Annotated in this window: 51 protein-coding genes, 1 tRNA gene and 2 rRNA genes (2 of these 54 cut by a window edge); 22 read left to right on the top strand and 32 right to left on the bottom strand. The window is 51.8% G+C overall.

The annotated features are described in order from the left end of the window. The 4 genes from HFN16_RS09100 to HFN16_RS09085 all read right to left on the bottom strand — a co-directional run. Positions 1 to 278 carry the beginning of a DUF927 domain-containing protein gene (locus HFN16_RS09100; RefSeq protein ID WP_210772249.1) on the bottom strand. It extends 2,425 nt beyond the left edge of the window, so the window shows 278 of its 2,703 coding nt (coding positions 1-278); its start codon is at positions 276 to 278; its stop codon lies off the left edge, out of view. Between the two features lie 195 nt (positions 279 to 473). After that, complete coding sequence (locus tag HFN16_RS09095; RefSeq protein ID WP_168890454.1) at positions 474 to 671, bottom strand: AlpA family phage regulatory protein; 198 nt, start codon at positions 669 to 671, stop codon at positions 474 to 476. Between the two features lie 220 nt (positions 672 to 891). After that, positions 892 to 1,521, bottom strand: coding sequence for a hypothetical protein (locus HFN16_RS09090; protein ID WP_168890453.1), 630 nt, complete (start codon positions 1,519 to 1,521; stop codon positions 892 to 894). A 33-nt stretch (positions 1,522 to 1,554) separates the two neighbouring features. After that, positions 1,555 to 2,769, bottom strand: coding sequence for a tyrosine-type recombinase/integrase (locus HFN16_RS09085; RefSeq protein WP_168890452.1), 1,215 nt, complete (start codon positions 2,767 to 2,769; stop codon positions 1,555 to 1,557). A 331-nt stretch (positions 2,770 to 3,100) separates the two neighbouring features. Between HFN16_RS09085 and HFN16_RS09080 the strand changes: the two genes are divergently transcribed. Beyond that, the gene (locus HFN16_RS09080) at positions 3,101 to 4,378 is read left to right on the top strand and encodes a site-specific integrase (RefSeq protein ID WP_168890451.1); all 1,278 of its coding nucleotides are present in this window, start codon (positions 3,101 to 3,103) and stop codon (positions 4,376 to 4,378) included. Positions 4,379 to 4,458: 80 nt separating this feature from the next. Here HFN16_RS09080 and HFN16_RS09075 read toward each other — a convergent pair whose 3' ends face one another. The 8 genes from HFN16_RS09075 to HFN16_RS09040 all read right to left on the bottom strand — a co-directional run bounded on the left by HFN16_RS09075 (position 4,459) and on the right by HFN16_RS09040 (position 13,467). Next, a complete protein-coding gene (locus HFN16_RS09075) occupies positions 4,459 to 6,165 on the bottom strand; it encodes a hypothetical protein (RefSeq protein WP_168890450.1) in 1,707 nt (568 codons plus the stop codon). Further along, positions 6,158 to 7,369, bottom strand: a complete 1,212-nt coding sequence (locus HFN16_RS09070; RefSeq protein ID WP_168890449.1) for a hypothetical protein — start codon at positions 7,367 to 7,369, stop codon at positions 6,158 to 6,160. The genes HFN16_RS09075 and HFN16_RS09070 overlap by 8 nt, the downstream gene beginning before the upstream one ends. A gap of 228 nt (positions 7,370 to 7,597) precedes the next feature. Further along, positions 7,598 to 7,933, bottom strand: coding sequence for a hypothetical protein (locus HFN16_RS09065; protein WP_168890448.1), 336 nt, complete (start codon positions 7,931 to 7,933; stop codon positions 7,598 to 7,600). 14 nt (positions 7,934 to 7,947) lie between these two features. Further along, complete coding sequence (locus HFN16_RS09060) at positions 7,948 to 9,519, bottom strand: hypothetical protein (protein WP_168890447.1); 1,572 nt, start codon at positions 9,517 to 9,519, stop codon at positions 7,948 to 7,950. 5 nt (positions 9,520 to 9,524) lie between these two features. Further along, on the bottom strand, positions 9,525 to 10,487 hold the full coding sequence (locus tag HFN16_RS09055) for a DUF3150 domain-containing protein (RefSeq protein WP_168890446.1): 963 nt from the start codon (positions 10,485 to 10,487) through the stop codon (positions 9,525 to 9,527). Then, complete coding sequence (locus tag HFN16_RS09050; protein ID WP_168890445.1) at positions 10,484 to 11,473, bottom strand: AAA family ATPase; 990 nt, start codon at positions 11,471 to 11,473, stop codon at positions 10,484 to 10,486. Before HFN16_RS09050 ends, HFN16_RS09055 begins: the two co-directional genes overlap by 4 nt. 76 nt (positions 11,474 to 11,549) lie before the next feature. Next, positions 11,550 to 12,767: a hypothetical protein gene (locus tag HFN16_RS09045; protein ID WP_168890444.1), complete on the bottom strand. Its 1,218-nt coding sequence runs from the start codon at positions 12,765 to 12,767 to the stop codon at positions 11,550 to 11,552. Beyond that, positions 12,757 to 13,467, bottom strand: a complete 711-nt coding sequence (locus HFN16_RS09040) for an ERF family protein (protein WP_348771078.1) — start codon at positions 13,465 to 13,467, stop codon at positions 12,757 to 12,759. Before HFN16_RS09040 ends, HFN16_RS09045 begins: the two co-directional genes overlap by 11 nt. A gap of 251 nt (positions 13,468 to 13,718) precedes the next feature. Here HFN16_RS09040 and HFN16_RS09035 point away from each other — a divergent pair, with 251 nt between their 5' ends. The 7 genes from HFN16_RS09035 to HFN16_RS09005 all read left to right on the top strand — a co-directional run bounded on the left by HFN16_RS09035 (position 13,719) and on the right by HFN16_RS09005 (position 24,214). Further along, the gene (locus HFN16_RS09035) at positions 13,719 to 14,471 is read left to right on the top strand and encodes a hypothetical protein (protein ID WP_168890443.1); all 753 of its coding nucleotides are present in this window, start codon (positions 13,719 to 13,721) and stop codon (positions 14,469 to 14,471) included. Positions 14,472 to 14,674: 203 nt separating this feature from the next. Then, positions 14,675 to 17,485 carry a DEAD/DEAH box helicase family protein gene (locus HFN16_RS09030; RefSeq protein ID WP_168890442.1) on the top strand — a complete coding sequence of 937 codons (2,811 nt, stop codon included), beginning with the start codon at positions 14,675 to 14,677 and terminating at the stop codon, positions 17,483 to 17,485. Between the two features lie 30 nt (positions 17,486 to 17,515). Next, on the top strand, positions 17,516 to 19,180 hold the full coding sequence (locus tag HFN16_RS09025; protein WP_168890441.1) for a class I SAM-dependent DNA methyltransferase: 1,665 nt from the start codon (positions 17,516 to 17,518) through the stop codon (positions 19,178 to 19,180). Beyond that, positions 19,177 to 20,760 carry a restriction endonuclease subunit S gene (locus tag HFN16_RS09020; RefSeq protein ID WP_168890440.1) on the top strand — a complete coding sequence of 528 codons (1,584 nt, stop codon included), beginning with the start codon at positions 19,177 to 19,179 and terminating at the stop codon, positions 20,758 to 20,760. Before HFN16_RS09025 ends, HFN16_RS09020 begins: the two co-directional genes overlap by 4 nt. Beyond that, positions 20,757 to 22,538 (top strand): restriction system-associated AAA family ATPase, encoded by a 1,782-nt coding sequence (locus tag HFN16_RS09015; protein WP_168890439.1) that lies wholly within the window; start codon positions 20,757 to 20,759, stop codon positions 22,536 to 22,538. The genes HFN16_RS09020 and HFN16_RS09015 overlap by 4 nt, the downstream gene beginning before the upstream one ends. Then, the gene (locus HFN16_RS09010; RefSeq protein ID WP_168890438.1) at positions 22,538 to 23,602 is read left to right on the top strand and encodes a hypothetical protein; all 1,065 of its coding nucleotides are present in this window, start codon (positions 22,538 to 22,540) and stop codon (positions 23,600 to 23,602) included. The genes HFN16_RS09015 and HFN16_RS09010 overlap by 1 nt, the downstream gene beginning before the upstream one ends. A gap of 87 nt (positions 23,603 to 23,689) precedes the next feature. After that, the gene (locus tag HFN16_RS09005; protein ID WP_168890437.1) at positions 23,690 to 24,214 is read left to right on the top strand and encodes a hypothetical protein; all 525 of its coding nucleotides are present in this window, start codon (positions 23,690 to 23,692) and stop codon (positions 24,212 to 24,214) included. Here HFN16_RS09005 and HFN16_RS09000 read toward each other — a convergent pair. Then, positions 24,211 to 24,540, bottom strand: coding sequence for a helix-turn-helix transcriptional regulator (locus HFN16_RS09000; protein ID WP_168890436.1), 330 nt, complete (start codon positions 24,538 to 24,540; stop codon positions 24,211 to 24,213). The genes HFN16_RS09005 and HFN16_RS09000 overlap by 4 nt on opposite strands. Before the next feature lie 192 nt (positions 24,541 to 24,732). Between HFN16_RS09000 and HFN16_RS08995 the strand changes: the two genes are divergently transcribed. From HFN16_RS08995 to HFN16_RS08985, 3 genes are all read left to right on the top strand, one after another. Further along, positions 24,733 to 24,888 (top strand): hypothetical protein, encoded by a 156-nt coding sequence (locus HFN16_RS08995; RefSeq protein ID WP_168890435.1) that lies wholly within the window; start codon positions 24,733 to 24,735, stop codon positions 24,886 to 24,888. Positions 24,889 to 25,418: 530 nt separating this feature from the next. Beyond that, positions 25,419 to 26,063 (top strand): inovirus-type Gp2 protein, encoded by a 645-nt coding sequence (locus HFN16_RS08990; protein ID WP_168890434.1) that lies wholly within the window; start codon positions 25,419 to 25,421, stop codon positions 26,061 to 26,063. A gap of 135 nt (positions 26,064 to 26,198) precedes the next feature. Then, positions 26,199 to 27,314 carry a Fic family protein gene (locus HFN16_RS08985; protein WP_168890433.1) on the top strand — a complete coding sequence of 372 codons (1,116 nt, stop codon included), beginning with the start codon at positions 26,199 to 26,201 and terminating at the stop codon, positions 27,312 to 27,314. Between the two features lie 227 nt (positions 27,315 to 27,541). On the opposite strand, the gene HFN16_RS08980 is transcribed toward HFN16_RS08985, so the two are convergent. From HFN16_RS08980 to HFN16_RS08965, 4 genes are all read right to left on the bottom strand, one after another. Next, positions 27,542 to 28,522 carry an AAA family ATPase gene (locus tag HFN16_RS08980; RefSeq protein WP_247648499.1) on the bottom strand — a complete coding sequence of 327 codons (981 nt, stop codon included), beginning with the start codon at positions 28,520 to 28,522 and terminating at the stop codon, positions 27,542 to 27,544. Between the two features lie 115 nt (positions 28,523 to 28,637). Next, positions 28,638 to 29,684 carry a hypothetical protein gene (locus HFN16_RS08975; protein ID WP_168890431.1) on the bottom strand — a complete coding sequence of 349 codons (1,047 nt, stop codon included), beginning with the start codon at positions 29,682 to 29,684 and terminating at the stop codon, positions 28,638 to 28,640. A gap of 338 nt (positions 29,685 to 30,022) precedes the next feature. Next, positions 30,023 to 31,303, bottom strand: a complete 1,281-nt coding sequence (locus HFN16_RS08970; protein ID WP_168890430.1) for a hypothetical protein — start codon at positions 31,301 to 31,303, stop codon at positions 30,023 to 30,025. A 173-nt stretch (positions 31,304 to 31,476) separates the two neighbouring features. After that, positions 31,477 to 31,563 (bottom strand) — tRNA-Leu (locus HFN16_RS08965). 120 nt (positions 31,564 to 31,683) lie between these two features. On the opposite strand from HFN16_RS08965, the gene HFN16_RS08960 reads away from it, so the two are divergent. Genes HFN16_RS08960 through HFN16_RS08950 form a run of 3 tightly spaced genes read left to right on the top strand, consistent with a single transcriptional unit; the run spans position 31,684 to position 33,914 of the window. Beyond that, positions 31,684 to 32,367, top strand: coding sequence for a DUF554 domain-containing protein (locus HFN16_RS08960; protein WP_168890429.1), 684 nt, complete (start codon positions 31,684 to 31,686; stop codon positions 32,365 to 32,367). Between the two features lie 42 nt (positions 32,368 to 32,409). After that, positions 32,410 to 33,291, top strand: coding sequence for an AraC family transcriptional regulator (locus HFN16_RS08955; RefSeq protein WP_168890428.1), 882 nt, complete (start codon positions 32,410 to 32,412; stop codon positions 33,289 to 33,291). Between the two features lie 56 nt (positions 33,292 to 33,347). After that, complete coding sequence (locus HFN16_RS08950) at positions 33,348 to 33,914, top strand: kinase inhibitor (protein WP_168890427.1); 567 nt, start codon at positions 33,348 to 33,350, stop codon at positions 33,912 to 33,914. 57 nt (positions 33,915 to 33,971) lie between these two features. On the opposite strand, the gene HFN16_RS08945 is transcribed toward HFN16_RS08950, so the two are convergent. The 4 genes from HFN16_RS08945 to HFN16_RS08930 all read right to left on the bottom strand — a co-directional run bounded on the left by HFN16_RS08945 (position 33,972) and on the right by HFN16_RS08930 (position 38,852). Continuing rightward, a complete protein-coding gene (locus HFN16_RS08945) occupies positions 33,972 to 34,457 on the bottom strand; it encodes a hypothetical protein (protein ID WP_168890426.1) in 486 nt (161 codons plus the stop codon). 160 nt (positions 34,458 to 34,617) lie between these two features. After that, positions 34,618 to 36,651: an AsmA family protein gene (locus HFN16_RS08940; protein ID WP_168890425.1), complete on the bottom strand. Its 2,034-nt coding sequence runs from the start codon at positions 36,649 to 36,651 to the stop codon at positions 34,618 to 34,620. A 10-nt stretch (positions 36,652 to 36,661) separates the two neighbouring features. Beyond that, positions 36,662 to 37,369, bottom strand: a complete 708-nt coding sequence (locus HFN16_RS08935) for a DUF4197 domain-containing protein (protein WP_168890424.1) — start codon at positions 37,367 to 37,369, stop codon at positions 36,662 to 36,664. A 454-nt stretch (positions 37,370 to 37,823) separates the two neighbouring features. Further along, on the bottom strand, positions 37,824 to 38,852 hold the full coding sequence (locus tag HFN16_RS08930; RefSeq protein ID WP_168890423.1) for a DUF1786 domain-containing protein: 1,029 nt from the start codon (positions 38,850 to 38,852) through the stop codon (positions 37,824 to 37,826). A 167-nt stretch (positions 38,853 to 39,019) separates the two neighbouring features. Here HFN16_RS08930 and HFN16_RS08925 point away from each other — a divergent pair, with 167 nt between their 5' ends. Continuing rightward, positions 39,020 to 39,409, top strand: a complete 390-nt coding sequence (locus HFN16_RS08925) for a response regulator (RefSeq protein WP_168890422.1) — start codon at positions 39,020 to 39,022, stop codon at positions 39,407 to 39,409. 65 nt (positions 39,410 to 39,474) lie between these two features. After that, entirely contained in the window at positions 39,475 to 40,308 is an 834-nt protein-coding gene (locus HFN16_RS08920) for an alpha/beta fold hydrolase (RefSeq protein ID WP_168890421.1), read from the top strand. Between the two features lie 370 nt (positions 40,309 to 40,678). Here the strand turns inward: HFN16_RS08920 and HFN16_RS08915 are convergent, their stop codons facing one another. Beyond that, complete coding sequence (locus tag HFN16_RS08915; protein WP_168890420.1) at positions 40,679 to 42,262, bottom strand: HEAT repeat domain-containing protein; 1,584 nt, start codon at positions 42,260 to 42,262, stop codon at positions 40,679 to 40,681. A gap of 33 nt (positions 42,263 to 42,295) precedes the next feature. After that, on the bottom strand, positions 42,296 to 42,754 hold the full coding sequence (locus tag HFN16_RS08910) for a chemotaxis protein CheX (RefSeq protein WP_168890419.1): 459 nt from the start codon (positions 42,752 to 42,754) through the stop codon (positions 42,296 to 42,298). A 245-nt stretch (positions 42,755 to 42,999) separates the two neighbouring features. Between HFN16_RS08910 and HFN16_RS08905 the strand changes: the two genes are divergently transcribed. The 3 genes from HFN16_RS08905 to HFN16_RS08895 all read left to right on the top strand — a co-directional run bounded on the left by HFN16_RS08905 (position 43,000) and on the right by HFN16_RS08895 (position 46,445). Continuing rightward, a complete protein-coding gene (locus HFN16_RS08905) occupies positions 43,000 to 44,193 on the top strand; it encodes an MFS transporter (RefSeq protein ID WP_168890418.1) in 1,194 nt (397 codons plus the stop codon). Between the two features lie 74 nt (positions 44,194 to 44,267). Then, positions 44,268 to 45,506 carry a nucleoside transporter C-terminal domain-containing protein gene (locus HFN16_RS08900; RefSeq protein ID WP_168890417.1) on the top strand — a complete coding sequence of 413 codons (1,239 nt, stop codon included), beginning with the start codon at positions 44,268 to 44,270 and terminating at the stop codon, positions 45,504 to 45,506. Between the two features lie 192 nt (positions 45,507 to 45,698). Next, positions 45,699 to 46,445: an N-acyl homoserine lactonase family protein gene (locus HFN16_RS08895; protein WP_168890416.1), complete on the top strand. Its 747-nt coding sequence runs from the start codon at positions 45,699 to 45,701 to the stop codon at positions 46,443 to 46,445. A 91-nt stretch (positions 46,446 to 46,536) separates the two neighbouring features. Here HFN16_RS08895 and HFN16_RS08890 read toward each other — a convergent pair whose 3' ends face one another. From HFN16_RS08890 to HFN16_RS08870, 5 genes are all read right to left on the bottom strand, one after another. Then, a complete protein-coding gene (locus tag HFN16_RS08890; RefSeq protein WP_168890415.1) occupies positions 46,537 to 47,373 on the bottom strand; it encodes a glycerophosphodiester phosphodiesterase family protein in 837 nt (278 codons plus the stop codon). Further along, on the bottom strand, positions 47,374 to 48,228 hold the full coding sequence (locus tag HFN16_RS08885; RefSeq protein WP_168890414.1) for an ABC transporter permease: 855 nt from the start codon (positions 48,226 to 48,228) through the stop codon (positions 47,374 to 47,376). Then, positions 48,225 to 49,079, bottom strand: coding sequence for an ABC transporter permease (locus HFN16_RS08880; protein WP_168890413.1), 855 nt, complete (start codon positions 49,077 to 49,079; stop codon positions 48,225 to 48,227). Before HFN16_RS08880 ends, HFN16_RS08885 begins: the two co-directional genes overlap by 4 nt. 1 nt (position 49,080) lies before the next feature. Then, positions 49,081 to 50,163 carry an ABC transporter ATP-binding protein gene (locus tag HFN16_RS08875; RefSeq protein WP_168890412.1) on the bottom strand — a complete coding sequence of 361 codons (1,083 nt, stop codon included), beginning with the start codon at positions 50,161 to 50,163 and terminating at the stop codon, positions 49,081 to 49,083. Between the two features lie 80 nt (positions 50,164 to 50,243). Next, entirely contained in the window at positions 50,244 to 51,302 is a 1,059-nt protein-coding gene (locus HFN16_RS08870; protein WP_168890411.1) for an extracellular solute-binding protein, read from the bottom strand. Between the two features lie 252 nt (positions 51,303 to 51,554). On the opposite strand from HFN16_RS08870, the gene HFN16_RS08865 reads away from it, so the two are divergent. Together HFN16_RS08865 and HFN16_RS08860 are read left to right on the top strand one after the other, a co-directional pair. Further along, positions 51,555 to 52,295 (top strand): UTRA domain-containing protein, encoded by a 741-nt coding sequence (locus tag HFN16_RS08865; protein WP_168890410.1) that lies wholly within the window; start codon positions 51,555 to 51,557, stop codon positions 52,293 to 52,295. A gap of 90 nt (positions 52,296 to 52,385) precedes the next feature. After that, positions 52,386 to 53,297 carry an AEC family transporter gene (locus tag HFN16_RS08860; protein WP_168890409.1) on the top strand — a complete coding sequence of 304 codons (912 nt, stop codon included), beginning with the start codon at positions 52,386 to 52,388 and terminating at the stop codon, positions 53,295 to 53,297. Between the two features lie 44 nt (positions 53,298 to 53,341). On the opposite strand, the gene HFN16_RS08855 is transcribed toward HFN16_RS08860, so the two are convergent. Next, positions 53,342 to 54,100, bottom strand: coding sequence for an arginine deiminase family protein (locus HFN16_RS08855; RefSeq protein ID WP_168890408.1), 759 nt, complete (start codon positions 54,098 to 54,100; stop codon positions 53,342 to 53,344). Positions 54,101 to 54,234: 134 nt separating this feature from the next. Between HFN16_RS08855 and HFN16_RS08850 the strand changes: the two genes are divergently transcribed. After that, positions 54,235 to 55,011 carry a hypothetical protein gene (locus HFN16_RS08850; protein WP_168890407.1) on the top strand — a complete coding sequence of 259 codons (777 nt, stop codon included), beginning with the start codon at positions 54,235 to 54,237 and terminating at the stop codon, positions 55,009 to 55,011. A 72-nt stretch (positions 55,012 to 55,083) separates the two neighbouring features. Here HFN16_RS08850 and HFN16_RS08845 read toward each other — a convergent pair whose 3' ends face one another. The 3 genes from HFN16_RS08845 to HFN16_RS08835 all read right to left on the bottom strand — a co-directional run. Continuing rightward, the gene (locus HFN16_RS08845) at positions 55,084 to 55,683 is read right to left on the bottom strand and encodes a YkgJ family cysteine cluster protein (RefSeq protein ID WP_168890406.1); all 600 of its coding nucleotides are present in this window, start codon (positions 55,681 to 55,683) and stop codon (positions 55,084 to 55,086) included. 149 nt (positions 55,684 to 55,832) lie between these two features. Next, a 5S ribosomal RNA gene (gene rrf / locus HFN16_RS08840) occupies positions 55,833 to 55,947 on the bottom strand. A gap of 69 nt (positions 55,948 to 56,016) precedes the next feature. Continuing rightward, a 23S ribosomal RNA gene (locus tag HFN16_RS08835) occupies positions 56,017 to 57,671 on the bottom strand; it runs 1,285 nt beyond the window's last position.

Below are 57,671 nucleotides of genomic sequence, written 5' to 3'. Positions count from 1 at the left end.
TCGTCAGCAAGCTGAAAGGCTGCCTGAGGCCAATCGAGATACCCGTTAAGATACTGGTAGAGATGAACGAGGTCACGCCCACCATCATCTGTGGCGAAGTCGTTCCAGCAACCCGTAACGATGTTAATGCTAAAAGAGCCGGGATTATTGTCTTCGCGGGTTGGATTGCGCACTACATATTCGTCTCCCTGGAATTTCCCTCCGGGGAGCCATTTTTCAACCAAACTTTTGGCCTTCGCCAAAACTACCTGTTTTACTTTTTCAAAATCAAGACCCATCATAATTCCTAGGTTGAATTTGGAAGAGCCGGTAACACCGGTGACTATTCATTATCAGGCGTGTCGAGCTTTGGTCTTTGGTCTTTGATCTTTGTGCTTTGTGCTTTGTGCTTTGTGCTTTGTGCTTTGTGCTTAACTCCCAACCAGAAGAGATGCTTTGGGAGTACTTGTCTACCTAGATAATAATCTTGGCGCCTATAATTCCCGCAAGCTTTCAATGAGCGCATCAATATCGCTCGAGCGCCAAACGGTACATCTAGGGCTAAGCTTGAGGCCCTGAGGGAAAAGCCCCTTACTTACACCGTCCCACCAATGGGACTTGCTGACAGGAATTCTTTTCAGGACTTCAGGGAGACGGAGAAGATGCTCTCCTTGATTAATTGACGACTGCAAGATGCCTCCTTGTCTTGTGGACTACGGCGAGTTCCGCATTTGTCCGTTGGCTTCCATTTCATGGTGCCAAACTGAGTCGAGGAGGCAAGAGGCAGATCGGGGGCAAACAGATAGAAAATCGGGTGCAAACCGGGTGCAAATCGGGTGCAAACCGGGTGCAAACCGGGTGCAAACCGGGTGCAGAGGATGAACATGTAGGAACGCTGCTAGACCATACGGTCTACTTTTTACTCTCTCTTTCCAACAGCAGGCGAACTCTTTTGCCACGACTTTTATATCCATCTGGCGACAGATCTTCATCAGGGCTAGAGATTAACATGCCCATCAGCCGATAAGAGATTGGAGGATTATGTTCTTCTCCGGCTGGACACGGAAAAGCAGCATCAAGTTCTTTAGCTACAGCTAGACTCCGAGCTTCAGGTGTCAGCCCTCTGTATTTAACCATGAGCCTTTCCGCCATTTCTTCGGGGCATTCTATGCGAGGCTGCTCAACGAAATGTTTAGACACGGGCTCAGAGCCCTTTACAAACAGCTTCTCTTCACCCGGAATCGGTACCCCATTTACAGTATATATAGCTCCTCGAATTCGAAACAATAGTTCCTCATATGCTGCAACCAGCTCATCCCGGTAAATAAGCTTATCAGAATCCGTTGAGCTGGACTTCTTCCAAACCCTCAACTCGATCATCGCACGCTCTTCCAAGGTGTTTCCACGAAAATCGCGCCGATTGAATACCAGCTCGGGCCTACCACCTTCATTCATGACTTCATTTAACTGAGCTTCAAGTTCACCCAGCAATACGAGGTAGCTCTTATTCTCCAAAGCTATCATGCCATCATCCGATTCCATCCACGCCTCCTGTCCCAGGTGTTATGATTAGTGTTAGGCTCGAAAATCTGCCAGAAAATCAGCCGCATTCTTACCAGCTTTCAAGTGGTCCAAATAATCAGCCCAAACTTGCATCATCCTTTCACGCTCGGCGAGGTACTCTGCATGATTGTATGCAGCCCGGACCTTATTGCCTTCAACGTGAGCAAGTTGTCTTTCAATCTGATCTGGATGAAATCCCATCTCATTAAGATTGGTACTCGCCATTGAGCGAAATCCATGACCTGTCATCTCTTCCTTGGTATACCCCATGCGGCGAAGCGCAGAGTTAACAGTGTTATTGCTCATCGCCCTATCCTTGGATCGCTCGGAAGGAAATACGTACCGACTGTGCCCAGTGAGAAGTTCCACTTCTTTCAAGACATCGATTGCTTGCTTAGAAAGCGGTATGACATGCTGACGTCTCATCTTCATTTTCTCTGCCGAGATACGCCATTCCTTTTTTTCAAAATCGATCTCCTTCCATTCAGCATGGCGTAATTCGCCAGGTCGAACGAAAGCTAGAGCTGCCAACCTCATAGCGCAACGAGTCACGGGGCTTCCTTGATATTCATCAATCGAACAGAGTAGCCCACCGATCCCTTTGGGGTCAGTGATGCTTGCACGATGTGTTACCTTTGCAGGCGGCAGTACTCCCGCCAGATCTGGAACGGGATTATGAGTAACTAGCCCCATGGCAACGGCATATCGCATAACCTCCCCAATAATGTTCTTAACGCGATGCGCCGTATGCAGTGTTTTCATGCTTTCAATACGATGCAGGACCCGACGAATTTGAGGAGCACCTACTTCGCCTATAGGCATCTCTCCGATCAAGGGAAAAACATGCCCTTCAAGGCGCCGCATCTTCCTTTTGGCAGTTCGCTCCACCCATTGATGTTTGAATTTCGCAAACCATTCCCTGGCGACTGCCTCAAAGCGATTATGTCCCTCGGCAATGACTTGCTGAGATTTGCGATGCTGTGATGGGTCAAGCCCTTCTCTCAGCTGCCGCCTCATCTCATCACGCTTTTCTCTAGCGTCAGACAATTTTACTTCAGGCCATACACCAAGACTGACCATTTTCGCTTTCCCCCCAAAACGATAACGATATCGCCACCTTTTGGAGCCTCTCGGCGGAATTTCCAAGCACAACCCATGGGCATCTGCGATACGATAGAGCTTGTCTTTGGGCTTGGCCTTTTCAATAGATTTTACGGTCAACGGCATATAGCACCTCGTTGAGTAACCAGTGTTAATACTATTCCAGTTACCCACACCATTACTCACACCGTCTCCAGGATGTCAACGGATCACACTAGACTACATAGGTACACAAAAAGCAAAAGCCCCCGAATTTCGGGGGCTTTTTAGACGACCTTGGATTTGGTCGGATTATCTTCTGGTACCAGGGGAGGGACTCGAACCCTCACAGTCGCGAAACCGGCGGATTTTGAGTCGATGATTAGGGCATCACTGGAATTCACTAGAAATCATTTTTAGACTACTATTTCAGACAATTAAACAAGTCACCCTTCATTTGACGTCACTGGAGACCACCTTGCTTACCGCACAATTTGGTGGTAATTTGGTGGTCGTTTGGTGGTCACATCAGGAGGTCGAAGTGAGAAAGAAGTGGTTTTCGACAGAAAAATACCCCGGAATCAGATGGCAGCAACACCCAAAGCGCAAGCATGGTGTCCGCTTCGATCGCCACTTTGGTTATCGATTTATGTTCAACGGGAAGCGATATGAAGGATTTCTTGGCTGGGAGAGCGAAGGCTGGAGTGAACTGAAGGCTCACACCCAAAAAGAACTCTACCTTGAGAACGCCAAGAAAGGGCATGGCCCCACAAGCCCTAAAGAAGAAGCCAAGCAGTCCCGCGAAGCCGTTCAAGCTGAAAAGAAAAAAGACATCTCGTTCGAAGACTACTTCAACAACCGCTACCTCCCTGAGGCCCGTACCCGGAAAAAGCCGCACACAATCAGAACTGAGAAACAGCACCTCAGGGACTGGCTCTCTCCCCAGTTGAACGGAAAGCCCATGCGCTCCATCACGCCGGACGACATAGAGCAGATCAAACTTGCAGTACTGGACAAAGGACGCACTCTTAGGACTGCCCAGCACGTCTTGGCGGTCTTTCGACTCGTCTGGAATCACGCCCGCAAAAGGAGGATCGTCGAAACAGACAGCCCCACCCGTGCAATTGAAATCGGCAAGATCAACAATGAGCGGACTCGATTCCTCAAGCCAGAAGAGGCCCAAAAGCTGCTTGAAACAGTGAAGGAACTCGATGAGGGGGCATACGAACTGACCCTGGCGGCCTTATACACCGGAGCCAGGCTGGGAGAGCTCACAGGGCTGACATGGAGCGCAATCGACATGCAGGAGAAATCCATTACGCTTCTGCATACGAAAACAGGCAAGCCCAGAGCATTCCCCATTGCCAGCCCATTATACGCGATTCTCCAGGGGAAAGAAGAAGGCGCTCCTGAGGACCTAGTATTCACGAACTCCAAAGGAGAAAAATGGCGAGAGGCTCCATGGGGCTTCAGGCAGGCTATCAAAGATCTCAAGCTCAACGAAGGCCGCTCAGAGAAACGGGAATGGATCTGCTTCCACAGCCTCAGACATACCGCCGCATCCATGATGATGGCTGCTGGTGTGGACGTAAGGACCATCCAGACCCACTTCGGTTGGTCCACACTCGCCATGCTCCAGAGATACACGCACGCGATGGATGAGTCTAAACGGGCTGCGGTTGATTCGCTTGAACGAGCATTAGCAAAAAAAAGGGGCGGGAAGCTTATTCAATTCAAAAAATCGAATGTAAAATAGCATCTCAATTTCAAACTTTGTACACAAACGGCACACCCTGCCATTAACCGGTGCCATGTATTCTTAAGTCGATGACATAATTACCGATCGCTCATCTCAACGATCGCTCCATATTTGCACGTCTGAAAACACACACCACAACGGCCACACTTGTGGGCATCAATTACTAAATCTTTTCCATTTAAACTTATAGCACCACTGCAGTATGGAATTTTCATACAATCTTTGCATCTGACACAGCAATCGTTGTCGATTTCATAAGAGGGCCGCGACAGCTCTATCTTATCAGCATACCTTTCCTTAGCATACAACCCGATATAATTACTCAGATTTACTCCACCAACTATTCTGTCGACCACAAAGTCCCTATTCTCTGATGTAAGATTGTCGATACTTTCCTGGAAAACTATTTCGCGAAAAACTTCTCCCTCAAAAAATGCCTGAAGCAAGTCGCAAAGTCTTTTAACACCACTGAACCCAGGACTCGCTAATATTGCAGTCCCTACTTGAACAGCGGTAGATCCAATGTAAATTCGATCTAAAATATCTTCTAAGGCAAGAATACTTTTAAAGCTCATATTCTTTGCATTTTCTTTCTCAGTGTACTTCTCGAAGATCGCAGTCACTGTGTCTAAATATTGGGAATTGTCAGGAATCCCCTTTTCTCTGATGGCCTTTAAAGAGGCGTCTACAGCTGTCGCACTGTCTGCACCATCTACAATTTTATTCAACCAAGAGATCAATCTCCTCATCTTCGGAAAGGAGCAATCAGATTTTGATTCAATTTCAGCTGTATAGCTTTTGCCGTCATCATGCTTCCCAATTTCACATAATGTTTTGAACTCTTTAAGGAGCCAAGAACTCTCAGCGGCTGCTTCAAAATTTAATAAGTCGTCCTGGAGTTCCATACCAACGCCACCACTACTTATTACAGGGATGTCAAGCAGCCTATTAAGTTGAAACACTGAATATCGAGCAATTTCTGTAAGAGTTGAGCCAGAAACTTGAAAGAGTTTCGTCTTTCCCCTAGTTCCCCATTGAAGCTTTCCAGGGGACTTGATGGTATTAACCACCGAAACAGCTTTAACGATTTCTTGGTCTCTACAAGTCTTTAAACATATTTGTCCGAGATCTGTCCGGAAGGGAAACTTTAGAATTAATCCGAGTTGGCATCCCATCTCGCTATTAATCTTATCAAAAAAAACTACTGCACTGCATACATTCTTAATAATTGTATCAGTGATACCCCCTTCAACAACACTGAAATATTCATCTGCAATATTCTTATAGCCTTCGTGGCACAGTCCCCTTTCTAGAACACGAATCATGTACCTTAAATTAAGCTCAATATTTATTGGCACCCCATGGCTGCCTGAAAACAAGGCTATAGGCTCGACAAGACTCTTTATACTCTCAAAGTCAATCTCAGAGGCGCTCGTGGTGTACTTCGTAGCTATACTCGGAATAATGGGGATATCACCAGAAGGATAAGCTGAATGGACTGTTTCCAACAACGCAGCAACACTTGCAGGCGTATTGTCCATCTCGTGCGCAGTACTCCCCGTATTGAACCATGTCTTTTTATTAGGAGAGAGTTTTGCGAATGAATAGCCCTTCCTCACTGCTGTCGACGATGTTGGAAGGATTGTCTTTAGAATCACCGCGCCTGCACCATTCTCTAAAGCCTCAAGGGCTTTCTGTGTTGAATCTGCTGCCGGAGTAGACGCTATAAAAATCGGATTCTTATAACTAACTCTACCGATCTTGATTTGGGTAATATTATCCATCGTTAGAATACAGCTTGCTGATGGTTTCTTGCACCTTCGGGTGGTAATAAATCATCCACTTTGTTTTAGTACGTAGAGCTTTTTTGCGCTTCCGATTAATCGCAGGTTCTGAAAATAGATCTGCAAAAGATAAAAGCTCCGGTGGCAAAGTATGATTGAATTTAGCCTCGCCTTCGTATTTTTCACCATGAAATCTCACAACAAAATTGAGTGGAGAATCGACGATGAAATCGCTTTTATCAACTTGAAGGTCTTTCTGAATATATGTCGTTACAAGATGAATAAAATCAGAACTATCAATGACTTCTTCATGAGCACGAAGTATCCGGACTGGAATGTTTAGCGACTCAAACACACTATCTGAAGACAGCAAAGCCATCATCGACTCATATTGAGTTCCCTTAACGGCACTACTCAGAAGAGACAGCAATGAATTGTCAGATAATGATTTAAAATGGTCTGTGCTATTAAACGCTTCCAGTATGTAATTGGATCTCTTATTCTCCAGCACGTACTTAAGAGCTTCCGACAGCATCATATCTGCTATTCTTCTTTTGGGAGAAAAATACACATTATGATTCATAAGCTTCTTTGCACCATGAATGATGTAGTACAGGTCTTTGTACCCTTTCTCCAGAACTAACGAATCATGCTCTTTAACCACAAGCCCAACTATAGTTTTCAAAAGATCCTTACTAAATATCGGGATAGTGTTCTGTGAATCTCTTGACAAAAAATCAAGTGTATTGGCACCGACAAGGCCAAAAACAATTTGGTCGTCGATTTCATTCTTTTTTTCTCTTGAAATGATTTCAACAACCTTCCCTGTTTCCCCTTTCAATATTGAACTAAAATGCTTTTTAACTACCTTCTCGGCCATCTTCACTTTGTCAAAATCCATTGCATCACATATTTCTTTTGTGATGCTATAGGAATAAGGAGGAGTGCCAACTTCATGTAACGCAGCTGAATACGCCAATATTTTACATTTTGGAATCGGGAGTCCGATCAGTCGTGATATGCAGTAAGCCAATTCTGCAGAGCCAACACTATGGGCATAGCGAGTATGTGTTGCCTTCTTCCAATCAAGGTAAGCAAAGCCAAGTTGCTTAACACCTCTCAATCGTATGAAATACTGGTTTGACAATATTTCATTATATACAGCGTCTCTTTTGATCTCTTCAATAAACTCTTCATACGCCATAAGAATATCCATCAATAAGGTTATAATTTTTCTATTCTTTACAGCCTTCTGCTCAAAAAACAAACAATTTCTCAATGGGGTTCAAATACTGCCTCCAGGAATCCTTCATGCTTAAACTTCGTTGCGGACAACTTAAGACTATGAGTTCACATATGAAATGCTAAGATAGGCCAATTATCTAGCCTGTGAGCAAAGAGAGCCGCCAGCATTTGCCAGCGGCTCAATTTTTCAAGCTTCAAACTCCTTCCCGCATTCATTGCAACGGTATTCACCTATAACATGCCGGTCGATGTGTTCGCCAACCTGATTGCCCACTGCGGAACCGGCGAAGAATCCTGCGAGCGCACCAGCCAGGCCTCCCGTTAAGAATCCAAGGCCTGTTCCTACGACGGGGACCACAGAGCCTATCGTTGCCCCCATCACGGCCCCGGAGGAGGCTCCTGCATAACCTGCCATTCCACCGGCTACGCCGCCGACGACTGTGCCTACCTTTTGGCTTGTGTTGACCAATACGACATGCTCCGAACTATCGCAGTTCGGGCATTTGGGGATCTCGATATCCATATTGTACCTCGTGATTATTTCTGATTGAGAAGCGCACCACGCAGCATGCCGAACATGGCGGGAGCCAGTTCGGACAACTCGTTGATGATGCGACTGTGGTTGGGAAGGAGTTTGGTGATAGCTTCAGACAGGATGCCTAGGCCGTATACTTCGACGCCGAATCGCCTCCCCTCTTCAAGAGCATCAAGAGCCATGTTGAAGGAGTCGGGATCGCCGTCTGTCAGGATCAGAATGATCTTTCTGGACTCGGCAAGGGTATGCATCTGTTGCAGTACCCACCAAAAGGCTTCGCCGAGAGGAGTGCAGCCTGTTGCGCTTACGGCGAAGTTGTCATGCAGTCTTTCACCATGCTTCAAGATTGGGCAGATCGTGGGACCACGATCATTCCCATTGCCGCCGTCAGTCGGTGTTCCTGCGGGAAACGCGGTCACTCCGACATTGATACCGTTGATGGCATCCAGGGCCGTGGCGACAGCATGGCAAACTTGACTGGTGAGCTTGATACGTCGTCGCATGGAGCCGGAGCAATCAAGCAGGATGTGAACGGCTGTGTTGATTCCGACCTTGTGACCATCACGCCTGAAAACACGAGCGTCTGCCGCCGACAGGCGGTGAAGTTGTCGTGCATCCAATCGGCCATGACGTCCGACCTTGATTCGTGTCAGCAACGACGATTGTAACAACCCCTGGAGTTGCGTCCGCAGGGCAATTGATGCCCGCTTTGTGGCGGCAGCGTCCTCTGGATTTATCGGCTTCGTGGTCTTGCTTCCGAGCTGCGCCACGCGAAGCGATTCGTCCAACTCCTTGGGCGATTGCTTACGCAGACTTGCCGCCAGGGCTTCGCCAAGGTCATCGGGCAGGTCGATGTCATCGGCGCGAATCAACCGATTCAAGGCGTCCGAAGGGAGTTCATCAGACACTTCCCTTTTGCCTGGTTTACCCATTGTCGAGTCCCCATTTTGCGGGGACTGAGAAGCCGCTTTCTCCTTTAGAAGCGAAACGACTTCCCGCGCATAGAGGATGCAATCCTGAGAGGAATCGCAGTAGGCATTTACCTTTTTCAGGACAGGATTCAACCGCCCGACCAGGCCGGGATAATGGGATTCAACGAAGTTGCCGACATCGTCCCGTTGTCCGTTCAGAGACGGGACATCCCAGGCTCGGACCGACAAGAGCAGCCAATTGAGGATAGCCATAGCCGGATCGGCTGTCTGCTCATTGGCATTGCCGAACAGATGTTGAATCAACCAGTTGAAGTTTGAACGACATCCAGGGAACAGGCGAGCGAGCTGATGCTCGACCCGCCAATCCTCGAAGATGTTCCACACGTGCATTTCCAGCGGTGTCAGGTTAGCCAGACGCAACCAGTCGAAGCGTGTTTCTCGAATGTGGGCAGCTTCGTGGTCAATGTAGCCGCGAGCAAGGCCGATGAGTGTATCACTACATTCCAATGGCAACGAAGGCAGATGGATGGTACCCCCATCCGTGTATGCCCCTTTGCCGCCAATGACGACTTTCACCCCGTACTTGCGCCCGAGAACCGAAGCCACCATGGGCAGTGATTTCATAAGAAGCTTGTTCTCCATGACGATCACCACAACCCATGACTGTCGATCTGATGCTGCACCGACTCAGGAACGAACTCTATTGTGACCGTAGGAGTTTCCTGCGGCAAAATCGAAATCGTCTCTGCAACTAGGCCAGACAGGATGTCGGCTGTATCCTGTCCATCCAGGATCTTCTGACCATGCGCAACGAGCGTTGCGGGGTCGCGAAGCAGCGAGACAACCCCCTGAAGCATGACCAGCGCACTGCCCTGAATATAACCCCGCTTCGGCATCCGGTTAAAGGCCGTATCCAACAGATCAACCACCGGAACGACACGGGGCTCAACAAAGGTCAACCCTGCGAGCTTGTTATGGATGGACCGAAGAGGGGAAAGCGCCTTGTGTGTCACCTTGTCTTTGCCCTCAAAGCAACGTTTCCATGTGTCGCTGGCAGCCTTAGCAACCTCGTCAAACAAGGTGTCGCCCAGTTCACTCACTTCGTGCTGCAGGCCATGCCCAACCACATTGTCTGTGGGAGGGACAAGCTTGAAGAATTGCCACTTGAAATCAATGCGGCTGCGAACGTAATCCGCGCTCACTGAAGAGGTTCCAATCAGGCTTTCCCAGCCGGGATGTTGAACAATCCAGTCTTTGACAGCTTCATCATACCTGCTGAGGAATTGTGCCTTTGCATTCAAGAAGTCGGCCCGAATGGTGGTCAACTCGGCCACGATTTCATCGGCCTTTTCTTCCGGGATGCCCCAGCCGCCTAGAAAGCGAACGCCGGTCCGATCCAGCAGGTTCACGGCGCGGGCCTTGAGCGTGCCGAAGATCCGCAGTTCCTTGGGGTCGCATATTTTCTTGCTACCAAGCGAGGCAAGCTCTTCAGGCGGAAGTTCAGCGCCACCGAAGTCCGCAGGCGTCAGCTTTTTGCGTGCCGTCCAGATGTTCACATCGAGATTCAGGGCTATCAGGTTGTCGAGAACGGTTATATCCGTATTTATCATGATTCATTCTCCTTCTGTTGCGGGAAGATGCGTTGCGCGAGCTCGTGCAACACCGTCCGGGTTTCCGGTGTGGCGCGATAGGCAAGAGCGCGATCAAGCGCATAAGTCACGGGTTGGATGCCCTGTCGGGCTAGCGGTTGAAATCGAACGGTCAGATCCGCCCAGCGAATAAGAGTGCGAGTCGAGAACGTCACCTCAATGGTGTCGCGGAAGTTTCCGTCAGCTTCGCCCATGAACAGTTTGCGCACCTCATTGGCAAACTCGACCATCTTCGTGCGAATATCCTTCGGCAAACCGGGAGCCTTGCGGTGCAGCAACTCCCTTTCAGCCTTGGGGCTGGGGTAGCCGATCTCGCAGAGCCAGAAGCGGTCCATGAAGGCTAGATTTTGCCTTAATGTCCCTTGGTACAGACCAGTTTCGTCCGTCCCGCCGTTAGTATTGGCTGTTGCCGCAAACCGGAACAACTGATGGGGCTTGATGACCTCGCCACCGTTCTCAGGAATGCACAATGGGTCCCCGTCGAGAATACCGTTCAGCCCTGCTGCCGTTGCCGGATCGAGCAGGTCGATTTCATTCAGCAGGAACAACCCACCGAACTTCATGGCGAGCGCAAGGGGGCCGTATTGAAACGTCATATTTGAATCTTCAACAGTCAGATGGCCGACCATATCCGGGAACTCCAATCGCCCATGACCGGTGATATCGAACACAGGGTAATTGAGCTTGGCAGAAAGCTGTTTGATGAGACTTGTCTTTCCACTTCCTGCGGGGCCAAAGACGTACAGCGGATCGGATGAATCCATGAACCAGACAACGGCATCACGGCTGGAATCGTGGAACAGGTACTCGGGGTTAAGGTCAGGGGTGAATGAGGATGCCGATGCAAAGCCGCGCACAGTACGCTTGGACTTCTTGCCGCTGAAGACTTCACCGGCATCATGTTCGGCAGGCTGCAGTGTCTGCAACTCTTTGAGAATTTCACTCATACTTATCTCCTTTGAAAACAGAAAAGGCGCACCCCCGGGAGGAGGTGCGCCTTTCTGCCAATCGTGTTTGTGTTGGCTATGCCGCCGACTTCAGCGGCTTATTGATCTTGCTGACGTATAGCCGTTCATGAGACCTGCCAGCCTTTTCGCATTGCTCCAAAGCTGCCTCGACTTTGAGTTCATCACCAATCAATGAAGTTAAGGTGTCCACGACCTGGGAGCGATCGAGAGTTCTTCGACCAGCCACGGTCGCAATCCGAAAACGATGATCTTCCGTCGAAATCCAATCCTGCCCTCCAATCAGACGATACGTTTGCTTGATGCGCTCTTCTGCCTCAGCAATACGTCCCTCCAGGGCAGTCTTTCGCTCCTTGAGGATAGCAAGCTCTTCCAACTCCAGGCCGCAAGCAGAATCTGCTGGGATACTTATGTCCCGAAACTTCGGGCAGTCTGCGTTGACGTCGCACCAATCGCACAAAGGGTGAAAGCCACGGCAGTAGTAGAGGTCGTTCAACTCCAGGTTTCCTGCTCGTATGTCTTCTGCCGCCCGCCAGATTGCAACCGCTGTCTGCAGGCACGTTGCCAGCATCATCTCGTCAGCGAGATACGGACCGAATGGTCTGACCTCAGACAGAGAGATGGAAAGCACCCACGCCTCGATGTCCACGGTGTTAGGGGAATCGGGAAGCGTCACGCCGAACATGGCCTGCACGGCCTGCGGAAACGTGACCAATTCCATCTCCGTTTCAGGGACGGAAAAACAAGGTTCGCCCCAGCAGGCGTAAAGCAGTCCCATTTGGCCATAGAGTTGCGCCTCGTATGAAGCATAGAGCGAATCCGGAATGCGCTCATTGCTTTTGAGTTCCAAAATCCGGACAGCAGGACGACGGCCACCCCATACCAGGGTGAAGTCCAGGTGTGCCTTTATGGGTACACCGCTATGCTCAATGCAGATTTCAAGCTGTGGCAACAACTTCACACCGGTAGCGGTAAGAGCTTTTTCTATGCCATGTTCCTGCCAATGCCCTCGCTGCAGAATGATCTGCCGACTAAGAGTACGAGCGAGAGCGTCAGGATCAAGCCCAGCCACGGCAGATGCGGCGGGAGTGGCGGACAGACCGAGTTTGCTCGCCACTGCGGCCCGCATGCACTCCATGCCTTTGCCGATGTCAGACATGCCGATGTACTGGCTACGGTCGCCAAGCTCACAGACTGTCTTCTGCTCAGCGTGAGCCAGGAGGCCTTGAGTCAGGAGGCGAAGCAGTCCTTGTGCCTTGAGATTTTCATGCGGCATCTGCATACCTCCACCAGACCTTGCGGGTGCCATCCCATCGGAAACCGGCCTTGCGCAGGAACGCCTTCTTGGAATGGGTGTCGCCAGTTGCGAGTACGCACTGCTTGCCGTCATTGGCTGTGCCGTGTCTGTATTGCACCCCATCAAGACGAGGCAGATTTACCGCGTCAGTACCAGTACCCTCAGGAACCGATTTCTGCTGTGGAGCAGCTGGGTTCTCCCTGTGGTTACGGGGCTGAAAACCAGTGTTGTGCTGCCAGCCCTGCTGAGAAGCCAATTCTCCATCATCATCGTTTTCTGTCACGATCCCGATCAATGCGGACAAGCCGTACCTACGCGCATAGGTCATCGCCGAGCCATACCCTTGCGGATCGTTCTTTGGCAACGGCATGGTCAACAATGAAGCCTGCCACTGCCCTGTCTCCGCATGGACAATCTTGGTGACAAGGCCGAGTTGATTAGCCTCAACTGATACCGGGTACTGGGTCAGCCAGACGCCGTGCTTTATCAAAGCATCCCGGCACGCATTCATGACCGAATGAAGTGTTGCGTACCGGCTGTTTGTAAAAGTGTTCTCCGCGTCCTTTAGTGCAGGAGAAAGCGCTTGCTGCACCTGGATCATTGCCTCGGCCAATTCCGTAATTTCAGGGGAACTCATCTGTGATTCCATGGCTACCTCCTTGAATAAAGAAAACCCCACGGTCGCGTCTCGCGACCATGGGGCATATTGTGTCTTGTCGCCGGAAATTAAAAAAGTCCTGGCAGTCAAAGGAGTAATATATGTTTGAAAAAGAATGAGCAGCACACTAACCTATTATTAAGATTTCATACAAAATCTTAAAACCATAATAATCTTTGATGGGAGCTAACGTGATTTGAGAGAGGCGTATTCCGATTGGGACAACGGCTTCGCAATTATGATATCGGGTAAAAAAACAACAGGAGCTGACAATGGTCTTGACCGAAGCGTATTGCGAGAAGCAAATGCAAACATCCATTGAAGGGTTGTTTGAGAACTATAAAATGATGATCTCACGTCAATTGGAACGCGTAGATTTGTCGATTTCTGAATTATTAGAATTGCTTGAAGAAGATGAATACCGTTTTACGCTTAAAGCTCATAGCTTGATTGAGCATTTTATTGGGAGTTTGGCTCAGGTAAATGGAGTAGACAAAACGATTAAGAATTTCCCAAATTCAGGCATGAAAGTTAGGCTGGATGCCTTACTGAAAGCTAAGGTCATACCGCAGCTAGGATACGATTTTATTCGATCTTTATCCTTTATTCGAAATAAATATGCTCATGATCCGCGGTTTATGAATAGCTCGGTTGTTCAATGCATAAATGCGCTTGATGTTGAAGCCAAGAAACAGCTTATGTCAGCGGTTGTTGGCCTTATTTTGATAATTTACCCAGTGAGGTCATTTGATGAAGTTCGAAAAGAAATAATGGAACTAGACGAATCTGAAAAGCCTGAATATTTCGAGGTGCAAGAGTTTGCTGTAATATATTTCAAAGGAATGGTTGTCCTTTCGATCTACGCTTTGGTTGTGTCTAGTAGCCCCAAAGAGGAGCAAGAGGCTTCAATTCCTTTGTGGCTTGAGCTTGCTCAGGTTGCAATCAGCTTGATGGAAACCTTCTCGATATCTACATTTGGTATTTCTTATTCCCAATTGGAAGCCTCAATGTCTGAACCAAGCTAGGAGCTGTTGTTGCAAATTGCTCGAAATGGGATATCTCTTTCGACTGCCGCGTTTATTTCATTCCCCCTAATACATTGACTTTTAGCCTTGGCTAGGTATAGCAAATTCTATGTTGCATAGAGTCCCTTTTCTCTATGACAAATCATAGCTTACTCCAGAGAAAATGCCGTTACGCTTGTCAGGCCGAGCAGGAATGTTGACGTATGAGTAGATCTGAAGCCCAAACACGTGCAGAACTAATAGATAAACAGCTTGAACTTGCTGGTTGGAATGTCAATGACCCAACTCAAGTTGTTGAGGAATTCGACATTCTGGTAGATTTGCCTGACGGGGTTGAAAAGCCGCGCACTCAATACGAAGGCCATCAATTCAGCGACTATGTTCTGCTCGGAAAAGACCGAAAGCCTTTAGCCGTTGTCGAGGCAAAAAAATCAAGCAAAGATGCAGCGCTAGGTCGAGAGCAGGCTAAACAATATTGCTATAACATCCAGAGGCAGCTGGGTGGCGAGCTGTCGTTTTGTTTCTATGCCAATGGTCACGAAATCTACTTTTGGGACCTGGACAACTATCCGCCCCGCAAGGTTGTAGGCTTCCCAACGCGAGATGACTTGGAGCGGTTTCAGTACATCCGTCGCAATCGCAAGCCTTTGACCCAAGAACTCATCAATACCGCCATTGCTGGTCGAGATTATCAAATCCGGGCCATACGTGCCGTTCTCGAAGGCATCGAACAGAAAAAACGTGACTTCCTGCTGGTGATGGCTACCGGTACCGGCAAGACTCGAACCTGCATCGCGACGATTGATGCCCTCATGCGTGCCGGACACGCTGAAAAGGTGCTGTTCCTAGTTGACCGTATTGCTTTGCGTGAGCAAGCATTGGCCGCCTTTAAGGAACACCTGCCTCACGAGCCTCGCTGGCCCAACGTTGGCGAAAAGCTACTCGCCAAAGACCGTCGTATCTATATTTCGACCTACCCAACAATGCTCAACATTATTCGGGACGAGTCGCAGAACCTATCACCGCACTTCTTTGATTTTATAGTGGTAGATGAAAGTCACCGTTCCATTTACAACACCTATAAAGAGGTGTTGGACTTCTTCAAGACGATCACCCTGGGCCTGACGGCCACGCCCACAGACATCATTGACCACAACACCTTTCAGCTCTTCCATTGCGAAGATGGTCTTCCCACTTTTGCCTACACTTTTGAAGAGGCAGTTAACAGCGTACCGCCCTATCTGAGCAGCTTTCAGGTAATGAAAATCCAGACCCGTTTCCAGATGGAAGGCATAAGTAAGCGCACAATCTCGCTCGAGGATCAGAAAAAGCTGCTGCTGGAGGGCAAGGAAGTCGAAGAAATCAACTTCGAGGGATCACAGCTGGAAAAGCAGGTGATCAACAAAGGGACCAACACCCTTATCGTCAGGGAATTCATGGAGGAGTGCATCAAAGACCACAACGGTGTGCTGCCCGGCAAGACCATTTTCTTTTGCTCTTCCAAGGCCCATGCCCGACGGATGGAAGAGATTTTCGACAAGCTTTACCCCCAGTATAAAGGCGAGTTGGCCAAGGTTCTGGTTTCCGATGACCCCCGTGTCTACGGCAAGGGCGGACTGCTTGATCAGTTCACCAACAGCGACATGCCTCGGGTCGCCATCAGCGTCGACATGTTGGACACCGGTATCGACGTTCGCGAAATAGTCAATCTTGTCTTTGCCAAGCCGGTGTACTCCTACACCAAGTTCTGGCAGATGATCGGGCGTGGAACCCGTCTCCTGGAAACCAGCAAGCCCAAGCCTTGGTGTCTGGAAAAGGATGTGTTCCTGATTCTCGACTGCTGGGACAATTTCGAATATTTCAAATTGCAGCCAAAGGGCAAGGAGCTCAAGCCCCAACTGCCCCTGCCAGTGCGGCTTGTCGGGTTGCGTATTGATAAGATTGAAAAAGCCCTCGACCTGGCGCAGGAGCAGATCGCCAAACGCGAAATAACCAAGCTGCGATTTCAGATCAGTCAGTTGCCGCAAAATTCAGTCGTCATCAAGGAGGCGGCGACCTCTCTGGACAAGGTGTATGAAGGAAACTTCTGGGTAACCCTAAGCCACCAGAGATTGGAATTCCTGCGCTCCGAGATCAAGCCGCTCTTCCGCACCGTTTCCGAGGCCGACTTCAAGGCCATGCGCTTTGAGCGGGATGTTCTAGAGTATTCACTCGCCAGGCTCAGCGACGAAAAGGAAAAGGCTGAAACTCTCAAGGAGGGGCTTGTCGAGCAGATCAGCGAACTGCCGCTTTCCGTCAACTTCGTCAAAGCAGAAGGACAGTTGATTCGCGCTGCCCAGACAAACCATTATTGGTCCGTAAGTGACGTCAACGCACTGGAAGATGCTCTTGACGAGTTGAACACCCGCCTCGGCCCGTTGATGAAGTTCCGGGAGTTGCAGACTGGCCCGGGCCCGGTACACCTCGACCTAACCGACGTGTTACACAACAAAGAACGGGTCGAGTTTGGCCCGCAGCACGAATCGGTCAGCATCAGCCGCTACCGCGAAATGGTCGAGGCGATGATTTCCGAACTGACTGCACACAATCCCATATTGCAAAAAATCAAAAATGGAGAAGATGTTTCACCGATAGAGGCTGCCGATTTGGCAGACATGCTCCATGCCGAACATCCGCACATTACCGAAGACCTCCTGCGCCAGGTCTACAAGAATCGCAAGGCGCACTTCATTCAGTTCATCCGCCACATTCTTGGGATAGAGGTTCTCAGAAGCTTCCCCGAGACGGTTAGCGAGGCTTTTGATCAGTTCATCGGGCAGCACAGCAACCTTTCCAGCCGTCAATTGGAATTCCTGAACTTGCTCAAGGGGTTTATCATCGAACGAGAGAAGGTCGAAAAAAGAGACCTCATCAATGCTCCCTTTACGGTGATCCATCCGCAAGGTATTCGTGGTGTCTTCAGCCCTGCGGAAATTAGCGAGATACTGCAACTCACCGAACGCTTGGCGGCCTAGGAAGAGCGACAACACACAAGGAATCATTAAGTGCTTCAAAATAATCCCGAACTCAAAAGCAAGATCGGCCAGCTCTGGAACAAGTTCTGGGCTGGTGGCATTTCCAACCCGCTCACTGCTATAGAACAGATTACCTATCTGCTGTTCATGAAGCGGCTCGACGAGTTGGACCAGAAGAAACAGGCCGATGCCGAGTGGACCGGTGAGCCCTATACGTCGAAATTTGATGGGCTGTGGATTCCTCCTGAATTCCGAGGCAAAGAAGACGAAGAATATCACGCTGTCGACAGATACACACTGCGCTGGCGCGAGTTCAAGCATATGCAGGCCGAGGAGATGCTCCAGCACGTCCAGACTAGGGTCTTTCCCTTCCTCAAGGATATGAACGGGGCAACGTCCAACTTCACCCGCCACATGAAAAATGCTGTCTTCATCATCCCCAAGCCTGCCCTGCTGGTGGAGGCGGTGAAGACCATCGACGAGATCTTCGAAATTATGGAGCATGACTCGCAAGAGAAGGGGCAGGCATTTCAGGACATCCAGGGCGATGTCTACGAAATGCTTCTTTCCGAGATCGCCACGGCAGGCAAGAACGGCCAGTTCCGTACACCACGCCACATCATCAAGCTGATGGCCGATTTAGTGCGTCCGCAACTGGGCCATCGCATCGCCGACCCTGCTTGCGGCTCCGGAGGCTTTCTGCTCGGGGCCTACCAGTATATCGTCACGGAGTTGGCGAAAAAGGCCGGGGCCAAAGACCTGCAGCCTGATGAAGATGGTTTTGTCCGCACCTCTGTCGCAGCAGGGCTCACCGAAAAGGCTCAGGCAATTTTGCAAGCCTCCCTCTTTGGTTACGACATCGACAGCACCATGGTGCGCTTGGGGTTGATGAACCTGATGATGCACGGCATCGACGAGCCGAACATTGACTACAAGGACACCCTCTCCAAGAGCTACAGCGAGGAAGCCGAATACGACATTGTCATGGCCAACCCACCCTTTACCGGTAGCATCGACAAGGGCGACATCAACGAGAACCTCACGGTGGGCACCACCAAGACCGAGCTGCTCTTTGTCGAGAATATCTACCGCCTGCTGAAAAAAGGCGGCACTGCCTGCGTCATTGTCCCCCAAGGAGTGTTGTTCGGCTCGGGCAAGGCCTTCAAGGCCCTGCGTGAGATGTTGGTGAACCGTTGCGACCTTAAGGCTGTTATCACCATGCCCAGCGGAGTGTTCAAGCCCTATGCCGGGGTCAGCACCGCCATTCTGCTCTTCACCAAGGTATGGGGACCGAAGGATAAGGTGACGCAAGCAGCCACGGAGAATGTCTGGTTCTACGAGATGCAGGCGGACGGCTACTCCCTGGACGACAAGCGCAGCAAGCAGGAAGGGTATGGGGATTTGCTTGATATCGTCACCCAGTTTCACGAGCGAAATGAGGAGAAGGATACAGATCGCACCGCGAAATGGTTTATGGTGCCACAAGCTGAAATCGCAGACGAAAAAAACAGCTATGACCTTTCACTGTCGCGGTACAAGGAGGATGTGTTTGAAGAGGTGGAATATGAAGAGCCGGGAATCATTCTTGAGCGGCTGCTGAAGGAAGAAGTCGGCGAGGTGGGAGACGACGAATTGGTCAAGGTTCAAAGTGGAATTGTGCGCGAACTACTTGAGTTGCAGGGAATAGTTGGATGAAAACAAAACACCTCGTAGCCAACTTAGGTGAGCATGTTCGGCAGTTCAGTAAACGCAATAAAGGTGAATCTGGCACGAAAGTATTTTCAGTAACCAATTCTGAGGGCTTCACTCTTTCGACTGATTATTTCAGCAAAAAAGTCTTCAGCAAGGATATTTCGAACTATAAAGTGGTCCTTAAAGGACAGTTCGCTTATAACCCTTCACGCATCAATGTTGGTTCAATAGATTATCTAAAAAATGCCGACAAAGTTCTCGTAAGCCCTCTCTATATCGTTTTTGAAACAGACTCAGAGTTATTCGCGGACTACCTCCTCCGTTACATGAAGAGTGACTGGGGCATTGCCCAAATTCGCGCGAACACCGAAGGAGCGGTCAGAGACTCGCTGAAGTTTAAGGGGCTTGAGAGCATAAAAATTCCCCTCCCACCGCTTAACGACCAAAAGCGCATTGCCCATCTGCTCGGCAAGGTGGAAGGGCTGATCGCTCGGCGCAAACAACACCTGCAACAACTCGACGACCTACTCAAAAGCGTCTTTCTCGAGATGTTCGGTGACCCTGTGCGGAATGAGAAGGGGTGGGATAAACCGGAATTGAACCATTTTGGCAAGATTTCGACGGGAAATACTCCCCCAAGAAAAGACCCGGCCAACTATTCGAGCCAACACATTGAATGGATAAAGACGGTCAATATTTCGGCTGACTCTGTTTATATAAGTCAGGCCGAAGAGTATCTTTCAAAAACTGGGGCAACCAAAGCGCGAACAGTAACGAAGGGCGCTCTTATGGTGGCTTGTATAGCCGGAAGCATTGAGTCCATCGGTCGGGCGGCACTAACAGACAGAACAGTTGCGTTTAACCAGCAAATCAACGCCATTCAACCGAAGAAGGACGTTAATCCACTCTTTTTATATGTCTTGTTCAAGATTTCCAAAGCCTACATCCAAAGTCATGCTTCAAAGGGTATGAAGAAAATTTTGACCAAAGGCGACTTCCAAAAGATCACGATGATCAAGCCACCAGTCGAGCTACAAAACCAATTCGCCGTCATCATCAACAAAATCGATGCCCTCAAATCCCGCTACCAGCAATGCCTGACTGATCTGGAATACCTCTATGGCGCGCTGAGCCAGATGGCGTTCAAGGGCGAGCTAGATTTGTCGCGTGTGCAGCTGCCAACAGCAGAGGAGCATGAGCAAGCCGTTGAAGATTCATCTCGTCGGGAATCTCAAATCCTCACGACTCCAGATATGGAATTCCCGCAAGTCTTAACAGGATTCAAACACCGAAAGCACGCCCTCAAAGAGTGGCTGACCACGTATATCGAGGCAGCAAAAGTAGGGGAATCTGTTTCAATTTCAGAATTTATGGTGAGGACTCATGGCAATCTTCTTGAGTTGAGTAATGAGGGGGTGCTTGAAGATTTGGGGATAGATGGGGAAGACGAACTGTCGGTTCCCGACTACGATCACGTGAAGTCCATCATATTCGAAATGCTGAAAAATGGATCTTTGCTCCAAACGTTTGATGACGAATCTAACACGGTGCAAATCATTCCCGTCAAAGGCTCAAACCTGTGAAGCTCATCCGTCTGAAGATTACCGACCCAAAGGGGTTTCGCAGTCTGCAAGCCGGGTTCGAGTATCAGTTTCGCAGTGACTGGGACTTGCAGGATGAAGAGGACTTCGCCCCTTTTGTCTGTGCTGGGCCCAACGGCAGCGGCAAGTCGAACCTACTGGAGGTGCTGGCGGCGATTTTCTATCACTTGGAGTGCATCTATCTGGAGAACCTGCCGGACAGTTTCCGTTTTGAGGAAGAGGCCAATTCTGGTGGCTTCCGCAGTGAAATAGCCACCCCGGACGGCTTCGAGATTGAATATCTGATTCGACCCAAGGAAGCCTTGACGACTACAGGCCACGATGGTCAGGCCCATGTGCGCATCGCCAAACAGCCTGGCGAATCTCCCAAGTGGTTCCTTCTCAATCATGAAGAACGGGAAGGAGAAGTGGAGCTTACCATCGGACAGACCCTGGCCCGCCAATTGCTACCGGAGTTCGTTCTGGGCTACTCCTCCGGTGAAAACGAAATCCTCAGCCTTCCGTTTTTCAAGATGCGCTTTGTCCAGTTCGATGAATACGGGCAGGCGCTAAAACAGCAGCTTCCCTATCCTGGTCGCCCGGAATCTCGGCTGGTTTATCTCGACAGCGGGTTCAGCCAGGCGATCCTGCTTTGCAATCTACTGTTTCAGGACACCGATGCGATTTCGCCTTTCCGCAATGATGTGAAAATCGAGGAACTCATGGAGTTCCGCATCATCATTCGGCGTAGCATCGAAGTGGAGGAAAGCCTGATCTCCGCCTTCGGCAGTCAGGATGAGAGTAAACGGGAAACCATCGAGGATATCGTCAATAACCACCCGGCCCTGAGCGCGATCGAAGACGAACGCCAGACCAAGCGGTATCGCGTCAATCTAGTACACCTGCTCGATGGTGATAAGAAAAGCGATAAAATCGTCCCACGCCTGATGCGCTGTGCTACCTGTTGGTATCTTGACGAAGCCAGCGACACCCTCTATCTCGATTACCGGGTCAACGACGCCACTAGGCAGGCCTTCAGCGAAAATTTCGATTTCGAGGTCAATGGCTCGCCAATCTCTCTGTTCCAAGCCTTTCAGGTTCTGTTAACCCTCAATCTGTTCTCTGCAAGCGACGATCTCAAAAGAGATCTTTACCAGTCAGACAGCCTCTATGCCAGTGAGACTGTCCCTATCCTGGCTTCAGATCAGCGCATTATGCGCTTCAAAAATTTCTGGGTGACAAAGACTGATGTGCCAGAGCCTGTCCTCCTGAAAAGCTTTTCGGACGGCGAACACCAACTGCTGCACACCCTTGGTCTCTGCATGCTGTTTAAAAACACCCAGAGCCTGTTCCTGCTAGACGAACCAGAGACCCATTTCAACCCAGATTGGCGTGCGAACTTCGTCACCCGTCTGCTCCAGAGTTTCAACGGCAGCGACGGTCAGGAGATGCTGGTCACCACCCACACTCCGTTTCTGATTTCCGACAGCCGACCGGAAAAAGTGCTGGTGTTCAAAAAGGCCGATGGAGAGGTATCGGTCCTCAACCCTGACTACAATACTCTAGGAGCATCAATCAACAAGATCACCATGGCCACCTTCGGCAAACATGAGACCATCGGCGGTCATGCACAGTCGATGCTGGAAGACCTCCGCCACCGTTTTGAACAGGGCGAGGACAAAGAGCAGGTTATTGCCGAGATTAACCGCCAGCTCGGCGACTCAGTGGAAAAAGTCCTGCTCATCAAGACTATTCTCGACAGCATGGAGAAACAGGACTGATGCTGTTCGCCTACACCTATGTCCCGCATGCAATGGAGAAGATGCAGGAATTCATAGACTTCATTTTTTTTGAGGTGTGGTGCAAAGCTCCTGGCAATGGCGGCTTTAGATTTGAACTTTGCGATGGTAATGCCGAACTCAAAGAACTGATGGAGTGTTTTTTCTACGGCGACACGAAGGGCGGGGATTTCTTTTACGGTCATGTGGAGCGGATTTATGGCCTATTTGCTCCACTAACCCCGGCGCAAATCTCCCAGTGTAGACTGTGGTACAAGGCCAACAACGACATCGAAAAAGTCTGCGCCAATGATCCGGCGATTCACATCGTCCGCTATGCCGATATTGCCGCTATCCATCCTGAACTGAGCGAACAACTGGCCTCATTTTTCAAAGGACTTTATTCTCATCAACTGCTCGACCTTAAGGCGCTACGTGAAAAGATTGGCCAGATAGATGAGCACTATCAGACATTCATACAGGTGAATACCACCGGCAAATGTCCTTTCTGTGGCCTTGGAGACATCAAGGGGGAACATCACACTAAACGCGACGCTTATGACCATTATCTACCCCAGGCGCTCTATCCCTTCAATTCGATAAATTTCTGCAACCTCGCCCCGGCTTGTCATGAGTGCAACAGTACATACAAACTCAGCAAAGACCCTGCCCATAACGCCGCCGGACGCCGCAAGGCTTTCTATCCCTATACGCCCCACGCCCACGACATCGAAATTACTATCGACCTTAACTCCCCGGATGTTGATCGCCTGACACCCGCCGACATTCAACTCATCTTCGGACCGGCCGCTGTCCATGAGGAAATCGAAACATGGAAAGAGGTGTACGGCGTTGAGGAGCGATACAAGGCAAAATGTTGCGGAGGTGATGCAAAGGACTGGCTGGAGCAAGTTCGCATTCTGCGCGACGTTCACGGCATCACACCGGACGCCTACCTTGCCACCGTTCAGCAACAGACCGCTAATGCGCCGGTTGCTAACAGTAATTTTTTGAAAAAAGCATTTCTTGAAGGATGCCAACGTGTCGGAGTTCTCGATGTCCTGTAAGCTGCGCAGGGAACTGGCCGGTAAAATTTTAAGATTTCGTATATAATCTTATAAATTTCAATATTAGCATAGTCGCCAGAAAGAGACATGGCCTACATCTTCTGCACCCAAAAGCTCGCCAAGGAGCTGGCCTCAGAGCCGCTTACTCCAGCTCCCGACGTGCGCGGCTTCCTCGGCTGGCATGGCACCATCCTGCGCATCTTCCGCCGTAAGTCAGTGCTGCTGGTCAACGATGAATCGCGATTCACACTATTCATCCCCGGCTTGATGAAGAAGGACTTTGCCAACTTTCAGCATGTCTTCATCCATCACTTCGAGCGGACCTTGGGCTACATGAACGCCAACCCGGCGCAGATCGCCCAAGCCAAGCTGCTGCTAGGTGGGTTTTCCTATCACAAGACGCACAACCGGAGTGTGCTTGGGACGCTGAACGATATGAAAGATGCGGTAGAATTCATGCTCAAGTCTCGACTGGGTCATTTGCCCGAGTCTGAAGAGGAGCATCGCTGGGTTGCCTCGTTTCTGAACGAGACTCCGTGCAGGGGGAAGGATTTGAAAGGCGTTGTGTTTCCAGATCGAGAAATACTCAAGATGATAAATCGGGTGGGCTAGTCTCCGCTGGAATGCCTCTTCAACGACTCCAGCATATCCAGAGCCACGGCAAGTTCATTGTCGGACAGTTCGGCAAGAATAAATCGTGCTTTGGAAAGGATGCCTGCTCCCTTCTTCCCGTCATCAAGCAGTTCACTTGGAGCAGCGTTTAGCCCATTGGCTATTTCTACCATTTTCTCAACTGACAGGTTGACCTGACCGCGTTCAATCTGGCCCAAGTATTTATAACTTACACCCGCCCGCTCAGCGAGTTCCTGTTGGGTCAGATCCGCCTGTTTCCTCAGGGTGCGGATTCGAGCACCAACCTTTTCTGAAACGTTTCCCATGGGTCATCTCCTCGTATGACACATGGTGCGGTGATAATCGCTGGCTATAAACTCACGATCGGTATTATTTTAAGTTGAATGTAGACACCGATCAGTGCTACAAAAACAGTGTATTTACCACCGACATTTCCCATCGAGCTGCATTGCAACTGGAAATGTGCGCACTAATTGCAAACGCTAAGGAGACTGAGAATGGCAAAAGAGAAATGTGGAAACTGCAATGGCACCGGCATGGCTGATTGCCCCATGGAGTATGGCGGACGTTGCCCTGACAATTGTCCTGCTTGCGGTGGCAAGCAGAAGGTTAAGTGTCAGGACTGCAAGGGCACAGGCAAAGTAGACGCTTAATCACATTCCATATTCTAAGAAGGGGGGAGTCAGCATGATTCCTCCCTTTCCCATCAATCTTCTTATCAATTGGCCCCCTTCAAACGTGCTTATCGCAGTACTCGCTGAAGGAATTTCAAACTGTCTGCACATCGCTTCGTGGAACTCCTCTAGGAATACCACTCATATTCATCGCTTTCATGACACCGGATCTTATCGGTATTGGATGCAGCAAACGCTTGGGAGAATTGAAAGCACTTCCCTCTCCGTTTCTCCTACCTTGTTTCCTTAAGTATGATTCTCAATAACTTTCGATGAAATTGGGTCTAGTAAATCGGGTGTAGCTCGGAGAGGCTGATTTCGTAGCTTAAGCTTTCTGGACGGTTTAGAATTCTGCTATTGGTAATATCCTATATTATAGTAATTATATGAGAAGCTGACAGAGAGGAAAGCTAGAAGTGGATATTCAATGGCAGTTTAATTCTTGAGTAAAAATTAATTCACTAGGGACTATGATATAGTGAAAAATTAATTACTTAAGGAGAACCACCATGAATTACTATTCAACTACTAATGCGGCAGATTTTAATGGTCTTAGGATTAACACCGGTAACGAGGGACAGTTCTTTTGCTACGACATCATCTTGCAAAAAATTCATGAAAGAATTCAATTGATGACGAAGTATAGCAGGGTCATGTTTGTTCGCGCCGATCTTCGTCTTCCTCACGACCATCAGCCTTCAGGAAACAATGAAGAGGTGTCGCATCTGTTCAAAATCATGAAGGAAAACGCCCGAACTCACAATGTCACTTTCCACTTCGTGTGGGTTCGAGAATCCTCCCCTGATGGCAAACCGCATTACCATTTGGTCATTTTGTTGGATGCGAGCAGGGTCAGCAACTATGTTGCTTTCTTGAATGAACTCGAAAGGGTTTGGGGGCATGTCCTGAACTGCAATGCAACCGGACTTGTCCATAGGTGCGAGACAGACCAATTTGGAAATTACACTGGTAACGGGATCATCCTTCAGCAGCCAACCCGTCAAGCGACCGGGGAAGAGCGAGCTGCCCAGGAGCATGATTTCTGGAGCAAGCTTAACTGGATTACAGAGTGGGCCAGTTATCTTGCGAAAGTCAGGCAGAAGGAAAGCACGCCGCATAGAGTAAGGCGTTTTGGTGCTTCTCAGCTAGATTAGCGAACACCCGCCGGGCATGACGGTGACCCGTTTTAGGAGGGACCTCAAGGTTGCCGTCATGCCGATTTGACCACGATGAGATTACATGCCATATTCTCATCATGATTTGATCTAAATAAAAGAAGGAATCACATCATGCCTACGTACATATGGCAGAGGGACTCCTGGCCCTCGTTTTCATACAAGGCAGAAGCCTTACTGCCTCAACTAGGCCAATGTCGGAAATTGCAGGGGGAACTGCTAACCCAGCTCTCAGCACTTGATGAGAAGTTAGCCCTTGAGGCTGAAGCCCTATTTCTGGAAACCGAGATCGTGCGCACTTCAGAGATAGAGGGCGTCAAATTGCATCCTCAATCAGTACGGTCTTCCGTGGCACGTAAATTGGGGCTGGACGATGCAGGCTATCATCCCCGTAATCAGTATGAAGACGGTATGATTGAGGTGCTTGTTGATGCCACGGTCAACCACAAGACTCCTCTCACGGCTGAGCGCCTCTATGGATGGCATGCGGCTCTCTTCCCCACTGGCTACACCGGCACGCAACGGATCACAGTTGGCGACTGGCGGACAGACGCAGACGGATCAATGCAGGTTATCTCCGGTAGGCCGGGTAAGACTAAGCTGCACTACGAGGCACCACCGGCTGAAGCCCTCCCCAACGAAATGGAAGCCTTCCTCGACTGGTTCAATTCTCCCGTAGACGGGGACGGTATTATCCGGGCCGGTATCGCCCATTTCTGGTTTGTCACCCTACACCCCTTCGATGACGGCAATGGACGTCTGGCTAGAGCGATTACCGACATGGCTATGTCGCAAGACGAAAAGACGTCACGAAGGGCATACAGTTTGTCTTCGCAGATTTCAGCATCTAGAAAAGCGTACTATGCGGTCCTGGAAGAGACTCAGAGGGGTGAAGGCGACCTCACGGGGTGGCTGGCCTGGTTCCTCGAAACGGTGGAACTTGGCATGCTGAAGTCTCGCGAGATTGCAGAACTCACAATCAGAAAAGCGGAGTACTGGAAACGTCATGCCAGTGCCCCAATCAACGACCGCCAGCGCAAGGCGCTCAACAAGCTGCTTGATGCTGGGCCTGATGGCTTCGAGGGAGGACTTTCGAACAAGAAGTACATTGGGATGACCAAGACGTCATCTGCGACGGCTACACGCGATTTAAAGGCACTCGTAGAGGCCGGGCTGCTCGTTCAGAGCGGCGGGGGACGGAGTATACGGTATGCGATTGCTTGGGTGTAGCCGCGCCCGCAGGCGGTATACTCTGATACCGATTGGCTACAAACGGCCACGCCGCCCACAACCCACTGCAAACACTAACAAACACATCGCTGCCAGAACTAATATTGGCTATAACACTGAACTTAAATGCCAAAACAACGGCTTTAAGTGGCTAATCTATTGGCTAATAAAAGGACGGGAAGGCAAACAGCTTTCCCGCCCTTTGTTGGTGTTGAAAGTGACCATTTTTACCAGGGGACATAATACCTGCCCTTCTTTGAATCGCCCATGGGTTTCAACAATCTTGCGTCGCACAATTCTCCGAGCACTCTGCTGATGTTGCTGGACTTACGCCCCCTAGAGTCGCCTTTGAAGTCACCAGCCCTAGCCTCACCCTCTAATCTCACCTTTGTGAGCATTTCCACCTGAAGTGGACTCAGATTGTACTCTTCGATCTCTGCGTCTTGAACCACGTCTTCATGGACTGCAGGAACTTCTTCATCAGTTCCGCCGATACACAACACGCTTCTATAGAAACCATTCTCATCTTCGGCATACTCAACGAGGAGGGGCTGCAATTGTTTTCCGTGTAAATGCCTGGCAGCCGGGAAATGCATTTCAACTTTATTCCCCATTGCAGGCTGCCAGTCCTGTGGGCGCTTAAGAGAAATGAAAAGCTCTGCATCGTCCTCCATTTTGAGTGTCCCACGAAGCTGCCCAGCTTTATTCTCATGCTGAACAAGAATAACAGTTATTCCCTGGGACCTAAGTCTTTCAAACCACCCCTCAACCACACGCCATGCGACAGGACAGCTGCCTTTGCCTGAAGGGATCAATTTCCCGTAATTGTCAAATGCAACTATCTGTTCACCTTGTATGTACGCCTCAACCCATTGACGATCAGCCTCTTCGAGCAGGTTGATCTTTTTCCCATGATCTTTGATAGCCAACACACCAAAGTTTGCTGTCCATTTCGTATCCCCATAAAGCTGACCGAGTTGCCTGAAGCGTTTTTGAAGATCTTGACTAGACAGTTCGGCATCAACAAGAAGCACCTTCATTGGCCGTCTTGCATGTATGCGGTCACAAAACGCCTTACCTCCGGCTGCAGCCGCGAGGAGGTCGGCAAGTATATACGACTTGCTGGTTTTCCTTAAACCAGCAAGAAGAACAAGCTCACCACCACAAAACAGATTTTCAAGTTGGAAAGAAGCCTCTGGGAACTTCATACCCAAAAGAGTGCCAACTGTCGCAGCTTTGGGAACCGCATCGCCCTCTCTGGGCGAGAATTCCAACCCATGGAATTTTCTGGCGTCTTCTCGGAACTCGTCCCATGATTTACATTTATTCGAACTCAGGCAACTCATCGCGATACACCAACTTTAAATCTACTCCCATACCTTGGAAAACGCCCCGCAATTCAGCTCCAATCTCCACAGCAGCCTTATCATTTGGGTCAAAAATATAGTTGACGACTCGACCAGCCAGAGGCGACCAATCCATGGCCGCAGAAAAGGATTTCTCGCCAGCCCACGTTGCAACCGCATATGGCAGCGATGCATTTCTCGCTGCCAAACCAAGATCATCGTATATATCAACCGGCAAGCTGGCCTCATTGAAGAGCCGACCTTTGTTGAACAGCATATTCTCAACGGGAGGAAGAGCATATTTCCATTCCAACATGCCGCTTCCATTGACCAAACAAGGAGTTAAGAAGAGCAACACCTTTTCGCCATCAATAATCCACTCTCTGGCGAAAAACGAAGGGGCACCGTTTTCTGTGACGAAGCAATATTCGTTAAACGGAATTCCAAGATAAGGATGATCTGGAAGGAGAATCGAGCCATACGGAATCGGCGTGCTGACATAACAGACGTTTTCCGGCAAACTTGCTTGTTGAACTACACAAGATTCAATCTCAATATCAATTCCATTCAAAATCCAGCGGAAGGCCTCGATACGATCAACTTGATGAATATGACACGCCAAAGAAAATACCCCAACACCTGACGCTCCGGTCTTTTCATTCCACCAGTGATGTTCAAGATAGATTACATCTCTATTCCCATACCCTGCTAGGGTTTGGTCATCGTAGCGTATCGGGACTTTCATTTTGCTTTCAAAAGCCACCAATACATACTTAAAATAGCCGTTCGTATAAACAGATCCGGTTCGCCACCCGCCAGGAAGGAGGGAAGCCACAATGGATGGAATCCGTCTGGAGACTTCTTCTCGGATATGCTCAAACAGTCTTACTTTATCTTGAACAGACTGGCCGTTACCGTTGAACACGGATAATTCCGGGGGCAGTGAGGAAGTCGTCAGTTGCCGAGGGTAATGATCTAGATTCGATACGAAGTTCCCCCCTGTCAGGGAAGCGAGGTTAAACATGATCAACCTCCAACCTATCTAAAATCCACGAGATGAAGCTGGACCGAGTGTAGCATATACGCCTACCAATGCGCAGTCGTTCTGCTGGCCCTTTACCCTGGCTGTCCAGATTCGCAAATGTGCGTTCCGCGATAGTGTAGCCCGTAGCCTTTGAGCCAAGGCTTCTAGATATGAGCGGGGGGTATTCCTTTTCCAGTTGATGTGCGACCTGTGCAATAGGTGCTGATTCGTGTGACGTCATGTGCGTCCTCCTGAAGTTATTTTCCAGGAGAATTTCATACAAAGACGGGCTCTGGAAGACGCGCTTTATCAAATCGATACTAAATTATTTTGAGGCGTTACGAAGACCATCGCCGAGTGCATGCTTGCATTTCATCAACACAAAACTGTGCGTGCTTATACTTTTTCATTAACTCTGACTGCTCAATCTCACTAGCCTTCAAATAACCAACCCAACTGACTTTGTCTGCGGCTTGCTTCGGGGACTCCCCGTGTATATGAACCTGGTCCCAGACCCACAAGCCAACACATCGCGAAATAAAGGGCGTCTGTTCGCTGGGTACAATTAGTGTATTCAATGACTTATAATTATCTGGATGATACTGGTGGTCGAGCGGAAGCAGCCAATTCTTATATTTAATAAAGAGCACCTCTAAAAGCTCAAGCGCCTTCTTCATATTGCTCGTCTTGAACTGTTTCATATCAATGCATACTTGGACAACAGAACCATCTCTGATTCCAAATGAATTTCCACTTCTTCTCTTTTTGAATGCATAAATGGCCTTCTCGACTTTGCCAGCTAGCTTCTTCGGCGACGCACACTCCACGAAGCAGTTAACATAACAATATAAAGTCGTTGCACTAACCTCTTCGACGTAAAACTCGGTGCCATCTTCACTAACAAAATGCGTTTCTATGCCATATTTGAAAAGCGCATCATCCTCCCGAATAAACTGTTCGTGAAAAGCCAAGGGAAATCCATTTTCATTGTATGCTGCTAGACTGTGTCCAATCTCTTCCAGTTCAATCATTTGCCATGGGAAGAATCCATACTGCAAACTTGTCTCATAAAGCCAATCAAGGTCTTCGTCCCCCCATACCCGTTCAAGAATTCTCCTGGCAGTTTCTTCTATGAAGTATGGGTTATGAAAGCGGTATTCATCAACGATACGTGCATAACCTGGGTCGGTGAAAGCGCTATATTCCATCATTAGATCTAGCTTAGGTGGACCTTCCAAAGCATAGGAGGGGTCTCCCTCATTTTTGATCCTGCAGTAGAGAGAAACAAGGGCAGACAACACCCAGTGATAAAAATCGTAATGATCCCAAGAGAATGAGCAGATGCCATCTGGGAGAGGTTGACAGTTAGATTTTGTGAATATGTTCCGACATCGCTGAGCAACAAAATTCTGTGCTAGCTTTAATTGCTCAGGGGCTCCATCAACTCCTAGAGAAGATTCCGAACTCTTCTTGCCAGCTAGTTTAGGTAGTAGGTCGAGGTAAAACTTTCGGCGCGTGTATTCATAACGCCAATGCTCATGTTCCCAAGCCTTGCGAACTTGTTTCTGCTGTGATTTGGAGCTAGCTGTCTTAATATAATTATTCTTTTTTCTGGGCATTTTCCCCACACTCATTTCAGCAGAGGCAACGACCTGCAGATCCCAGCAAGCTATATGACACGCAAAGCCACTTTCTCAAATTTGGTGGTAATTTGGTGGTTTTCCGCATCCCCAAAAACGAACAGAGCTTCGGAGGATTTCAAAAAAACACCTCTAAAGCCCTGATTTCATTCTGGTACCAGGGAAGGGACTCGAACCCTTACAGTATCACTACCGGCGGATTTTGAGTCCGCTGCGTCTACCAATTCCGCCACCCTGGCACGGGAGAAGGTTTACATAGGGTAGTTCGGTAGGCGCTGTCAATGCTCTTGTCATGGTTAGTGCATGGTGGTAGCTACTTTTTTTCTCATATTGAAATCTATTCACACTTGAGGTGCCTCATGCTTCCCACTGGTTCCATTGTAAATGCGCTGGCTATCATTGCAGGTTCGGCCATCGGCTGCTGGCTGCAATCCCGTTTTCCAGAGCGTATTCGCTCCATCGTGTTTCAGGGGTTGGGGCTATGTGTGTTGCTGATCGGCATTCAGATGGCGCTTAAGGTGGAAAACATCCTCATTGTGATCTTTTCGGTTTTGCTGGGTGGCATTACGGGTGAGTTGATCCGCATGGACACCATCCTTGAGCGCCTGGGCAACTGGGTGAAGAAAAAAATCGGATCCAAGAACGAACAGTTCACCAATGGATTGGTAACGACTTCCCTGATCTTCTGCATCGGAGCCATGGCCATTATTGGCTCGCTGGAAGAGGGCATCAACGGTGACGCCACCATTCTCTATACCAAGTCCATTCTTGACGGCTTTGCATCCATTGCGTTTGCCGCAACCTATGGATCGGGCGTACTCTTCTCGTTTATTCCCGTATTGCTCTATCAAGGATTCATGACCATCGGCGCGAGCTTCTTTCAGCAGTACTTCTCTGAGCTCATGATCGCACAGGTCACCGGCTGTGGCGGATTGCTCATCATCGGCATCGGTATCAACCTGCTGGAACTCACGGAAGTCCGCCTTGCCAACCTGCTCCCCTCCTTGGGGTATGTCATCGTCCTGACGGCACTGTTTGGCTAATGTCAGCTTGATTAGCCGACTTGAGCAGGGTATCTGCCAGATATGACCACTGCGACGACCCTCAGATTGCTGCATGGCATGTTGCCCTCGCAAGGCGCTTCGCCACTCACGCACATTCCTTTTCTCGGAATGGTTTCGAGCACTACGGCGCATCGGCTCCATTCGGTATCCCTGCCGCAATCAGCACTGGTTTTCGTCCTCTCGGGGAAGAAGCAGGTTATCAGGGAAACTGACCGGATCGAAGTCAGCGCAGGGGAAATTCTTCTTTATCCAGCCCGGATGGAAGCACTCATCGAAAACACTCCGGACGGAAAGACCGGTTCGTACGTGGCGCTATGCCTCACCTTCGATGAAACCGTGCTGGCCCGAGCCCTCGCTCACGCTCCGTCCCTGGATGTTACTCCCGGCCTTAACGACCTGAAAACCATGGGTTCTCCGCTCATAACGACAGGCTTGGACCATCTACTGACCATGGTACAATCCGCGCCTGACAATGAAAGGCTGATTTCCCTCTGCAGGGAAGAGATGCTCCTACTCGTTGCCCAGCAAACCGACTGCCTGCCGCTCCTCTGGAATGCCGCCTCAACATGGGGTTCGCGATGCAGTGGACTCATCGGCATGGAGCCGGGCAAGGGATGGACCGCAGACCTTCTGGCCGCCAAGCTGGGAACCAGCGAGAGGACACTCCGCCGCCAGTTGCAAAAGGAAGGAACAAACCTCCGCCATATTTTGCAGGAAGTACGGTTAAACGCCGGCCTTGCAATGCTCCAGACTGGTGGCACGTCAGTGGGCGAAACCGCATATCTCTGCGGATACAATTCTGCGTCCCGCTTTGCCGGCCTCTTTCGGGAACGCTTCGGAGTCAATCCAAGCGAAGTTTTGCAATACAATGCCGTTTTGGGACAACAGTTGGCCGAATCGTGACAGCGGGCCGCACATCGCATTGCTAGAACGTCTCCAACAACACAAAGGAGGCATCAATGCGCAAATCAATCTATTTTGTTTTTATGGCACTCGCCATCATCACGGTGACCACAGGGGGTGGCAAAGCCATCGCTGGCCAATTCACCCTGACCAGCCCGACGATAACCAACGACCACTCTCTCCCGGAAGCACACGTCTTGAACGGGTTCGGATGTTCAGGTGGCAACCTCTCACCAGCTCTGCAATGGGCCGATGCTCCCGCGGGGACAAAGAGCTTTGCCCTGACCATGTACGACCCTGACGCCCCCACCGGAAGCGGATGGTGGCATTGGGTGGTCTTCAACATCCCGGCATCAGTATCCGCTCTTCCTGAAGGCGCAGGAACGGAAGCCGCCGACCTTCCCCGTGGAGCAGTTCAGAGCAGAACCGACTTTGGCTCTGCTGGCTATGGCGGCGCCTGCCCGCCCCAAGACCATGGAGACCACCACTACATCTTCACCATCCACGCCCTTGATGTGGAGAAGCTGGACCTCACGAAAGACAGCTCTGCAGCAATGGTGGGCTATTTCCTGAACTCACACACTCTCGGCTCGGCCTCTATTACGGCGCGATACGGCAGGTAACAATAAAAGGCCCACCCCGAATGGGGATGGGCCTTTACTACATTACTCTAAGATCACTTAACCGACTTTTTCCGCCACGGCCTTTTTCTTGCCGCCGCAGCCTCCACAGCCAGAGGTCTTTTTCAAATTTTCGTCGGGTTCGACGACACGGATATCGTCTTCAGACTCGATATGTTTCTTGATCATTGCGTATTCGATGACATCTTCGTAGCAACGCTGTGCTTCCCATACGGTCAGGAATTCACCGATGACACAGGTCTGAAATTCGGGCTGGTCGAACTTCTGTGCCCAAACATTGTGCTTGAGAAAATCCCAGGCACCGACTTTGGGGATGGTAATATTCTTGTCAGCCTGACGGAGGATGACCTCCCATTTGGTGTAGGCATAGGGATCATCCAGGGTCTCGGCAGGCTCACAACAGTGGTTGGCGCTGGCCTGAAAGGAGACCACAACCTTGAGGCCGACCTGCAATTCTTTATAAAACCGTCCAAACACGTCGTGCCGGGAAGCTTCGACGAGTAATTCTCTAAAATCTTTAGCCATTATCTACTCCTTTACAACCCGTTCTAGAAATTACTGGCATACTCCCCCAATTCCCGCACAGTTTCAAGGGGTTTAAGCGAAAAAAAGCTCCCGCCAACAAAAAGTCCGCCCACCCCGGCAATTGCCGGAATGGGCGGACAGTTTTTTATTGGTTCAGCCCCTAGAACAGGCCCTTCAAGACGCCACCGGGCTTCTTTTCGGTTTCCGTTTCAGAACCGGACTTGGAACCGCCGAAGATCTTCTTCTTGAGGTTCTCCTCCACACCCTTGGTTCCCTGCTTGAAGGTTCCCTTAAGCAGGGCCTCGGCCATGGCCTTGGCATCCAGCTTGAAGCTCGGGCTATCCAACGCACCGCTGATCTTGATGGGCAGCGGCAGGCCGGAAAGTTCTTCGATGGATGCTCCGTCCTGCCCCTTCAAGGTGCCGACAACGGTCACAGTGGCAAGATAATCCAAGTTGTTCTTGGGCAGGTTGGCCCAGCCCTTACCAGTGAGGCGCAGAAGCGGAGACTTCATGAGCAGATCGTCATTGGTGATGTGCCCATTCTTGAGCACGGCGCTGCCGAGGAGTTCGGCAAAGTCGGTACGCTCAGGCTCATTGCTGGTGGACTTCTTACCCTTAATGGTGTTGAAGGCGTCGCGCAGCATCTTGGCAACGTTTATGCCGTTAATGGCACCATCGGTGAAGGCAAACGAGGCAGTACCCGAGATGGACTTCTTGATGTTGTCAGGAGTCAGTCCCGAGCCGGTCAGATCGTACTTGGCAACGGTAGTGCCGAGCAGGTGATCCTTGCCAGTGAGATCCTTGAGCAGCGGCCCGGCCTGCACCCCCTTGAGGTCGGCAGTCTCCGTCCAGGTGGCAAGCTTGCCGTTGGCATTCAGGGTGGAGTGCGCCGTAAGGGAGCCATCATAGAGCTTGGCCGAGAACGGCTTGATGGTGACCACGCCATTCTTTGCGACCAGATCACAGAGGATATCGCTCACACGCAGGTTCATGGCCTTGACCTTGCCCACGGTAAGCTTGGCCTTGAGGTTCAAATCCTTGAGCGCGCTCAGGTCCGGCTCTTCGGCGGAAGCGGACTCCTGTGTTGCGGCTGGCTTGGCTTCGGCCTTCTCGCCTTCCTGTGCAGGAGGCATGTAACGGTCCGCGTCGATGTCATCCACGTTCAGGTTCACCACAATGGCAGGCTTGGCAAAGTTCATGACAGAACCAGTGCCGGAGAGCGTGGTGTCGTCCAGCTTCACGGTCAGATTCTCCAACGCAACCGCGTTGTCTGTGCCGTTGATCTTGATGACCGCGCTGGTGCGGGTAAGTGCGCCGGGATCGGTGGTCACGAGCGGCTCCATGGAGAGCTGCTTCATGAGTTCCTTGATGGACATTTCGGCCAGATTGAGCTCGCCTGAGTAATTGAGCGCTCCGTCCTTGGACTTGGCAAAAAAGTCACCGGTCACGGTCATATTCAGTGCGGCGAGGGTCAGCTCGGTAATGCGGAAGGTTCCCGCCCCCTGATCAAAGGTAGCCACGCCGGTCAGCTTGGGACGGGTCTCCACCTTGGGGTTGTCGAGCTTCAGGTCAAAGTACAGTTCAAACGGCGTGGGCAGCTTGTCGCCCACCTCGCCCACGATCAGATTCAGGTTGGTCAGGGAGGACTTGGAGCCAGCCTTACGGTCATCGTAGATCACGTTGGCATTGGTAATCTCAACGCCTTCCACGGCGAGGGATTCGAGCTTGGAACCGCCCGACTTGCCGCCATGATCCTCGGCCTTGGCCGCATCCTTCTTGGCTTCGTCTCCCTTGGTCAGGTCGTCCCAGTTGGAAACGCCCTGCTTGTTCACAGCGAGATTGAGAGTGAATCCATCCAGCACCACCACGCCGATGGCGACGTTGCCAGTGAGCAGCGGCATAATCTGAATGTTGGCCTCGGCCTTATTAATACGCACCATTTCCTTGGGCTGGAAGCCGGGCGCATTGCCAAGGGCAACCGGGCCGACCTTGAGGCCAAGCCACGGGAAAAAGTTGAAGGAAATATCGCCTTCGAACACCAGCTCGCGGCCCGTGCTTTCCTTCACGGCCTTGGCGATTTCACCCTTGTATTCATTGGGGTCGACCATGGTGACTAGCAGAATGGCAGCGGCCACGAAAAAGGCCACAAGCGCCCCGGCCACAATGAGTCCTATCTTGAGAGGCTTGTTCATATGATACTCCTTAGAAAAGCTTCTGCAGCAGTTCAGTGGTTCCCGCACCGTTGGAAGTGCGTATTTCGCGCTCCTTCAATCCCATATACAGGAACATTCCGTCCAGTGTCTTATCGGTAACAAAGTCAACAGGATCGAATGCAGTTCCAGTCACGCCTGACGTCTGCTGAACCGCCATGAGGGGCGCAAGATAGTCGGCCACTCCAGAGGCCTCCACGCTCTTGTCCACCACGGGGCGAACCAGCTTCTTCAGGGTCGTGCGGCTGGAGGATTCAAAAAAACGGGTAATGGCATCTTCGCCGCCATTGAGCAGAGTGGCGTAATCGCCCACGGCAAGATCCTTGATAACGTCGAGAAACACATTGCCCGTACCAGGGATGGCCCCTTCTGCGGCAGTATTCAGGGAAGAGAGGAGCCCGGCGGTGTCTCCCAAAGAAGTGAGGGAGGACGGCAGAGACAGGGAGGTAGCCGAATTGGCAGAGAAGCCGCCCGGCACGCCGAGTGAAGAAACGCCATAGTCCGTACCCAACTCAAGGACTTCCTTGATGCCGGAGACAGCCTCGGACGGAGTATAGGGTAACCCGGCAGCCGTGGCCCCATCATCCGCCAACTCGGCCCCCGCCTTTTTCAGGGTATCTCCCCAGCCGGCAAAGGCCAGGGAGGCCGTTAGAAGAACAGTAAGAATGGAATAGAATAATAGATAATATTGACGATGCATGTCGGCTTCTCCTTTTCAAATGGCATTTGGCCCGAACATGTCGGGTCATTATCGAGTCTAGCACGACACGATTTTGATGCCTAGGGTGGGAAGCCGTTTATCAACGTTTTATAACATGCATGCAACAGGACCTCGTCCGAATAACGATAAACGCTGACGGGCTAAAGCACGTCAGCGTTTACACAATGGACGCGGGGTCAGGCCTGTGTGGAACAACACAAGGCGACCAGACAAATGAATATGGACGAAATGGAATGCTTGTTCATCGCTTCCTCCTGGACTGTGCCCAAATGCCTCCAAGAAGGAGACCTAAAACACCAAGCCAGAAGGCGGCGAACAAACAAATGAATGAAGTCGTAAAGAAATTATTGATCATTGGTTTTCCTTTGGTTGTATCCCCCAATAGGAGAAACAACGAGGCAAACCAAGATCGGTTTACATCCTTTTACGACATTTAACGCATGGCTAACCCTTTGATGAGGCCGAAGCATCCGGCCAGCATCATGTCACCGCCCGGCGCCGGAAAATCCACATCAAAACCATCCAGCATGCCACGCCTGGGACCAAGCACATAGGTGGGCGCGAAACCGCCAGCATCTTCCGGCAAGCCCATGCACAAACAACCATGGCCCTTCTCTTCAAATACCTGCTCGAAGGTCAGGCAGCCGCACCGGAACTGCTCCAGATCCGCCCACAGCTTTTTACCGTCCACGCACCCGGTGTGCTGTTCGTACACGCCATAGATACGTCCCTTGAACAACAGAAATGCGATCAGGTGAGAGTTACCGATATTCACCAGTGTGATGCCGCGCTTATGGGATTCCTGTTCGATCTCATCCACAAACAATGCGCCGAGCACCGCAGCCGAGCCCGTATCAGACACCGGGCCGCCGCCCATGTCTCGCTGCACGTCCGCAAGACGCGTCAGCATGTCCGGCGGCATATCATACACCAGCGCTTCCGGACGCCCTTCCCCCTCGTCAAGGAATGAGCGCCACAGCTTGAACCGCCCCATGCGATTGGATTCCCCGGGGTGAAAACCATGATCCTGTGCACATGCGGCGATGGCGTCCGGCCATTCCAGCTCCGCTGCCTCAAGGAACCTGCGCCACCACGGTTCGTCGAAATCCTTCAGCCGCACCGGTTCGAAACCGTCCGGACAGTTCTCGGTCAGCTCGATATCCATGGCCGTGACCCGCGTTAAGTCATCCGCCATGGTGTAGGCAGCGCCCTCGCTCGATGCCACCTTGAGCCCGGCTTTCTGATGTGCCCTGATGAACCGGGTGACACCGCCGCCCATATTGCTGCCGTGGAGATAGATATTCCGTCCCTGTTCACGCAGGGCCGTAATACGCCGACCTATCTGCAAAGCTGGGGAAGGCAGCACGAACTTGGGGCAGTTTTCGATTTCGCGATCAGGAGAATAGAGCAGGACATCCTGAGTGCCGCTGCCGATATCGAGACAGAGAGTGGTTTTGGACATGGTCATTTCCTTTGGTTTCAAGTGCCGGACCATACCCGGCCAGCCGATCTGGGGCAAGGTCTGCACATTCCATTACGGTCACGCACAAACATAAAGAATTATGTTTTTTGTGACCAAACCACCTGCGCCAGCGTATTTATATATAGTACCATAAACAGGAGAGCGATTTGCCTCATCAGCCACTATTGCGAATTCTCGTTGCAGACGACGACAGGGTCATCGCTCTACACATGTGTCGAGAATTGGAACGACAAGGACATCAGACCGTTCACGCGCGCAATGGCAAAGAAGCGATCAACGCCCTCAACGACCAGTTCTTCGACATCGTGCTCATGGATATTGAGATGCCGGAGATGGGCGGCCTGGAAGCAACGCGCACCATCAGGAGCGGCCAGTCCAATTACGCAATGGTCCCTATCATCGGAGTCAGCGCCAATCAGGCCCAGATAGCAGGAGAGCAATGCAAGGACGCAGGCATGAATTATTTCATCCCCAAGCCCTTCTCCATTCCCCTGTTCGAACTGGCTCTCTTCCAAACCAGATCCCGCTCCGACTAGCCCTTTCTCAAACGTCACTTGTACATGGTTGACGTACGCACGATTGAGCGTACCCTGTCGCCATTATGCACACTCTTTTCATTGCACTGATCATTTTTGCGGTCGTCTGGCCGCTGCTCCGATACGCTGCCTATCTGATATCCAACCTCGTGGCAGGTACGCTGTCCGAAACCCGGCGTCGCCAGAAAGGTCTGCTACTTCCCCTGCTTCGCAGTTGGGGAACCGCCATATTAGCCGATTGTATGGTTTTCCCGTCATACCCTCTTGGATTCTTCACCGGGAACGAGCCCCTTGGTCGGGGAACGCCCATCCTCTTCGTCCACGGCCTGTTTCACAACGGCTCTGCGTGGCGGACCATGATTCGCCGATTCCGCAAGGCTGGCTTTTCCAACCTGCACACCTATCAGTACAACAGTTTCTCCGGCGACTTCCCCACTGCTGTGGAAGGACTCCGCCAGCGCATGGATGAGCTTCTGCGCCACAGCCCCACCGGCAAGATCGCCCTCGTGGGGCACAGTCTTGGAGGCCTCGTATGTCGCACCGCCGCAGGTGATCCTCGTCATTGGGATCGCGTCGCAGCCCTCGTCGCACTCGGCACACCGCACGGAGGTTCCGATCTCGCCCGTTTCGCCATGAACACCATGGGGCGTGGCCTCATTCCCGGCGCTGAGATCATGGAGATTGCTGACAGTGTCGTCCCTGCCAAGTGTCCCAAGCTCGCCATTTACAATTATTCGGATGATTACGTATTCCCGCTCAAGACGCTGATTCCGCCCAACCAAGGTTGGGAAGAGCGCCTTTGTTCGCCCATGGGCCATGTCTGGATGCTCTATTCCAATGAGATCACAGGCATGCTCATCGAGTATTTCAGGAAGCTCGGTCTGGACGGCGAAGAATAAGAGAAGCCTCGCCGGCGGGCGTCTTCGACGACTCAAGAACCTTTTGCAAAAGGTTCTTGAGAATCTCCAAAACTCTTTGTCGCTCGCTTCGCTCGGAACATTCGCAACGAATTCCCTATTTCTCCACGCATACGCCTACCCGTTCCATTGAGGTGAACGACTCTATACTCACGTACACCCGCGCGAATGCGCATACAAAAAGTTTAGGAGGGGAGTGAGGGGTTGGGGGATCCAAGGGGGAAGGAGAGAGAGGGGAAGCCCTTTACAAAGGGTTCCCCTCTCTCCCCTTCCCCCTTGGCCGCCGGAGGCAAAAAAAAAGCCCATCCCGACAATTGTCGGGATGGGCGTTACTATTTCTATCTGATTTCGGCTAGCCGATCAGTTCCTGAATCTTGGCCTTGAGGGTATCGGGCTTGAAGGGCTTGGTGACAAACGCGGTCACGCCAGCCTTTTCGGCCATATCCTGCTGGGAGGCTTCGGACTCGGTGGTAACCATGATGATCGGGATATCTTCGTACCCGGGAGTATTACGCACCTTGCTGACAAGCTCCATGCCGTCCATGACGGGCATGTTCATGTCGGTGATGATGATGTCGAAATCCTCGCCGCGTTCCACGAAGTCGTAGGCCTCTTCGCCATTGCCACCGATGGAGGGTTCGAAGCCGAGGTCGGTGAGGATGGCACGGTGCATGGCACACATGGAGCGGGAGTCGTCCGCTGCCAGCGCCTTGCGGGTACCGGCAGAGAGCTGCGGCAGGCGGGCAATGTCGGCCTGAGCGCGGTCGCCGCCGATCTCGGTAAGAATGGAACGGAAATCTTCGACGATCTCCGGATCCTTGGAACCGGACAGCGCGTCCACGAGCATGTCACCGGCACCTTCACTCTCGTAGAGAGCGTCGAAGATGCGGGTTGCACGGGAAGCGATGACTGCCTTGGCAAGACGCTCAGCCTGATCATCGGCCTTGGCGACCTGAGATGTCAGGGAAGCGATCATGCCGGGATTGACGTGCTTCTCAAGGCCGCCGATGACAGCCATGAGGATGAGTTCGTCTTCTTCATGCAGGCCATCCACGAGGCAGATGATGCCCTTCATGGTACCGATGCGGCCCAGAGCCTCATACACGGCGTAACGGACGTTGGGGTCCTCGGCCAGCCCTTTATCAAAGGCTGCAACCAGCCCGTCGGCACCGGAGCGGTCACCGACAAAGCCAAGCACGTTTGCGGAAAGAATCTTGTTATCCTTGTCTCCGGTCTCGAATGCCTCGAACAGGAGCGGGATACAGGGAGAACCGATGGTGATGAGCGCATCAGTGATGATACGGCGCACCGTAGGGTTCTTGTGGTGCAGCTTTTCCACGAGGAAAGCGATGGTGTCGTCATTGGCGAATGACGCCAGCGCCTCAATGGCCTTCCAGGTAGTGATGTCGCAGACTTCGTAACGACCGGGAGCTTCGCTCTCGATAACGAGGTCCTTGAAACTGGAGATGGATTCGGTGTCGCCGAGCTTGCCCAACGCTTCAATACAGGAAGACTTGATGAAGGGATCTTCATGGGCAAGCTGAGCACGGAACACGGTCATGGCCGAAGGATCGCCGATGCGGGCCAGAGAAGTGAGAACTTCCATGAGGCGGTCCGGATCAGTCTCGGATTCAGCGATATCCACCAGCGGAGCAGCTGCGCTCTTGAAGGCGTATTCACCGGCAACGCGGATGCAGAGAATGCGGAAGCCGTCGTGGCTGTCGGTCAGACCCTCGACGACCTTGGCTTCATTGCTGGAAAGAACCGCGTTAAGGGCGTTGACCACCATATAGTCGATAGAAGTATCGCCCACGGGATTTTTGAGCAGGTCCACGAGCCCCGCTAAGGCCTCAGGATCTTTGCTACCGGAGATCTCATTCAGGATCGTAATCTGATCCAGGAACTCCTTGCTTCTGAAATCATCTAGTGTCGGCATTGTTGTCTCCACGATTTATCGTGCGGATAGAGCTTATTCGAAACAGAATTCGATAGTGAAATCGCCGTCGGGTGTCGTGAAGGGAATCGCCATGATCGGGGTCTTGGCCATGTGAGAAATGGTGTGGTTGTCGCCCATGACCACGGTGGGAGTGGACCCTTGGAAAACAAGTCCCTTTTCCGCAAGACCGGCACGTGCCTGGCCGGAGATCATGTTGGTCAACTCACCAACGGCATCTTTGACATCCTGCATGATGTCCTCGATCTCGTCGCCGAGCATGTTTTTGACGATAGCAACGGCACACCCCTTGGAGAAAGACAGGGAGACACTGCCGTTCTTTTCGCCGGTGATGCCAACCATACCGGAGACGTCACCTGCTGCAACGTTATTCTTTTTCACATAAGGCCTGCCAACCGACGGCTTGACAAAAGCCATAGTGGACAGCACGTCGATCGCTGCTTTGATGAAGGGCTTCGCCAGTTCAACATCCATAAGTTAGCTCCTTATAAACTCGCTATTCGAAATATTCACATCAGGCTCGTTAACCGCCCTGACAAGCCTGAAGCGTGCAGATTTCCTTTTAACCAAAAAGGAAAAGAGTACAGCCTTTGTAAATTAAATACGTATCGGCTTCGAGAATACGGGTCAAGTCGTGTATATTAGAAATATCGGATTGTTGGCATATTTATACTTGCTCGAGGCGTTGGCACGACCTATTTCCTCCCGAGAGAGAAAAAATGCCCGACAAAACACGTATTCCCCAGTCATTCAAGTCTGCACTGCCCGCCGTCTCATTCGTGACAGCCATTTTCTTCTGCAACTTCCTGTCACGAGTAGTATTTGCACCGCTCATGCCTGTCATTCAGAACGATCTCGGGTTCACTCATGCCGGGGCCGGACATCTCTTTCTCGCTCTGGCCATTGGCAATGGCACGGGGCTGCTGGCCAGTGGCTTTATCTCCCGCGAACTGAACCACCGCGCCACCGTCGGCGTCTCCGCCATCATGGTGGGCATCTGCGCATTGCTCACACCCATGGCCCATACATACACCACACTGCTTCTCGCCCTGTTTGCGCTGGGAGTGGCCGTCGGGCTCTACCTGCCGTCCGGCATCGCGGCGATCACGTCACTGGTCCGCAAGGAGGACTGGGGCAAGGCCATGGCAATGCACGAAATGGCTCCCAACTCCGCCTATGTCATGGCTCCGCTCCTGGCCGAGGCCGTGCTCTTTCTGTTCGACTGGCGCATGGCCCTCTATCTGCTGGGAGCAGTCCAGATCTGCCTCGGTATCTGGTTCATCAAGGCTGGCAAGGGCGGAGAATTCCCCGGCATGGTCCCCGGCCCGCTCATGGTGCGGCAGATTGTTCACAAACCCGTTTTCTGGATGATCGTCGCCCTCTTCGCCATGGCCGTGGGCGCGTCCATCGGCCCCTACTCCATGATGCCCCTCTATCTGGTTGATGCACACGGCTACACCCGTGAAGAGGCCAACCAGCTTCTGGCCGCATCCCGGGTCATGGCCTGCTTTGTCCCGTTCGCTGCCGGTTGGGTTACCGATAAGTGGGGAGCAAAACCCGCCATTTTCATCTATCTCGTCTCCAACGGAGCGGCCCTGATCCTGCTCGGCCTGACCTCCGGCCCCATGCTGGCCTGGCTGGTCGTGTTGCAGCCCGTTTTTTCCGTCATCCTGTTTGCACCCGGATTCACTATTCTTTCCAACGTGTTCCCGCCCGAGCACCGCAGCGTAGCCATTGCTCTCATGGGCCCGGTCAATGCAACCTTCGGCGTGGGACTGATCCCCACCTTTCTTGGGCACATGGGCGACGCCGGCCTCTTCCATATTGGATTCCTGATTCAGGGGTGCCTGCTTCTCGCCGCCATGGTACTGCTGCCCAAGCTGCCTTCAGGGCGCGTTGACCAAGCGGCCTGATCACACCGAACCTTGCCACCAGCCTGCATAAGCGGTATCTCTCCTTGGAGAATTTCATCTGAGGGGAGAGTGACATGTTGCAAAGCATCTTTGGTCTGTTGGCATTGGTGGCCCTTGCCTGGGCGGTCAGTGAAAAGCGTCGGCAGGTGAGCATACCTACCATTGCGGTAGGACTTGGTCTTCAATTCGGACTGGCCCTGCTCATGCTCAAGGTGCCGTTTTTCGAGCAGATATTTCTTGCCCTGAACAACGTCGCTCTTGCCATTGAAAAAGCCACCATGGCCGGAACCAGCTTTGTCTTCGGCTACCTCGGCGGCGGCCCACTCCCCTTTACCGAACCCTACCCCGGCGCTGGCTTCATCCTCGCCTTCCGCGCCCTGCCCATCATTCTGGTGATGTCGGTGATCTCGGCTGTGCTCTACTACTGGCGTATCCTGCCCATGATCGTTAACGGCTTCTCATACTGTCTCGAAAAGACCATGAATATCGGCGGTGCACTCGGCGTGGGCGCGGCATCGAATATTTTCGTGGGAATGGTGGAAGCCCCGCTGGTCATCAAGCCGTATCTCTCCCGCATGACCCGCAGCGAACTCTTCACCCTCATGACCTGCGGCATGGCGACCATCGCAGGAACCATGCTCGTGCTCTATGCGACCATTCTTTCCAATGTCATCCCCAACGCCATGGGACAGATTCTGGCGGCCTCCATCATTTCCGCTCCAGCCGCCATCCTCATCTCCCGCGTCATGGTGCCGGAGACCGAGACGCACACCGAAGGCACGGCCGTGCCGCCATGCACAGCCGACTCCACCATGGACGCCGTGACCAACGGCACCACCGACGGCATCCAGATTCTGCTCAATGTAGTGGCAATGCTCCTCGTGCTGGTGGCGCTGGTGTCGCTCATCAACGCCATGCTCGCCTTCCTGCCCGACATCATGGGCGCGCCCCTGACCCTGCAACGCACGCTGGGCTGGATTATGGCTCCCATCGTCTGGCTCATCGGCATCCCATGGTCCGAAGCGCAGGTGGCCGGTTCCCTCATGGGGACCAAGACCATCCTCAACGAATTTATCGCCTATCTCGATTTGTCCAAGCTCGGCCCGGAAGTCCTGTCCGAGCGCAGTCGCATCATCATGACCTACGCCATGTGCGGGTTCGCCAACTTCGGTTCCCTCGGCATCATGATCGGCGGACTGAGCGTCATGGCCCCGGAGCGCCGCAGCGAGGTGGTCAGCCTCGGTGCCAAGTCCATTGTTTCAGGCACCTTGGCCACGCTCATGACAGGTGCCATTGTGGGAATCATCCTGTAGAAAAACGCAAAAGCCTCCCTACAAAGGAGGCTTTTTTCTTTGGAGAATTGCACCAACTGGCGCGGCTCCATTTTTCCCGGTATGGACATTTCCTACCAAATTACTATTTGAATTGAGCGACCCCTCCTTGACATTCATGAGGAGTCATTCATATGTTCACAGGAATCTTTTAACCAACACCAAGGTGGAGCAATGAAATATAAGGTGCATCCCATCTGCATGGGAACCAAAGTTTTCGACAAAGGCATGATGACCTACCAGCACGATTACGGGAAGCCCTACACCATCCCCATCTACACCTGGTACATCGAAGGCGGCGACAAAAAGATTCTGGTCGATACCGGCGAGATGCAGCCCATCATCTCCGAAGAGCGCGAGAACGCCATCGGCGGCAAGATCTACACCTTTGAGGAAGGTCTCGCCAAGTACGGCCTCAAGCCCGAGGACATCGACATCATCATCCACACGCACATGCACAATGACCACTGCGAAAACGACTACAAGTGCGTCAACGCCAAGGTCTACATGCATGAGCTGGAGCTCGAGGCAGCCTACAATCCGCATCCGCTGGATTTCCGCTATCTTGAAGATTACGTCGACGATATCAAGGACAACGGCCAGATCGTCACCGTCAACGAGGACACCGAAGTCGTGCCCGGCATCACCATGATCCACACCCCGGCCCACACTGCCGGCGGCATGTCCATCAAGATCGAGACCGAGAAAGGCTCCGTGCTGATCTGCGGTTTCTGCACCATCCTCGAGAACCTTGAGCCGCCCGTCGAAGTCAAGGCCATGGAGATGGAAGTCATCCCTCCGGGCACCAACACCGGTCCCCAGGATGCCTACGACATCCTGCTCAAGGCCAAGGAGATGGCCGACTATGTGCTTCCGCTGCACGAGCCCAAATGGGCCAGCATGGAAACCGTGCCCGAGTAAGTCCATTCAAGTGAAATGATAAAGCCCCGGTCCAAATGGATCGGGGCTTTTTTCATGTAAGGATTGGGTGGCGTGATGACGCGTTGCGGTCCTACTCTGCAAGCCGCTGACGCAGTGAATGCGTATAGTCGGTGATGACGCCAAAGCATCCGGCCTCAATGAACGACATTGCTTCATCCATGTCATTCACCGTCCACGGAGCGACGCGAATCCCCTGCTTGGTCAACGCCCGTACAGACTCTACATCGATAAGGTCCTTGTCCGGGTGGTACGTGGTGGCACCAAGGGATTGAAGATACGAAACGACATCCTCAGGCTCTTTCTCCTCCACCAGCACGGCCAGCGGAATGTGCGGTGCGATGCGGTTCATCTCCGCCAGATATTCATGAGCGAACGAAGAGATCAGCACCAAGTCCTCGGCCTCATGATCGCGGATGGACTGCAACAAGTCACCCACGATGGACAAGTCACCGGGGGACGACAGCTGAGGCTTGATCTCGATATTGATGGGGAAGTCGTTCTTTCTGGAGAACGCCAACGCTTCACTGAGCGTCGGAATCTTGGCCCGACGCATTCCTTCAAGTTTCGCCTGATCCACATCCCCAGAGGCAATAGTGCCGTACGGATCGCGCGCAGCAAACCATGAGCCCGCATCCAGACAACGCAGCTCCTCCATGGAGAATGATGCGGTCTCCCACTCGCGGCCAGCGAACTCACTGCGCTCGGAGATATCCGTTGTCCGGGACAAAACGTCGTCATGAAAGACAACCAGGGTCCCGTCAGCGAGCTTGTGGATATCTGTTTCCCAGTAATCCGCTCCCAACTCCAAGGCGAGCTCTGCCGCCATCATGGTATTTTCAGGCGCTAAAGCTCGCGCTCCTCTGTGGGCACAGACATATCCTGCACCGGGCAGGTGATCGAAAAACACCTATTCTTCCTTCTTGGTGAAGTACAAGTTGACCAGCGCCAAAACGGAGGTGCCCACGATGAGCATCAACGAAACCGCGTTGATGACCGGCGTGCTGCCGTCACGAACCTGCAGATAGAGGTTGATCGGCAAGGTCGGCTCCGAACCGACGAGGAACAACGTCGTGTTGAAGTTCTCGAAGCTCATGAGGAAGGCCACCGCACCGGCACCGATGATGGACGGGCGCAGAAACTTCAGCGTGATGTGCCAAATGACTCCGAGACGGGTGGCGCCAAGATTGAGAGCCGCCTCTTCCAGAGAGTGGTCGAACTTGCGCAGACGCGCAGACACCACCAGCGTGACAAAGGTGGAGATGAACGAGAACTGCCCCAGCACCACCAGCCAGAAGCTTGGCCGGAACAGTTCGAAATCGAGACCGAACCGCTCGTCAAAGAACGTGCCCGCGGTATTAGCTGCCAGCAGCAGGGAGATACCGAGGATGACGCCCGGGATGACGAGGGGAGCCAGCATGAGGAAGTACAGAATTCCCTTGAACCGGAACTCTTCCTGCTCAAAGAGGAAGCTGGCGCAGGTGCCCACGACCACGCTGAAGATCGCCACAAAGAAGGCGGTCTGGAAGCTGGTCACGATGGAGCGCAGGTTCTGCTCGTCATGGAACAGACCGATCCGGTCAGGACCGTCGGCAATGAACCAGTCAAGGCTGAACCCGTTCCATGGCAGGGAGGGGAAGTTGGAGTCGTTGAACGCCAGCACACAGGTCACGAGCAGCGGCGCGAACAGAAAGGCAAAGTACAGCAGGATGAAGAAATTGAAAGACCAGTCGTAGGACTTGGATCTCGGCAGAGAGCGAATCATGATGCCACCTCCCCGAGTTTCTGGCCTGTCACTTTCAACCCGACCCAGATAATGAGCGAGCTCAACAGCAACAGCAGGAAGCCGAAAGCGGAGCCCTGACTCCAGTTGAAGCTGGCAATGAACTGATTGTAAATCTGCTCGGTGAACCAGAGGGAGTTCTTTCCACCCATGAGGTTCGGCGTCAGGTAGTTACCCAGCGCCAGCATGAAGACCACGATAGAGCCGGAAGTAATGCCCGGCTTGCAATGCGGTATGATGATGGTTCTCCAGATAGTAGCCTGTCCTGCGCCGAGGTCGTGGGCCGCCTCGATAAGGCTGTCGTCCAGACTCTCCATGACGGAAACGAGCGGCACCACCATGAACAGCATGGAGGTGTATACCAGCCCCATAATCATGGTGGCGTCGTTGTAGAGCATCTCGATGGGCGTATCGATGATGCCGAGATTCAGCAGGAAATAGTTGATGACGCCGGACTCCCTGAGCAGGATCATCCAGCCATAAATGCGCACCAGCTCGCTGACCCAGAAGGGGAGCAGCAGCAGGATCATGAGCGCACCCTGCACACGTTTCCGCGCCAGCTTGGCGATGAAGAACGACACCGGCATGGCCAGCAGGAAGGTGATGAACGTCGTGATGATGGCGTAGAGCGCCGTACGGACGAACGTCAGCCAGTAGATGGGCTCGGTGAAGAAGTTCATGTAGTTCTGGAATGTCCAGACCATATCGCCGTAGTCATCCTCTCCCCTGAAGCTCATGGTCAGGAGATCGAGATGCGGCAACACTATCAGCAGCAACAGCCACATCAGGACTGGTGCCAGAAATATCCAAAAGGCCAGGCGTGAGCGTTGCATGCTAGCCCTCCGCCTCGAAACAGATACCGGAATCGGGATGCCAACCGACCTTGATGTGGTCGCCCTGACGGATGTGATCGAACTTGCGATTCTGCGGCAGGGTCACGATAAGCTCGTGGTCTTCCTTGGTCACGGTCAGCAGACGGCTGTTGGCCCCGTCAAAGAGGATACCCTTCACGGTCACATCAAACACATTGAGTCCCTCGGTGTCACGCGGCTCGATGCGCATGGCCTCGGGACGGAGAAACAGGTTCACACGGCAGCCGTCGGCACAAGGGGCGTGCGCCTTGGTGCGGAAGGAGTAGCCTTCATCAGTGGTGATGAGCACCTCATCTCCCATGGCCTGCGTGATCTTGCCGCTCCACTTGTTGTTGTCACCAACGAACTGGGCGACGAACGGCGTCTTGGGCTGGCCGTAGAGTTCCTGAGGAGTGCCCACCTGCTCGAAACGGCCCTTGTTCATGACAGCCACGCGGTCAGACATGACCAGCGCTTCGGACTGGTCGTGAGTGATGTAAATAAATGTGGTGCCGACCTTGGCCTGGAGCTTTTTCAACTCCACCTTCATCTGCTCGCGCAGTTTGAGGTCCAACGCGCCCAGCGGTTCGTCGAGGAGCAGCACGGACGGCTCAAGCACCAGACAACGGGCAATGGCCACACGCTGTTTCTGGCCACCGGAAAGCTGATTGATCTGCTTGCTTCCGAAACCGGGCAGCCCTACACGCTCCAGAATGGCGCCTGTCTTCTGCTTGATCTCTTCCTTGCCCACGCCACGGCGCTTGAGCCCAAAGGCGACATTCTCTTCCACATTCATCATGGGGAAGAGAGCAAGGTGCTGGAAGACAAGATTGACGGGACGCAAGTTCGGCGGGACGCCGAGCATGTCCTTGCCCCGAATCTCGATGGCACCGGATGTCGGGGTTTCAAACCCGGCGATCATCCGCAACAGGGTTGTCTTGCCACATCCCGAAGGTCCTAGAATGGAAAAAAAGGACCCAGTCGGGACATCGAAGGTCACATCATCAACGGCGGTAAAATCACCAAACCGTTTCACCATATTGCGAATGGAAAGATCGTTGGTCATAACGTTCAGCTTTCTCTCAAGTATCGAACAAGGCGGGAGGCATCACGCCCCCCGCCTTTTCTATGTAATTACGGTTAGTTCTACTGTGCAGCCTTGATCTTATCAAGGGTCTTGCCTTCCATGCTCTCCAGCTTGGCCGGAACAGGCGGATACCACTTGATGTTATCAATAGTAGCCTGGGGGAAGGAACGTGCAAAGTTGTCAGCAACAGCCTTGTCGGTGAACTTCAGAGCATCTGCGGAAGCAGTTGCGTACTTTTCCTGAGAGGAGAAGTAACCGGCGTTTTCGGGCTTCATGATGAAGTTGATCCACTTGTAAGCAGCGTCAACGTTCTTGGCCTTGGCGGGGATGGCAAAGGTATCGATCCAACCCAGGGCGCCCTCTTTGGGAGCCTTGAAGTCGATGGCCTTGTTGTCAGCGTTCAGCTTCCATCCGCCGGCATCCCAGGCCATGGCCACGAAGACTTCTTCGGAACGCATGGACTCGAGCAGGGAATCACCATTTGCCCAGTAGTTTTTCACGATGGGCTTGGCGTCGATCAGAGTCTCAGCGATCTTGTCGAGCATGGCCTTGTATTCCTTGGGCTTGTCGTACAGTGCGAAGGGATCGTAACCGAGAGCAAAGCCCATGGCGATCAGAGTAGGCCTCTTCAGGCGGTAGCTCACGCGGCCCTTGTACTTGGGATCGATCAGCGCTTTGAAGGAATCGGCTTCAGCAGCCTTGGCGCTGTTCACGATCAGGCCGGAGGTACCCCAGCAGAAAGGAACGGCGTAAGACTCGCCATCCACCAGGGTGTTCTTCTTCACAGCGTCCAACATGGACGGGATGAACAGGGGAGCATCGATCTTGGAATAATCAAGCGCCTGGTAGAGCTTGAATTTCTTCTGAACGGAAGAGATGCGGTCCTGAGAGGGCTGAGCCAAGTCAAAGCCTGCACCACGGGTGGCGCGCAGCTTGGCGATCATTTCTTCGTTGTTGGAGAAGGTCACTTCGACCTTGATTCCGGTTTCCTTTTCAAAGGTGTCAATCAGCTTCTGGGGGGCGTACCCTTTCCAGGTCAACAATTTCAGAGTTTCTGCATGAACATTTCCAGCCAACGCGAACACTGCCAGCAAAGCCAAGACTAAAATCTTTTTCATGATTTCTCCATCATCTCTAGACGCACAGTTTTTGATACCACAAGCCACAGTTTGCTACTTAAACACAAAGAAAACCCAAACGTGAATCAATTTGTATTATTTCTACACTTCGCGCGTCTTGGGTTAACCCAACACCCCCTGTTTACGCAAGGGTAACGCTAAATTCATGACGCTTATGTGACAAAATAACAACCTTCAAAGGCCGAAAGGCGTATTGCACAATACCATAAAAGGGTATACCCAACAGCATTTATGGAAGCGAGCAAAAAACCTCCTCAGTACCTCAAGGTAAAGCGGCATATCCTGGAACAGCTGCGCATTGGCGCGCTCACGCCCCACGACAAGCTGCCGACCGAGCGCGAATTAACAGACAAATTTCATGTAAATCGCAACACCGTCAGGCACGCCCTGACGATTCTGGAGAGAGAAGGGAGAATCTACCGCTCCGGCCGCAAAGGCTGGTTCACCAGCGGGCAACGGCTCGTGTTCGATCCGAGTAAAGAGCACGTGAACTTCGACAAACGTGCCCGGCAGCAAAAATTCGAACCCTCTTGGGAAGTCATTGAAAGTGGCACCACCACGGCCTCTGGCGAATTGCAGGAACTGTTTGATGTCGAGGAAGGCACCCCGCTCTATCATATCTATGAGACCGGCAGCCTGGACGGACAGCCAGTCTATTATTCAGAATATTTCTTTTTGGCAGACATCTGCCCCGGTTTCCTGCCCAAGATCATTTCCCAGCCCATGACAGACGTCCTCCGGGATGACTACGACATTCACCTTTTCCAAAAGCATCTCCTCATCCGCCCCATCAACATGGCAGAGCGAATGGCAGGCCTTCTGGAACTCCCAGCCCATTACCCGGGTGTCTTCTTCCGCCGCGTCAAGACCTCCCAAACCGGACAAGTGGTGGAGGTGGACTTCGAGTACTGGCGCGCCGACTCCATTGAGCTCAGAAGTTCGTATGAGACCCCGCAAAAGGACGAAGACTAGCCCCTCTTCTCCAGCCGATCTCGAAATACAACAGGAGACAGATCTCATTTCCCCCTTGCCCAGCTTCATGGGGAGGAGTAACGTCCTGCCATGTCTACCGTCATCTTTGCCGTTGCTCCGATCTTCGCACTCATCTTCGTCGGTTTTGGCCTGCGCCGTATCAACTTCCCTGGTGACAATTTCTGGCCGGTCTCTGAACGGCTGACCTATTTCGTCTTGCTCCCGGCACTGTTGGTTCAGGGACTCTCCGGCAAAGAGTTGCATCCAGACCTGCTCCCGCTGTCTGGTTCTGTACTTTCCGCGATATTGACTGTAGCGCTGCTGACACGCCTCATCTGGCCGATGCTCAAAATTGACGGCCCTGCATACACCTCCCTGTTTCAGGGAGCGTTTCGACCCAACACCTATATTGGGATGTCCATTGCGGCCGTACTGCTCGGTCCGGACTGGCTGACCCTTTCCGCCATGGCACTCCTTGCCATGATCCCGGTCATCAACGTGATCTGCGTGCTGACCTTGTCACGTTACGCCAGCTCTGAATCCAATGGACTGGGGCACGTTCTGCTGGAGCTAATGAAGAACCCGCTCATCATCGCCTGCGTCATCGGGCTGGTGCTGAATTTGGGACACATCACCTTGCCGCGCATTCTCAATGATCTGCTGGATATTCTCGGGCGGGCCGCATTGCCCATGGGACTGTTAGCTGCGGGGGCGGGACTGCGACTGGAACGCATTGACGGAGGTAAGCGATCGCTTATCGTTTCCTCAACATTTCATCTCGTGGTGTTGCCAGTGGTGGCCGTGGGATACGCATGGCTCTATGGAGCTGATGAAACTGCGAGACTGGCTGCCGTCATTTACACAGCCATTCCCGTATCCGTGTCATCTTTTATTCTATCGAGACAGATGGGTGGGGATCACAGGCTCATGGCGCAGATCATCACCTTTCAAACTCTGATCGCCATGGCGACCTTGCCGGTCGCTTTGGTTGTTTTGGGATAAAAAAAAGGATGCCGCTCAAGTAGCGGCATCCATTTTTTCTCTTCTTAAAATCGTAGCGACAAGCAGGTCAGACCGCCGTCGAGCTTACGGAACTCCGACATATCAAGAACGACTACCGGCTGACCAAGGGCTTCGACTTTTGCGAGCGTCTTGGGGAACCCGTCAGGCACGATAACGGTACCGTTGATGAACAGACAATTGCGCGCATAGGCTTCATCGTCCTCGACCACGATACGCTCAAATCCATCCAAATCCGCGGCTTCTGCGAAAAATGGGGAAACAAGCAAGGTGTTGTTGCCGATGTAATTGACGTCGGTCTTGAAGTGAAGGCTGGGCCCGCAATCCATCACCTTGTAGTCATAACCGTGAGGAGCCACGGCAGCACCGAGGGCATCCGCTCCAGCCTGATTGGTGCGCGCGGACAGACCTACGTAAAAGGTCTTCTCCACCTGAAGCACGTCACCGCCTTCGAAAAGCGCGGGCGCGGCCACGTGGTCAATCGGCTTGAACTTGGCGAGAACGGGCTCGATGGTCTCCTGCTCTCCCTGACGGGAAGGAGCACCAAGAGGCGCGATAACAGCAATGTGCTCGCACACGATGGCGGTGTCTTCGACAAAGCAGCAGTCAGGATAACCGGGCTCGGCATCCAGAATGGTCACATCCAAACCCAAATCAGAAAGAGTCTGGCAATAAGCGTCGTGTTGTTTCAGAGCCAGCGCAAAGTCCGGCTTACCCAGGTCGGCGGTGGTGATGCCGTCCACCATTTCCTCGGAAGGACGGCGAGTGATAGCTTTCGTAAACATACGACTTCATACGCTGAAACCCCGACAACCACAACTGCGGAGAGCTCTTGCCAACAGCATGCTCGAAATAATTGAGCCATTCTCAGTTTATATGTATAAAATAATGGGCGCAAACCTGAGCAGAGCGAGGAGTCATGGAATCTTTTGAAGACAAGACGAGACGATTGGCTGAGCAGATATGCGAAGAACAATTGAAAATGTTCATTGCCATGCTGAAAGACAACCTGTTTCAGGCGGGAGCGAACAGGGACATGTGCAACATGGCCATCAACGCCACCATGCACGAATTCAAACGAAGCCCATATACACAGGGAGTCGTCACTGAATACGTCCAAGTGGAAGAAAATCGCGGCGTTGACATAGTGGGTCGCATTCTCGTTGAATTCTGTTTCTTGCGAGGCACATCGGTAAAGATGCTCTGGCCCGAATACTCTGATGAAGATTTCAAGGCGCGGCAACAATTCACTGATGGCGTCATTCCTCGCCCCTTGATGCGATATTTCCTGGTTTGTGTACGCGGCGCCCTGCACCCACTGGATAAATTCGATGCATCCCCACTTCTCTACGAAGAAGACTATGGTCGCTATGATGCCCTCAAACAGGATATCGGCGTTCTCCTTGAGGATTTCAAGGGGCCATTCGGTTCTGGAGAAAGCGCCATTGATTGGGGCCGCGTCTATTCTGATGCCCGCTTCCAAAAGATCGCATTGGAACTAGTCTCGGACCTACGCTTGAAAATCGACGATGTTGGCACTGATGGTTTCCTTGAAAGAATTAATCAATACCGATCACTGGACACTGACTATCAGTCGAACAACGTCATGCATCGTGCCTTTTGTCGAGAAGATGCGATACAACTGGAGATGGCTTTGACATCAGCCCAAAACACTCTGTCGGAATTGATCAACTAGAGAGTGCCGACTACTCCTTGCCGCTGATGAAGCGGCGCGATCGCGAGCGAATGCGGAAAGGCTGTGAGAAACCTAGTCTGCCACCGTGAAGTGGACGAGAAGAGCGTCCCAATCCACCATGTGCATGAAGACGGAGCAATTCTTGAAAAGATAGTTCTGCTGGAGAGCGGCTTCCTGCAACTTGGGATCAGTAATACCGTAATACGGCAACATTGCCCGATACGCAGCCTGTGCTTTGTCATGGTCCGGCTTCAACACATGTTCAGGCCGGGTGTCCATTACTTCTTCGCCGGGTTCGCAGGTGCGCTCGTACACATTGAAGTGACGGCAGGCGATGGGTCTCATGGGATAGATGGAACACTTCTCGTCAATAAGCATCGGACAGCCCACTTTACCGGAAAAGCGTTTGATGGACTCTTCGATTCGCTGACGCGGGCCGAGGTACATTTTCCTTCTGATAAACCAGATTATCCCTGAAAGTTCCAGCGAGGTAAGCGGAATAGGTTCACAAGAGCAGCACATGCCACACCCACTCGAACAAGCCACACTGAGCCCGCTCTGAATATCCTTTTCCATTACAGTACGGACATTTTCATTCGTAATGTCATAGGCATCCAACAGCATGGAAAGCCATGGCAAGACTGCTTCATCTTCTGGGAAACGGAGAGACATACCACCTCAAGATCGGAAAGTTTCAACACCTATACGCTTGAATGCCACTCCTGCCAACCCATCATCCCATGCAATTTACTTAACAATCCATTCCACGGCTCCAAAAGGAAAAGGCTCTCAGTCTAACGACTGAGAGCCTTTTAAATTTTACTTGGCACCGACCTACTTTCCCACACGCTACCATGCAGTATCATCGGCGATGGAGGGCTTAACTACCGGGTTCGGAATGGGACCGGGTGTACCCCCTCCTCCTTGGGCACCAAGAAAATTTGGTGAACCGTAGGGTTCGAGATATATAAGTAAATAGGGAGAAGAGAGAATTCCTTTTTGATGTAAAATAAGCCGCACGATCTATTAGTACTGGTCAGCTGAACAACTCACATTGCTTACACCTCCAGCCTATCAACCTTGTAGTCTTCAAGGGATCTTTAGCTACTAATGTAGAGGGAGAACTAATCTTGAGGCGGGCTTCCCGCTTAGATGCTTTCAGCGGTTATCCTTACCGAACTTAGCTACCCAGCAATGCCACTGGCGTGACAACTGGAACACCATAGGTTCGTCCACCCCGGTCCTCTCGTACTAGGGCAGACCCTCTTCAATTCTCCTACGCCCACGGAGGATAGGGACCAAACTGTCTCACGACGTTTTAAACCCAGCTCGCGTACCACTTTAAACGGCGAACAGCCGTACCCTTGGGACCTGCTTCAGCCCCAGGATGTGATGAGCCGACATCGAGGTGCCAAACCGCGTCGTCGATGTGAACTCTTGGACGCGATCAGCCTGTTATCCCCGGCGTACCTTTTATCCTATGAGCGATGGCCCTTCCATGCGGAACCACCGGATCACTAAGACCAACTTTCGTTCCTGCTCGACATGTCTGTCTCACAGTCAAGCTCCCTTATGCCTTTGCACTCAACGGCTGGTTTCCAATCAGCCTGAGGGAACCTTTGCAAGCCTCCGTTACTATTTGGGAGGCGACCGCCCCAGTCAAACTACCCACCAGACACTGTCTCCAAGCCGGATAACGGCATTGGATTAGATAAACAAGTAATAAAGGGTGGTATTTCAAGGGTGACTCCACACACTCTGGCGAGCATGCTTCAAAGTCTCCCACCTATCCTACACATTATTAATCACTTACCAATGTCAAGCTGCAGTAAAGGTGCACAGGGTCTTTCCGTCCTTCCGCGGGTACCCAGCATTTTCACTGGGAATTCAATTTCACTGAGTCTCTGGTTGAGACAGTGGGGAGATCGTTACGCCATTCGTGCAGGTCGGAACTTACCCGACAAGGAATTTCGCTACCTTAGGACCGTTATAGTTACGGCCGCCGTTTACTGGGGCTTCGATTTAGAGCTTCGTCCGAAGACTAACCCCACCTCTTAACCTTCCAGCACCGGGCAGGCGTCAGTCCCTATACATCGTCTTACGACTTAGCAGAGACCTATGTTTTTAGTAAACAGTCGCCCCCCCCGATTCACTGCGCCTCAGGTGTGCTCACAAAGTAAATAAGATCACACATCCGAGTACCCCTTCTCGCGAACTTACGGGGTCATTTTGCCGAGTTCCTTAACCAGAGTTCTCTCAAGCGCCTTGGTCTGCTCGACCCACCTACCTGTGTTGGTTTGCGGTACGGTCTGCATATGCTAAACTTAGAAGCTTTTCTTGGCAGCATGGAATCAATGACTTTAGTCGTTTAAAGACACGGCATCACGTCTCGGCCTTGAAGAGCGGCGGATTTGCCTACCACTCAAGCCTACGCGTTTGCACCGGGATATCCAACACCCGGATCATCTATCCTCCTGCGTCCCTCCATCGCACACATATACAGGTACAGGAATATTAACCTGTTTCCCATCAGCTACGCATTTCTGCCTCGCCTTAGGGGCCGACTTACCCTGGGAAGATTAGCTTTACCCAGGAAACCTTAGGTTTACGGCGAATAAGTTTCTCACTTATTTTATCGTTACTCATGCCAGCATAATCAC

Source organism: Pseudodesulfovibrio sp. zrk46 (genome assembly GCF_012516435.1).
Lineage (GTDB): Bacteria > Desulfobacterota > Desulfovibrionia > Desulfovibrionales > Desulfovibrionaceae > Pseudodesulfovibrio.
This window is presented reverse-complemented; position numbering and strand designations above follow the sequence as displayed.

Bases quoted from the DNA above. Each gene is read 5' to 3' on its own strand.
- HFN16_RS08880 (WP_168890413.1), bottom strand. From the start codon at position 49,079: ATGCAACGCTCACGCCTGGCCTTTTGGATATTTCTGGCACCAGTCCTG.
- HFN16_RS08980 (WP_247648499.1), bottom strand. From the start codon at position 28,522: ATGAAGTTCCCAGAGGCTTCTTTCCAACTTGAAAATCTGTTTTGTGGT.
- HFN16_RS09005 (WP_168890437.1), top strand. From the start codon at position 23,690: ATGGCCTACATCTTCTGCACCCAAAAGCTCGCCAAGGAGCTGGCCTCA.
- HFN16_RS09010 (WP_168890438.1), top strand. From the start codon at position 22,538: ATGCTGTTCGCCTACACCTATGTCCCGCATGCAATGGAGAAGATGCAG.
- HFN16_RS09065 (WP_168890448.1), bottom strand. From the start codon at position 7,933: ATGGATATCGAGATCCCCAAATGCCCGAACTGCGATAGTTCGGAGCAT.
- HFN16_RS08970 (WP_168890430.1), bottom strand. From the start codon at position 31,303: ATGCCCAGAAAAAAGAATAATTATATTAAGACAGCTAGCTCCAAATCA.
- HFN16_RS08950 (WP_168890427.1), top strand. From the start codon at position 33,348: ATGCGCAAATCAATCTATTTTGTTTTTATGGCACTCGCCATCATCACG.
- HFN16_RS08860 (WP_168890409.1), top strand. From the start codon at position 52,386: ATGTCTACCGTCATCTTTGCCGTTGCTCCGATCTTCGCACTCATCTTC.
- HFN16_RS08875 (WP_168890412.1), bottom strand. From the start codon at position 50,163: ATGACCAACGATCTTTCCATTCGCAATATGGTGAAACGGTTTGGTGAT.
- HFN16_RS08940 (WP_168890425.1), bottom strand. From the start codon at position 36,651: ATGAACAAGCCTCTCAAGATAGGACTCATTGTGGCCGGGGCGCTTGTG.
- HFN16_RS08865 (WP_168890410.1), top strand. From the start codon at position 51,555: ATGGAAGCGAGCAAAAAACCTCCTCAGTACCTCAAGGTAAAGCGGCAT.
- HFN16_RS09075 (WP_168890450.1), bottom strand. From the start codon at position 6,165: ATGGATAATATTACCCAAATCAAGATCGGTAGAGTTAGTTATAAGAAT.
- HFN16_RS09060 (WP_168890447.1), bottom strand. From the start codon at position 9,519: ATGGAGAACAAGCTTCTTATGAAATCACTGCCCATGGTGGCTTCGGTT.
- HFN16_RS08910 (WP_168890419.1), bottom strand. From the start codon at position 42,754: ATGGATGTTGAACTGGCGAAGCCCTTCATCAAAGCAGCGATCGACGTG.
- HFN16_RS08990 (WP_168890434.1), top strand. From the start codon at position 25,419: ATGAATTACTATTCAACTACTAATGCGGCAGATTTTAATGGTCTTAGG.
- HFN16_RS09030 (WP_168890442.1), top strand. From the start codon at position 14,675: ATGAGTAGATCTGAAGCCCAAACACGTGCAGAACTAATAGATAAACAG.
- HFN16_RS09000 (WP_168890436.1), bottom strand. From the start codon at position 24,540: ATGGGAAACGTTTCAGAAAAGGTTGGTGCTCGAATCCGCACCCTGAGG.
- HFN16_RS09090 (WP_168890453.1), bottom strand. From the start codon at position 1,521: ATGGAATCGGATGATGGCATGATAGCTTTGGAGAATAAGAGCTACCTC.
- HFN16_RS08995 (WP_168890435.1), top strand. From the start codon at position 24,733: ATGGCAAAAGAGAAATGTGGAAACTGCAATGGCACCGGCATGGCTGAT.
- HFN16_RS09035 (WP_168890443.1), top strand. From the start codon at position 13,719: ATGGTCTTGACCGAAGCGTATTGCGAGAAGCAAATGCAAACATCCATT.
- HFN16_RS08900 (WP_168890417.1), top strand. From the start codon at position 44,268: ATGTTGCAAAGCATCTTTGGTCTGTTGGCATTGGTGGCCCTTGCCTGG.
- HFN16_RS08945 (WP_168890426.1), bottom strand. From the start codon at position 34,457: ATGGCTAAAGATTTTAGAGAATTACTCGTCGAAGCTTCCCGGCACGAC.
- HFN16_RS09085 (WP_168890452.1), bottom strand. From the start codon at position 2,769: ATGCCGTTGACCGTAAAATCTATTGAAAAGGCCAAGCCCAAAGACAAG.
- HFN16_RS08915 (WP_168890420.1), bottom strand. From the start codon at position 42,262: ATGCCGACACTAGATGATTTCAGAAGCAAGGAGTTCCTGGATCAGATT.
- HFN16_RS08920 (WP_168890421.1), top strand. From the start codon at position 39,475: ATGCACACTCTTTTCATTGCACTGATCATTTTTGCGGTCGTCTGGCCG.
- HFN16_RS08845 (WP_168890406.1), bottom strand. From the start codon at position 55,683: ATGTCTCTCCGTTTCCCAGAAGATGAAGCAGTCTTGCCATGGCTTTCC.
- HFN16_RS08885 (WP_168890414.1), bottom strand. From the start codon at position 48,228: ATGATTCGCTCTCTGCCGAGATCCAAGTCCTACGACTGGTCTTTCAAT.
- HFN16_RS08870 (WP_168890411.1), bottom strand. From the start codon at position 51,302: ATGAAAAAGATTTTAGTCTTGGCTTTGCTGGCAGTGTTCGCGTTGGCT.
- HFN16_RS08985 (WP_168890433.1), top strand. From the start codon at position 26,199: ATGCCTACGTACATATGGCAGAGGGACTCCTGGCCCTCGTTTTCATAC.
- HFN16_RS08905 (WP_168890418.1), top strand. From the start codon at position 43,000: ATGCCCGACAAAACACGTATTCCCCAGTCATTCAAGTCTGCACTGCCC.
- HFN16_RS09055 (WP_168890446.1), bottom strand. From the start codon at position 10,487: ATGATAAATACGGATATAACCGTTCTCGACAACCTGATAGCCCTGAAT.
- HFN16_RS09020 (WP_168890440.1), top strand. From the start codon at position 19,177: ATGAAAACAAAACACCTCGTAGCCAACTTAGGTGAGCATGTTCGGCAG.
- HFN16_RS08975 (WP_168890431.1), bottom strand. From the start codon at position 29,684: ATGTTTAACCTCGCTTCCCTGACAGGGGGGAACTTCGTATCGAATCTA.
- HFN16_RS09045 (WP_168890444.1), bottom strand. From the start codon at position 12,767: ATGCCGCATGAAAATCTCAAGGCACAAGGACTGCTTCGCCTCCTGACT.
- HFN16_RS08935 (WP_168890424.1), bottom strand. From the start codon at position 37,369: ATGCATCGTCAATATTATCTATTATTCTATTCCATTCTTACTGTTCTT.
- HFN16_RS08895 (WP_168890416.1), top strand. From the start codon at position 45,699: ATGAAATATAAGGTGCATCCCATCTGCATGGGAACCAAAGTTTTCGAC.
- HFN16_RS09050 (WP_168890445.1), bottom strand. From the start codon at position 11,473: ATGAGTGAAATTCTCAAAGAGTTGCAGACACTGCAGCCTGCCGAACAT.
- HFN16_RS08855 (WP_168890408.1), bottom strand. From the start codon at position 54,100: ATGTTTACGAAAGCTATCACTCGCCGTCCTTCCGAGGAAATGGTGGAC.
- HFN16_RS08960 (WP_168890429.1), top strand. From the start codon at position 31,684: ATGCTTCCCACTGGTTCCATTGTAAATGCGCTGGCTATCATTGCAGGT.
- HFN16_RS08955 (WP_168890428.1), top strand. From the start codon at position 32,410: ATGACCACTGCGACGACCCTCAGATTGCTGCATGGCATGTTGCCCTCG.
- HFN16_RS08930 (WP_168890423.1), bottom strand. From the start codon at position 38,852: ATGTCCAAAACCACTCTCTGTCTCGATATCGGCAGCGGCACTCAGGAT.
- HFN16_RS09070 (WP_168890449.1), bottom strand. From the start codon at position 7,369: ATGGCGTATGAAGAGTTTATTGAAGAGATCAAAAGAGACGCTGTATAT.
- HFN16_RS08850 (WP_168890407.1), top strand. From the start codon at position 54,235: ATGGAATCTTTTGAAGACAAGACGAGACGATTGGCTGAGCAGATATGC.